The following is a 57,671-nucleotide window of genomic DNA, read 5'->3' as shown; positions in this document are numbered from 1 at the left end:
TGTCGGGGTCGGCCGCCACCAGCCGCGGCACCCGAACCGGCGGACGATGCCGGACGAATGCACGGTATGCGCTTATTTCCTGCCGGAACCTGTCCGCCCAGGCCGGTGACTGGTCCAGTAAACACTTGGCGACCGCGGTCATCCGGCCCGTCGTCCCCACGAGGAGGACGGATCTGCCGCTGCGGCGCAGCACCTGCACCGGATTGAACTCCGGGCAGATGCGGTGCACCGAGGCAACGGCGGCGCGCAACTGGGCGCCCTGGGGGCCGGACAAGTCGAGCCTCCCGCTGAGCGGTTGGGCGCCTGTCCCCTGCGCCCGCCGGGTACGGCCGCCGGGCAGACCGGGGACCGCCCCCGCGGAAGGGGTGGGGTCGAGATACGGCCCCCCTCCGGTGGGGTGCGGGCGGTGCGGCCGGGTGGGGACGGTCACGGCGGACGATGCTGCATACATGGGTGAGACAGATCCCTTCGTGCGCCGGCGAGTTGCGTGCGCTCCCCGGCCCGGTGGTGGGAACCCGTGAACGGGCCCCGTGCAGGAGGCCGATCCAGGGTCCCTGTGAAGGGCGCGCACCCTGGGGAATGCGGTCCCGCCACCAGGCCGGGGGCGGCATGTCTACAGAACACGTGGCTGCGGGTGGCAGACCATCTGGCGCAGGGTGGCGAACCCTGGCGAATGGACCCAGTGCATGTCAGCGGCCGTTACTGTCAACTCAGTCGAGGAACCTGGGGGCTTGACGTGGACAGGCAGCCGAACACCCGTCTCGCGGACCTTTTCGGCCTGGCCGGCTGGTCCAAGGGAGAGCTGGCGAGACTGGTCAACCGGCAGGCGGCGGCCATGGGCCATCCGCAGCTGGCGACCGACACCTCACGAGTGCGGCGCTGGATCGACATGGGGGAGACCCCGCGTGATCCGGTGCCCAAGGTTCTGGCTTCCCTGTTCACCGAGCGCCTCGGCCGTGTCGTAACCATCGAGGACCTCGGGTTCGCAAGAACCGGTCGCTCGGGGAAGCGGCAGGCCATGGACGGTCTGCCGTGGGCTCCCGAACGGACCGCCGCGGTCCTCACGGAATTCACGGGAATGGACCTCATGCTCAACCGACGCGGCTTGGTGGGTGCGGGCGCTGCGCTCGCCGCGGGTTCCGCACTCACCGGCGCCATGCACGACTGGCTGCACACCGATCCGACACCGGCCGGCGCCCCACGCCACGACGCCCCGTTCGCTTCCGACTCCATCGACGAACTCGACCAGATCGGCCTCGACCGCTACGAGGCGGCCCCCGTGGGGTCGCAGGAGATCGATGCGCTGGAGCGCTCGGTCGAGGTGTTCCGCGCCTGGGACGCGGCCCGCGGTGGCGGGCTTCAGCGCAAGGCCGTGGTGGGTCAGCTCAACGAGGTCGGCGGCATGCTCGCCTACCGCCACCCCGAGCATTTGCAGCGCAGGCTGTGGGGGGTGGCCGCCAATCTGGCGGTGCTGGCCGGCTGGATGTCCCACGACGTGGGCCTGGAGCCCACCGCCCAGAAGTACTTCATCATCGCCGCCCATGCGGCCCGCGAGGGCGGCGACCGTCCCCGCGCCGGTGAGGCGCTCTCCCGTGCCGCGCGCCAGATGGTCCATCTGGGCCGTCCGGACGACGCGCTGGATCTGATGAAGCTGGCCAAGTCCGGTTCCGGCGCGGAAACCCTGCCGCGTACCCGCGCCATGCTGCACACCATCGAGGCCTGGGCCCAGGCGTCCAAGGGGCACGGCCAGGCGATGCGCCGCACCCTGGGCGAGGCGGAGGAGTTGTTCGTCTCCGACAAGGGCGATGTGCCGCCGCCGAGCTGGATGCAGATGTTCGACGAGGCGGATCTGCACGGTATGCAGGCGCTGGCGTTCCGTACCCTCGCCGACCACGATCCCTCGGTCGCCAAGGTCGCCCAGCATCACGCCAAGCGGGCGCTGACGCTGCGGGAGAACGGCCGCCAGCGGTCGCAGATCTTCGACTACCTCTCGATGGCGTCGGCCTGCTTCATCGGCAACGACCCCGAACAGGCCGACCGTTACGCCAGGCTGGCGCTGGTGTCCATCGGGGAGAACTCCTCGCACCGGACCTGGGACCGGCTCCGCGAAATGTTCCGGCTCACGGGACAGTACGCGAACTACGCCAAGATCCAGGACCTGCGCGAGGAGATCCAGCATGTCCTGCCGAAGGCGAAGCCCAAGTCCAAGGGATCAGGCCTGGGTCCCGGTATCGGAGCGGGGCTGGGAAAGAACTTCTCCACCTGAGGCGGGCGGCGACGCGGGGGGTGACGGTGCGTCACCTGTAGTCCCGGGTGGCGACACGTCCTCCGCGGCCCTGCCGCCTCAACCGTCAACCGACGGTCCGCCGGCCGATGTCACCAAATGGTCGTTGGAAGCACCGGTCTGCCCTCAGCCTGCCCCGAGGTGTGTCAGTCGCCCACCCGGGCGATCAGCACACAGGCGTCGTCCTCGCGCTCGGCCGTGCCGAACTCCTCGACGACGATGCGGACGCAGTCCTGGGCACTGCGCGTGCCGGCGAACCGCGGCGCCAGGGCGAGGAGCCGCTCGGCACCCTCATGGGTGGCATCCGCGCCCTGCGCACGGCGCGGGACGAGGCCGTCGGTGTGCAGGACGAGGAGGTCGCCGGGCTCCAGTTGCTCGGTGTGCTGGGTGTAGGACGCACCCGAGGTCGCGCCGAGGAGTACGCCCTCGGGCGGGTCCAGCGCGCGCCCCGTGCCGCCGCGGAACAACAGCGGTGCGGGGTGCCCCGCCTGGGCCCACTCCAGCGTCCGCGCGGCCGGGTCGAACCGGCCGCACACCGCGCTGCCCAGCGCCGGCTGGGCGGCGGTGTCCAGCAGTTGGTTGACGAAGCCCATCAGGGGGCCCGGCCGGTGTCCGGCGACCGCCATTCCGCGCAGTGCGCCGAGCACCATCGCCATTCCGGACGTGGCGGTGACACCGTGCCCGGTCAGATCGCCGACGCTCATCAGGGTGGTGCCGTCCGGGAGTTGCAGTGCGTCGTACCAGTCCCCGCCGATCAGGTCGCGGGTGCCGGACGGCAGATAGCGCCCGGCGAGGTCGAGGGCCACCGGGCCGCCGTGCGGGAACCTCAGGGAGCCGCGCCACGGCGGCAGCACGGCCTCCTGAAGCTCGACCGCAAGCCGGTGCTCTGTCTGCGCGATCTGCCGCTCGCGGTGCAGCGAGTCACGGGTCTCGCGTACCGCCTGCTGGCTGCGGCGCAGCTCGCTGACGTCCCGCAGCACGGCCCACATACAGGCGGTACTGCCGTCGGCGTCGAGCACCGGCTCGCCCACCATGTGCACCGTGCGCAGCGTCTCGTCCGGGCGCACGATGCGGAATTCGCCGTCGATCGGCCGGCCGTCCACCAGACAGTCCGTGACCATCGTGGCCAGCCCGTCCTGGTCCTCGGGGTGGACCAGGGAGGGAAGTTCGTCGAGGGTGAGCGGGCCGTCGGACGGGGCCCGGCCGAACATCGCGAACAGCTCGTCGGACCAGCTGACCTCGTCGGTGAGCAGATTCCACTCGGCGCTGCCCACCCGGCGCAGCAGCGAGCCGCGCTCATGGGGCTCGGGCTCCGGCGGGGCGGCCGGCGGTTCGGCCTCCGCTGCCGGGTCGTCCGCGCTCTCGGTGGGCAGGCCCTCTCTCAGCTGGTCGAGGTGGCCCCCGAGGTCGTCGAGGTGGTGCACCGCGAGATCGCACAGGGCCCGCTGCCAGCGCAGCTGCGGGTCGGTGGCGAGGCTGGTGTCCACCGTGGACTCCCGGACGGCGTCGAGGCCACCGCGCAGGCGGCGGGCCTGCGTGATGAGTGCCTCGACCGTTTCGCGCTCGGGGGGCCGGTCGGCTGAGTGATCCGCGAAGAGAGGGGACGGCATGACGTACTCCGTGATCAGGCGGCGCCGGGCTGAAGGGGCCGGTAACGACTGTTGCACAGGCGGCGACGGTCCGTAAGGGATTTGGCACTACCCGATACGGTGGTGCATCTGGCATATGCCGCCGGCCTTCCTGGGGCAACCCCGGGGCGAATCGGCGGAATGACAGCTTCCAGGCTAGGCTTCGGCCGCCGTACGCAGGCGTTCCCGCCGATCCATGGTGGGAACGAGGCATACGGCCCGCGGTCACCGGCAAGAATGCCGGTCAGCGGAAATCCCGTTGCCAGCCAGTCCCCCGCACCGGATGCTGACCTCATGTTCGATCCAGACATAGCGCCCAGTGGCACCCTGCTCGGCCTCCTTCAGCGAGGCCGCGGCGACGGGACCCTGCATGCCCTCGCGGCGCCGCGGGCCGAGGCGCTCGCGGCACTCAACGACAGCGTGCTGCGCGACCCCCGGCGCGACTGGCAGGTCGAGAACCGCTCGCTCTACTACGCACGCCTCTACATGCAGCTCGACGGCGGGCTCGAGCAGATCGAACGCCATCTCTTCCACCCGGACGACCTGGTCGACACCGGCGAGGAGCGCACCGGTCTGGCCCTCGCCGTCCTCGGCCACCTCGCCGCGTACGGCAGGGACGCCGCCCGTCTGCTGCTGCGCAGCTATGCCGCGGCCGGCAGCAACTGGCGCTGGGCCCTGGACGAGCTCGCGCTGCGTGACGACGACGCCGGGCTGATGACCCTCGCCCCCGCCGTCCTCGCCCGCTTCCCCGAGACCGAGCAGGGCGCGGCCGAGCTGGCCGCCGCCGTGCGCGACGCCTTCGAGCCCCGGCCGTGGCGCCTGTGGGCCGAGGACCCCCGTTACGGACCGCGCCTGGCCGCCGCCGGGGAACAGGGATCCTTCGACCGCTGGCAGCGGCAGCTTCAGCCCAGCGGGCCACGCCCCGGCTGGAGCGTGACCGAGGTCCTGGCGTGGGCCCAGCAGGACCTGGATCCGGCGCCCCCGGAAAACCGGCAGCACGCCGCCGCCCGCTGCCTGGGCGCCGTCGCCGGACCCGAGGACCGCCCCGAGCTGCTGCGTGCCGCCCGCAGCGCCCCGGACGCGGCGCGCGCCGCCGTGCTCCACCACCTCGCCGAGCGCGGCGATCCGGAGACCCTCGATCTGATCGAGGCCGCGGTGGCCGACCCCTTCTCCTCCGAGCAGCTGGTCTCCGCCGCGCTCGCCGCCTTCACGCGGATGCGCAGTGTGGCCGCGGTCGCGCGGGCCCGCATCTGGGCGCCGCGCACGGACCGGCTGGGCGCGGCCGCCGCCGCGGTGCTCGCCCGTCGGGGCGGGCGGCGCGACGCCGAGCTGGTGCTGGCCGCGCTGCGCCGGACCGTACGCGAGGAGGGGCCGGACGCGGACGGCCTGTGGGAGCTGGTCGACGGCACCGGCCGGCTCGGCGTCGGCTGCGCCGCCCCCGTTCTGCGGCACATCTACCGCGAAACCTCCTCCTCCCACCTCCGCGGCCGGGCCGCCGGGGCGCTCGCCGCCACCGACCCCGGGTTCGCGGCCGGCTTCGCCGTCGAGTGCCTGTGGGACTGCGAGGAGACGACTCGGGAACTAGCCGCTCGGCACGCTGCCACCGGCGACGACCGCGTCGTCGAACAGCTCCGGCGCCTTGCCGCCGACCCCGCCGAGGAGGACGAGGTCCAAACGGCCGTCCGTAGCCGGATCGGCCCAGAGGCCTAGGTTTTTCCCACGTTTTCGGCTTTCCCGTCGTGGTGGTTTCTCGCCGTTGCGCCTGCGGCGGGCGGGGTCCGCTGCGCGGGGCTGTGGGTGCGGTGACGGGCCTCCGGGGCCTGGTGTGTGGACTGCTTCGCTTTACGTCCACACACCAGGCCCCTCCGGCCCGTCCCCTCCCGTTGGGGGAGTGAGTGACGGTGGGTGGGGCTGGCCGCCCATGCCCATCCCCGTGAAATGTCTGTGCCCGCGTCCGTGCTCATGCCCGTTGCGTGTGATCGACGACCCGCACCGGACCACCCACGGGTCCACCCACCAAGGTTTTTCCCACCCTCCAACGGGAGGGGACGGGTCTGCGCGGGTGGGGGTGTCCGGACGTAAAGCGAAGCAGTCCGGACACCCCCACCCGCGCAGACCCGTCACCGCACCCGACAGCCCCGCGCAGCGGCACCGCCCGCCGCAGGCGCAACGGCCGGGGCACCGCGCAGCGGGCCACAAACGGCGAGCAACAACCACGGCGGGACAGCCGAAAACGTGGGAAGACGTTCTCCGACAGGAAAGATCCCTTTGGCCCCCTCCACGCACGGTGCGCCGACAACAGCCGTATGCGTGTCGTCCTCGTCACCGAATCCTTCCCGCCCGATGTCAACGGCGTCTCCCACTGCGCCCTGCAAACCGCCCGGCACCTCGTCCGGCGTGGCCACGATCCGCTCGTCATCGCGCCGCTCGGTGGCGCTTCGGCGGCTGCCGATACGGACGAGAGTCCCTGCCCCGTCGTACGGGTGCCCTCCATGCCGCTGCCCGGTTATCCGCAGGTGCGGATCGCGCTCCCCGGGCGCCGGCTGTCCGCGGCGCTCGACGGGCACCGCCCCGACCTGGTGCACCTCGCCAGTCCCTTCGTCCTCGGCGCCCGCGGGATGGCGGCCGCCGCCCGTCGGCAGGTGCCCGCGATCGCCGTCTACCAGACCGATCTGGGCCGCTATGCCCGCACCTACCTCGGCGGGGGCGCGGCCACGGCCTGGCGGCGTATCCGGGCGGTGCATGCCGCCGCCGACCGCACCCTCGCGCCGTCCAGCGCGGCACTGCTGGATCTGACCGAGCACGGGGTGCCGCGGGTCCACCTCTGGCCGCGCGGTGTCGACTCCGAGCGGTTCCACCCGGGGCGGCGCGACGCGGTGCTGCGCAGCTCGTTGACCGCGGGGCGGGAGCTGCTGGTGGGGTACGTGGGGCGGCTGGCGCCGGAGAAGGACGTCCGGCTGCTGGCCGAGACCTCGCGGCTGCCGGGCGTCCGCACCGTCGTCATCGGCGACGGCCCCAGCGCCGCCGGGCTGCGCACCGCGCTGCCGGAGGTCCGCTTTCTCGGCCGCCGCACCGGGGACGAACTCGCGCGCCTCTACGCGTCGCTGGACGTCTTCGTCCATACCGGGCCGTACGAGACGTTCTGCCAGACCGTGCAGGAGGCGATGGCCTCCGGTGTGCCGGTGGTGGCGCCCCGGGCGGGCGGCCCGCTGGACCTGGTGGACCACGGCCGTACGGGATTGCTGGTGACGCCCGGCGACGGCGGGGCGTTCCGGGACGCGGTGCGTTTCCTCGCGGGCAGTGCCGAGCTGCGTGTCCGGTTCGGCGCCGCGGCCCGCCGCGCCGTCGCTGACCGCTCCTGGGAGGCGGTCGGCGACCAGCTGCTGGGGCACTACGAGGCCGTGCTCAGCGACCGGCCGGCGGTGGCCGCATGACCGCGCGACGCACCACCGGGACGGGTCTGCGGATCGTCCGGATCGCCAACTTCGTCACCCCGGCCTCCGGCGGGCTGCGCACCGCGCTGCGCGAACTCGGCGCGGGCTACCGGGCCGCCGGGCACGAGCCGGTGCTCATCGTGCCCGGCCCGCCGGGAGCGGACGGGGCGGCAGGGCTCCGCGACGAACGCACCGGACAGGGCCGGGTGATCACCGTGCCGGGGCCGGAGCTGCCGGGCAGCGGCGGCTACCGCATGCTGACCGACCGCCGCCGGCTGGAGCGGCTGCTGCACTCGCTGGCCCCCGACCGGCTGGAGGTCTCCGACCGTACGACGCTGCGCTGGACGGGGGAGTGGGCGCGCCGGGCGCGGGTGCCCGCGGTGATGGTCTCCCACGAGAGCGTGGACGGGGTGCTGCGCACCTGGGGCGTGCCGCAGCCGCTCGCCCGTGCGGCCGCGGACCGGCTCAACCGCCGTACGGCGCACGCCTACAGCCGGGTCGTGTGCACCACCGAGTGGGCGGCGGCGGAGTTCGTCCGGGCCGGTGCGCGCAATGTGGTGCGTGCACCGCTCGGTGTCGATCTCGCGGCCTGGCACCCGGACTGCCGCAGCGCGGAGCTGCGGCGGCAGTGCGCGGGCCGGGCGGAGGTCCTGTTGCTGCTCTGCTCGCGGCTGTCGCAGGAGAAGCGGCCGGGCCGGGCCCTGGACGCGCTGGCGGAGCTGCGGCGGCGCGGGGTCGACGCGGCGCTGGTGGTCGCCGGGGACGGGCCGCTGCGGGCGCGGCTGGAGGCCCGGGCGCGGGCCGAGCGGCTGCCCGTGGCGTTCCTCGGGCATCTCGCCGACCGCTCCCGGCTCGCCGCGCTCCAGGCAGGCGCCGACCTCGCGCTGGCGCCCGGCCCGGCCGAGACCTTCGGACTGGCGGCCCTGGAGGCGCTCGCCTGTGGCACCCCGGTGGTCGCCAGTGCGGCCTCCGCGCTGGCGAGCCTGGTCGGCAGCGGCGGGGACACGGCGCTCGACGACGGGCCGTCCTTCGCCGACGCGGTCCAGCGGGTGCTGGCCCGGCCGGCGCCCGCCCGGCGCGCCGCCGCCCGCCGGCGGGCCGAGGGCTATGGCTGGCAGCCCGCCATCGACGCCTTCCTGGCGGCGCACGACGCGCCCGCACCGGCCGGCAGGGAGCTCGCCGCCGCGGCCGTACCGCACCAGGCGCGCCCGTTGGGCGGGTGGTGACGATGGCCTCCGAGGGGGTGGTGATACCGGCTCAGGCGCCGGGCGGTGGGCGTTCCCCGGCCCCGGGCTGCTTCGTCGCGCTCGGTGATTCGCTGACCGAGGGGCTCGGCGATCCGGTCCCGGGCGGCGGCTGGCGTGGCTGGGCCGCCCTGCTGGCCGAGGCGCTGGGCGAGCGGCCCGGGGGCGTTCCGCTGGTGAAGCTGGCGCGGAGCGGGGCGCTGGCCGCCGATGTCGCCGAACGGCAGCTGCCCGTGGCCCGGGCGCTCCGGCCGCGCTTCGCCGCACTGCTCGTCGGGGCGAACGACACCCTGCGTGCCGCCTTCGCCATCGAGCGGGTGGCGGCCGCGCTGGACCGGGCGCACGGCGCGCTGAGTGCCGACGGGGCCGTGGTGCTGACGGCCTGTCTGCCCGATCCGGGCCGGATGCTGGGGCTGCCCGCGCCGCTGGCCCGCCCGCTGGGGCGCCGGATGCGCGCCGTGAACACCGTCGTCCACGCGGTGTCCGCCCGCTACGAGGGCGTGCATCTGCACCTCGCCGAGTACCCCTGGGTCACCGAACGCGCCTCCTGGAGCGTGGACCGGCTGCACCCCAGCGAGCGCGGCCACCGGCTGCTGGCCCGTGGCTTCCACACGGCGCTCGCCACCGTCGGCCTGCCCGTCGGACCGCCGCCCGCGCTCACCCTCGACGGGCCGGCGCCGACCCGTGCCGGAGCCGCGCTGTGGATGGCGACCCGGGGCACCCGCTGGGTCGCCGACCGGTGCACGGATCTGCTGCCCGGGCTGCTCGGTCTGGCGGTCCAGGAGTGCCGGCACGGCCTGGCCGGCTCCGGGCGTCTGCTGGACGCCGCGGCCGACCACGCCACCCGCTCCGCACTCGCCGCACTGACCCGGACGGACGGCGCGGGTACCGGCAAAGACACCGGGACGGCGAGGGGCGCTGCGACAATGGCGGGGTGACCGGACGCTGGGAGTTCTGGATCGACCGCGGTGGCACGTTCACGGACGTCGTCGGCAGGCGGCCGGACGGGCGGCTGGCCACCACCAAGCTGCTCTCGCACCATCCGGAGCGCTATCGGGACGCCGCGGTGGCCGGCATCCGGCTGATGCTGGAGCTCGGCCCGGACGAACCGGTGCCCGCCGACCGGGTGTCGGTCGTCAAGATGGGCACCACCGTCGCCACCAACGCCCTGCTGGAGCGCAAGGGCGAACCGACCGTACTGCTGATCACCGAAGGTTTCCGGGACGCGCTGCGGATCGCCTACCAGAACCGGCCGCGGATCTTCGACCGGCGGATCCTGCTGCCCGAGGCGCTCTACGACCGGGTGATCGAGGTGCCGGAGCGGATCGGCGCACAGGGCGGGCTGGTCCGGCCGCTGGACGTGGACGAGGTCCGCCGGGCGCTGGTCCGGGCCCGGGCGGACGGTCTGCGCAGCGCCGCCGTCGTCCTGCTGCACGGCTACCGCCACGCCGACCACGAGCGGGCGGTCGCCGAGCTGGCCCGGCGCGCCGGCTTCGCCCAGGTCAGCTGCTCGCACGAGGTCAGCCCGCTGATGAAGCTGGTGCCGCGCGGCGACACCACCGTCGTCGACGCCTACCTCTCGCCGATCCTGGGCCGCTATGTCGACGAGATCGCCGCCCAACTCCCCGGAATCCGGCTGATGTTCATGCAGTCCAACGGGGGGCTGCGGCAGGCCGCGCACTTCCGCGGCAAGGACGCGGTGCTGTCCGGGCCCGCGGGCGGTGTGGTCGGCATGGTCCGTACGTCCGCCGAGGCCGGCGACGGTTACGGCCGGGTGATCGGCTTCGACATGGGCGGCACCTCCACCGATGTGTCGCACTACGCCGGTGAGTTCGAGCGGGTCTTCGGCAACGAGGTAGCGGGCGTACGGATGCGCGCCCCCATGATGAACATCCACACCGTCGCGGCCGGCGGCGGTTCCGTGCTCCACTTCGACGGCCGCCGCTACCGGGTCGGCCCCGACTCGGCCGGCGCGGACCCGGGGCCGGCCTGCTACCGGCGCGGCGGCCCGCTCACCGTCACCGACGCCAACGTCATGCTCGGCCGTGTCCAGCCCGCGCACTTCCCGGCGGTGTTCGGGCCGGACGGTGACCAGCCGCTGGACGCCGAGGTGGTCCGCAGCCGCTTCACGGAGCTGGCCGCGCGGGCCGCCGCCGAGACCGGGGACGACCGCGGACCCGAGGAGGTCGCGGCCGGCTTCCTGGACATCGCGGTGCTCAACATGGCCAACGCCGTCAAGAAGATCTCCGTCCAGCGCGGCCGCGACATCACCCGCTACGCCCTCACCAGCTTCGGCGGCGCCGGCGGCCAGCACGCCTGCGCGGTCGCCGACGCGCTGGGCATCGACACGGTGCTCGTCCCGCCGCTGGCCGGGGTGCTCTCCGCGTACGGCATCGGGGTCGCCGACGCCACCGCGATGCGCGAGCAGGCCGTCGAGGCGGAGTTCACCGGCCCCGGGGCCGTTGGCCGGGTCCAGGAGGTGTGCGACACCCTCGCCGCGCAGACCCGGCGCGAACTCCTCGACGACGGGGTGCCGGACGACTCCGTCACCACCCGCGCCCGGGTGCTGATCCGCTACGCCGGGACCGACTCCACCATCGGCGTCCCGCTGGCCGACGCCGACACCATGGCCGCGGAGTTCGACCGGGCACATCGCGAGCGCTACGCCTTCACCATGGACAAGCCCCTGGTGGCCGAGGCGGTGTCGGTCGAGGCGCTGGGAGCGGCCGGCGGCGCCGGTGACCATGAGACGCAACCCGGCAGCAGGGAAGGGGAGTTGACGCCGGCCGCGACGATCCGGATGTACACCGGCGGCCGCTGGCAGGACACCGGCCTCTACCGGCGCACCGACCTGCGCCCCGGTGACACCCTCACCGGCCCGGCCGTCATCGCCGAGGAGGACGCGACCACGGTCCTCGACCCGGACTGGCAGGCCGCCATGGGTGACCGCGGACATCTCACCCTGACCCGGACCCGGCCGCGCACCGGCCGGGCGGCGGTCGGCACGGCGGCCGACCCGGTGATGCTGGAGGTCTTCAACAGCCTCTTCATGGCGATCGCCGAGCAGATGGGCGTCCGCCTGGAGAACACCGCGCACTCCGTCAACATCAAGGAGCGCCTCGACTTCTCCTGCGCGCTCTTCGACGCCGACGGCAATCTGATCGCCAATGCCCCGCACATTCCCGTGCACCTGGGCTCGATGGGGGAGTCCATCAAGGAGGTGCTCCGGCGCCGCGGCGACGACATGCGGCCCGGTGATGTGTATGCGATCAACGATCCGTACCACGGGGGCACCCACCTCCCCGACGTCACCGTCGTCACCCCCGTCTTCGACCCCGACGGGGAGACCCTGCTGTTCCTGGTGGCCTCCCGCGGCCACCACGCCGAGATCGGCGGCATCACCCCGGGCTCGATGCCGGCCTTCAGCAGCACCATCCAGGAGGAGGGCATCCTCTTCGACAACTGGCTGCTGGTGCGCGACGGCGAACTGCGCGAGCGCGCGACCCGCGAACTGCTCGCCGCCGGCCCGTACCCCTCCCGCGCACCGGACGCCAACCTCGCCGATCTGCGCGCCCAGATCGCCGCCAACGAGAAGGGCATCCAGGAACTCCGGCGGATGACCGAGCAGTTCGGTCTGGACGTCGTACGGGCCTATATGGGGCACGTCCAGGACAACGCCGAGGAATCGGTCCGGCGGATCATCGCCGGGCTGTCGGACGGCAGCTACCGCTACGAGACCGACAGCGGGGCCGAGATACATGTGGCGCTGACCGTCGACCGCGCCGCCCGCAGTGCCGTACTGGACTTCGCCGGCACCTCACCCCAGCAGCCGGGCAACGCGAACGCGCCCAGCTCCGTGGTGATGGCGGCCGTGCTGTACGTCTTCCGCACCCTGGTCGCCGACGACATCCCGCTCAACAGCGGCTGCCTCAAGCCCGTGGAGGTCCGCATCCCGGAGGGCTCGATGCTCGCTCCCGTCTTCCCGGCGGCCACCGTCGCGGGCAATGTGGAGACCTCCCAGGCGGTCACCGGCGCGCTCTACGCCGCGCTCGGCGTCCAGGCCGAGGGCTCGGGCACCATGAACAACCTCACCTTCGGCAATGACCGGGTGCAGTACTACGAGACCGTCGCCAGCGGTGCGGGCGCCGGCGACGGCTTCGACGGCGCGGATGCCGTACAGACCCATATGACCAACTCCCGGCTGACTGACCCCGAAGTACTGGAGTGGCGCTACCCCGTCCGCGTCGACAGTTTCGCCATCCGCTCCGGCAGCGGCGGCCGGGGCCGCTGGCACGGCGGCTGCGGTGTCGAGCGCCGGCTGCGCTTCCTGGAGCCGATGACCATCGCCGTGCTGACCAACCACCGCCGGGTCGCCCCGTACGGCATGGCGGGCGGTGCGCCCGGTGCGCTGGGCGTCAACTCCATCGAACGGGCGGACGGTACGCACGAGACCCTGGCGGGCTGTGACGCGGCGGACGTCGGCGTGGACGATGTGCTGGTGCTGCGCACCCCGGGCGGCGGGGGGTACGGGACGCCGGACGGTGGCTGAGCGGCGTACGGCTGGTCGGCCGGGGGCTCGTCAGCGCAGGCGCAGGAAGCGCACCGGTGTGCCCGGTACCGCCTGGGCCGCGGGGGCCAGACAGCGCTCGGGGACCACACCGATGACCGGGTAGCCGCCGGTGGTGGGGTGGTCGTGGAGGAAGAGGACCGGCAGGCCGTTGGGCGGGACCTGGAGGGCGCCCAGGGGCATGCCCTCGCTGGGGAGTTCACCGCTGCGGGCGCGCTCCAGGGGCGGCCCCTCGGTGCGCAGACCGATGCGGTTGCTGGCGGGGGAGACCCGGAAGCGACCGGTGGTGAGGGTGCGCAGACCGGCCTCGGTGAACCAGGCGTCGCGCGGGCCGGGCAGGAACGGCAGCAGGAGTTCCGGCACCGGACCGGGGTGCGGGACGGCATCGGCGCGGGCCGGCGGGCCGTGCGGGGCGCCCAGCGGGAGGACCGCGCCGTCGCTGAGCGGGTCCGGGCCCAGGCCGGAGAGCAGATCGGCGGCCCGGCTGCCGAGGACCGGTTCGGTGTCGACGCCCCCGGCGAAGGCGAGATACGAGCGCAGACCGTGGGTGGCGGGCCCCGCGTCCAGGACGGCGCCCGCCGGCACCCGGAAGGGGGCACCCCAGGGGGCGGGGCGGCCGTCGACGGTCACCGGGCACGGGGCGCCCGTGACGGCGACGGTGGTGGCCGTACGCATCCGCAGGGCGCAGCCCGTGAGCGTGGTCTCCAGGGTGGCGGCGGATCCGGGGTTGCCCACCAGGCGGTTGGCGAGCCGGTGTGCGGGCGCGTCGAGGGCGCCGGCCCGCGGCACCCCCAGGTGAGCGTGTCCGGGCCTGCCGAGGTCCTGAACGGTGGTGAGCGCACCGGCCCGGACGACCGAGAAGGCGCGGTCGGTCATCAGGCGGTCTCCTGCGGGACGAAGCGGACGCGGGTGCCGGGGGAGAGCAGCGCCGCCGGTTCGCGGCGCGGGTCCCACAGCACGGTGTCGGTGGTGCCGATCAGCTGCCAGCCGCCGGGGGAGGAGCGCGGATAGACCCCGGTGTACGGGCCGGCGAGAGCGACCGAGCCGACCGGGACCTTGGTACGGGGCGTGTCCCTGCGCGGTACGTGCAGCGGCTCGGGCAGACCCGTCAGATAGCCGAACCCGGGCGCGAAACCGCAGAAGGCGACATGGAATTCGGTGCCGGAGTGTCGCCGTACGACCTCGTCGGGGGTGACGCCCCACAGGGCGGCGACATCGGTGAGGTCGGGGCCGTCGTAGCGGACCGGGATCTCCACGGTGGGCCGGTCGCCGGCGGTGAGCGGTGGAATGTCCCAGGTGGCCAGTTCGGCGAGGAGGCCACGCGGGTCGGCGAGGCCGTCGAGGAGCACCGTACGGGCGGCCGGCACGATCTCGCGCAGCGGCGGCAGGGCGCCGTCGGCGGCCCGGCGCAGCAGTTCGGCGTGCAGTGCCTCGACCTCCTCGGCGCTGTCCAGCTCGATGAGCAGCCCGTGTTCACCGACCGGCAGCGGCCTCATACGAAGCTCCGTACGTGGACGCCGCCCGCGGTCAGCTCGGACCGGACGCGCCGGGCGAGTTCCGCGGCCCCGGGGGTGTCGCCGTGCAGACACAGCGAACGGGCCGGGACGGCCACCCGCCGGCCGTCGCGGGCGGTGACGGCGTGGTCGCGGGCCATGCCGAGGGCGCGCTTGACGACCTCGTCGGGGTCGTGGATCACCGCGCCCGGCTCACGGCGCGGTACCAGGGTGCCCTCGGGGGTGTAGGCACGGTCCGCGAACGCCTCTGCCACGACCGGGAGTTGGGCCCGCGCGGCGGCCTCGTGCAGCCGGGAGCCGGGCAGTCCGAGGACCGGCAGGCCGCCGCCCGCGGTGCGGATGCCGTCCACAACGGCGCGGGCCTGCTCCTCGTCGTGCACACAGCGGTTGTAGAGCGCGCCATGCGGTTTGACGTAGCCGACGCGGGCACCGGCGGCGCGCGCGAAGACCTCCAAGGCGCCGATCTGGTAGGTGATCTCGGCGGCCAGCTCGTCCGGCGGGACGTCCATCGCGCGGCGGCCGAAGCCGGCCAGATCGCGGTAGGAGACCTGGGCGCCGATGACCACACCGCGCTCGGCGGCCAGTTCGCACACCCGGCGCATCGTGGCCGGGTCGCCGGCGTGGAAGCCGCAGGCGACATTGGCGCTGGTGACGACGGAGAGCAGCGCCTCGTCGTCGGTGAGCTGCCAGCGGCCGAAGCCCTCGCCGAGATCGGCGTTGAGGTCGATGACGGGGGGAACGCCCATGCTCGCGGTGACTCCCTCGCTGCGCTCGCTCATGCCGAAACCTCGCTTCGCTCGGCCCCGCATGCGCGTGGCGCGCACCTCTCGACGACTCCCTCGCTGCGCTCGCTCATGTATGTCCGTTCCAGAGGTGCTCGGGGCCGGCCGACGTCGGGGACAACGTAAGGGATTGTTCAACGATCCGACAAGGGGTGGATGCGCGCCGGTGGAGGGTGCGTTGTTTTGTCCCCTCATCTGGGATTGACTTTCGCTGCATGACACCGGGACGGCCCGAACCCGCCGCCCGGTACGGCGCGAGAGCGGGGAGCGGAATGGCCGGCGGAGTGGCGAAGAGCGATCAGGGGCGGCTCACCGAGGTCGCGGGCCTGGAGCGGGACCGCCCCCTGCTGGGCCGCTCCAGTACGGCCGAGCGGGTCGCCGACATCCTGCGTGACCGGATCGCCGAGGGCTACTTCCCGCCCGGTGCCCGGCTCTCGGAGGAGAGTATCGGCGGTGCGCTGGGCGTCTCGCGCAACACTCTGCGGGAGGCGTTCCGGCTGCTGACGCATGAGCGGCTGCTGGTGCACGAACTCAACCGCGGGGTCTTCGTCCGGGTGGTGACGGTCGAGGACCTGGAGGACATCTACCGGGTGCGCATCCTCGTGGAGTGCGCGGCGGTACGGGGACTGGGGCAGGGGCCGTACGACGCCGGGGTGACCGAGGCCGTCGCGGCGATCGAGGCCGCCGTACAGGCCGGCGAGACCGCCTCGGCGGACCGGGAGTGGCAGGCGCTCTCGACCGCCAACATCCGCTTTCACCAGGGCATCGTGGCTCTGGCGGGCAGTCCGCGCATGGACGAGCTGATGCGGGGCGTGCTCGCGGAACTCCGGCTGGTCTTCCACGTCATGGCCGACCCCCGGCGCTTCCATGCACCCTATTTGACCCGTAATCGCCAGATTGTCGAGGCGCTCCAGGCGGGCGACGCCGCCGAGGCCGAGCGGCTGCTGCGGTCCTACCTGGAGGATTCGCGCAGTCAGCTGTCGGGCGCGTACGCACAGCGCATCGCGGAGGGGTGAGCGGCGGGGAAGCCGCCCCTGAGGCTCGCTCAGGGAAGCGCCGCAGATCCGTTGCCGCACAACCCTTGTCGGATCGTTGAACAATCGCCTAGCCTCCGCTGCAATCTGTTCATCTCCTCACGGGCCCTGTGGGGTCCCCGTACGCGGAAGGCGGATCCATGATCGTGCTCCTCGGCGTGCTCGTGGTCGTGATCGGCTTCGCCACGAAGCGCAATCCCTTGCTGGTCGTGGGGGTGGCCGGCATCGCGACCGGCCTCCTCGGAGGGCTGTCACCGGGCAAGGTGCTCGCCGCGTTCGGCAACGGCTTCGCCGGCAGCCGGGCGGTGACGATCTTCGCGATCACCCTCCCGGTCATCGGCCTCCTGGAGCGCTACGGCCTCCAGGAGCAGGCCCGTAACCTCATCGCCCGGTTCGCCCGGCTCACCACGGGCCGCTTCCTCGCGCTCTACCTCGGTCTGCGGCAGATCGGTGCGGCGGTCGGACTGACCAATGTCTTCGGTCACGCCCAGACCGTCCGCCCGCTCGCCGTCCCGATGGCCGAGGGCGCGGCCGAGCGCAAATTCGGCCAACTCCCGGAACGGACACGGGAGAAGGTCCGGTCGTTCTCCGCCAGCGCGGACAACGTCGGCCTCTTCTTCGGGGAGGACGTCTTCCTCGCCGTCGGCTCGATCCTGCTGATCACCGGCTTCGTCAACACCACCTACGGCACCCATCTCGAACCGCTTCAGCTCGCCCTGTGGGCGATCCCCACCGCGGTGTGCGCCTTCGTGGTCCATGGCTGGCGACTGCTGCGCCTGGACCGCCAGTTGGAACGCGAACTGCTCACCGCCCACGCCCACGACACCGCCGTAGTGGAGGCCGCCAAGTGATCAAGGCAGAGTGGTTCTACTGGCTGGTGGGCCTCAGCTTCCTGGTGATGGCCGCCCAGATGGTCGCCGACCGCAGCAACCCCAAGCGCTTCGGCACCGGCGCCTTCTGGGGCCTGATCGGCGCCGGCTTCATCTACAGCAGCTGGGTCGTCACCAAGGCCGCACCCGCCGAGCCCCTGGGCGTCGCGGTGCTGGTCATGGCCTGTCTGGCCGGCTTCGGCTGCACCGGACGCGGCACTCCGCGCACCACCACCCCCGAGCAGCGCGTCGCGAGCGCCGCCAAGCTCGGCAACCGGCTGTTCGTTCCGGCGCTCACCATTCCGGTCGTCGCCATGGCCTGCGCCATCGGCGTCAAGCACCTGTCCTTCGGGGGCGAACCGGTCCTCGAAGAGGGCAGCGAGACCATCCTGGGCCTGGGCATCGGAGCCGTCGTCGCCCTCGTCGTCGGCATGATCATCCTTCGGGAGAAGCGGGTCTCGGTGCCCGTGCAGTCCGGCCGTTCCATGCTGGAGGCGATGGGCTGGGCCATGCTGCTGCCGCAGATGCTGGCCACCCTGGGCGCCATCTTCCAGGTCTCCGGCGTCGGCGACCAGGTCGGCAAGCTCACCACGTCCGTCCTGCCCAAGGACTCGCTCTACATCGCGGTCGTCGTCTACTGCGTGGGCATGTTCGCCTTCACCATGATCATGGGCAACGCCTTCGCCGCCTTCCCCGTGATGACCGCGGCCGTCGGCTGGCCCGTGCTGGTCGGGCACTTCGACGGCAACGCCCCCGCCGTGCTGGCCATCGGCATGCTCGCCGGATTCTGCGGCACCCTCGTGACGCCCATGGCCGCCAACTTCAACATCGTCCCGGCGGCGCTGCTGGAACTGAAGGACCAGTACGGGCCCATCAAGGCGCAGCTGCCCACTGCGGGTGTACTGCTCGGCTGCAACATCGTGATCATGGCGCTGTTCGCCTTCTGAGCCGGGCCCCGGGTGCCGCCGCTCCGCCGGGCGGTACCCGGGGCCCGGTCCGCTCCGTCCCCGCCCCGCCCTCGCACCAAGGATGACCGTATGACCCGGGTACTACTGACCGGATTTGCCCCCTTCGAGGGCGAATCCCTCAACCCCTCCTGGCAGGCCGTCCGTGCCGCCGCGGCCGAACCGCCGGCCGGCATCGAGGCGTCCGCCGTCGAACTGCCCTGCGTCTACGGAGCCTCGATCGCGGTGCTGCGCGCCGCGATCGAGGAGGTCCGCCCCGAGATAGTGGTGTGCGTCGGCCAGGCGGGCGGCCGGCCCGACATCACCGTGGAACGCCTCGCCGTCAACGTCGACGACGCCCGGATCCCCGATGCCTCGGGGGCCGAACCGATCGATGAGGCGATCGTGCCCGGCGGTCCCGCCGCGTACTTCTCCACCCTGCCGATCAAGGCCTGTGTGGCGGCCGTCCGCGCCGCCGGGCTTCCCGCCTCCGTCTCCAACACCGCGGGCACCTTCGTCTGCAACCACGTCTTCTACGGCCTCGCTCATCTCATCGCCACCGAACTGCCCGGTGTACGCGGCGGATTCGTGCACGTCCCCTACGCACCGGAGCAGGTCGTCGACCGCTCCCAGCCGTCGCTCCCGTCCGAGGCCGTCACCCGGGCCCTGCACGAAATCGCCCTCACCGCCGCGCGCACCCGCACCGACATCCGCGTCGCGGGAGGCGCCACCCACTGAGACCGGCACCGGCGCCCACGGGACCTGGCGGCCGGCTCCCGCGGGCCACGCCGTAGACTGTCGCGTCGGTCCGCGAGCGGTCCGTCAACGGATCCACCTGCGGTTCCACCCATGAACGGATCCGCGCCGTTTCGTCCGTTGTCAGTGCGAGCGCCTACTCTGTGCGACGTGACTTTTTCCGCCCCGGGGGCTGCTGCGCCCCAGCTCAACGGCCCTCACCGGCCTGCGCCGGGCCCGGCCGCCGACGAAGGCCTGGCCCGTCGGCTGCGTGCCCTGGCATGCACCGCGCCGCTGCACGATCTCGATGTGCGCAAGGCCAACCTCGCGGGCGAGTACGGCGTCTACGCCATGGCGGAGGTGGCGCTCGCCGTCATCGACCTCGTCACCCTCAACATGGACTTCGACACCGGCGCCGACCACGAGGAAATAGTGGCGAAGGTGCTCCCCCGGGTCGCCGCCCAGGCCCCCCGCCGTCCCGCGGGCGAGCATGAGCGGGTCGCCCGCTGGGTGCTGGAGAATCTGATCAACGTCGGCAGCGTGGACCGCGGCTTCCGCGCCGTCTACGGCACCTTCAACACCGAGGGCGAGTACGTCCGCCGCGACTACGACTTCAAGCTCATCGAAGAGGTGCCCGGCGGCGGTGGCAGCGTCTACCTCCGGGCCACCGACGAAGCGGTCAACGTCCTGGTCGGCGCGCTCGACACGGACGTCACCAGCGCCCAGATCGCCGCCGAGGTCAAGCTGGAGGTGCTGATCAACCGCGGCCGGCTGGCCGACGCCCAGCTCGCCGCCGAACAGGCCCGCTACCGCACCGTGCAGTATGCGGAGACGCTCCGCAGGACCCTGGACGCCACCCGCCGCAACGTCCGCGCCGTGGACTGGCTGGAGACCGTCCCCGACATGATCACCGAGGCGCTGGACCACGTCGCGGACCGCTATCGCCATGAGAACGCCATCCTGACGAACATCCGCAAGGCCCGGGACGAGACCGAGGAGCCCGAGCACAAGCGGCGGGCCGCCGAGCTCGTCGACATCGTCAAGGACTGCATCCGCCGCCACACCCAGCTCCAGTCCCGGCTGCTGGAGGCCGGGCCGCTGTTCCGTGCCGAGCAGGACCGGCAGGCCTTCGCCACCCCCGTCGCCCGCGCCGGACTCGACCTCTACGGCCAGTTGGTCGCCCCCCTGCTGCCGCTCCCCGCTGAACAGGCCATCCGCGTCACCGACGCCTTCTTCGCCAAGGGCACGGGGCTGCGCACCCCGACGGCCGCGCGCATAGGGGACCTCGTCGAGATGCTGCTCACCCCGCCCATGGAGCGGGAGCACCTCGGCGCCGAGATGCCCGAGCCCGACCTGGTGGCCACCCCCGACGACAGCCGCTTCAGCGAGGCCCAGCTCGACGCCGCGATGGCGCTGCTCGACCTGCCCGCCGACGCGCCCCGCAGGCTCTCCGGCCTGCTCGCCGAGGCGCGCCGCAGCGATCCCGAACTCCCCTACCTCGTCGCCCTGCTGGCCGTACACGCCGCCAGCCCGCCCGTCGGCACGGCCTACCGCCAGGGCGAACAACAGCTGCTGTTCGCCGTCGACGACGGCACGGAGCTGATAGACCCCGAGTTCGGCGGCGCCGACCTCATCGTCGGCACGGCGCTGCTGGACTCCGCCGGAATGGCCGCGGACCGCTCGGAGGTGGCCTGATGCCCCGTGCCCAGGGCGAGCGGTCGGAGAACGGCGGGGCGCGGCCGGTCCGGCAGGGCCGCGGCGCGCCGGGCGGCCGTCCGCCGTCGCACCGGCCCGAGATGTCCCCGACCGTCCCTCGCAAGGAGCTTGTTCCGTGACCCAGTACGACGAGACGCCGCAGCCGGACCCGGCGTCCGGGGCCGGCGAGCCGGGCTGGGGTGCGCCCACCGCCGACGCCGATACGGGCGCGGCGGGACCCTCCCCCAAGCCCTCGGCTTCGTTCCCGTTTCCGCCTTCGGCCGAGCGGGGGGACCGCCAGGAGCAGCAGAGCTCCCACCCCCTGACCCCCGCCGATGCCGCCGACGCCGCCCGGCTGGTCTCCTTCGGCCTCCAGCCCAAGCTGTTGCCCGCCCGCGACGCCGAATACGGCGAACTCCTGCGCCGCTACCGGGACGACCCGGCCTTCGCCCGGCTCGCCGACGCCGTCGCCACCGGCCTCGGCCTGGTCGTCCTGGAGGTGTCCACCCGCGCCGGGATGGCCGTCACCGCCGACGAGGACTCCGTCTTCGCCGTACGGATGGGCGACTACGCCCGCCGTGCCTCCGCCGACTCCGCCGACCGCTTCCTGCACGGCCTGGCCCATCTGGCCGTCGCCGCGCTGGCCTTCCCGCGTCCCGAGGACCTCGCCGACGACGGCTACATCGGCCGGATCACGGTCAACGGCGTCGATGCCTTCGTCCGGCAGGCCTGCCGCCGACTGGAGGAGCGCGCCGAGCAGGAGGGCGAGAACACCGACCCGGCCACCGACGCCCCCGGTCTGGAGTCCGCCTGGCGCATCTACGCCCGGCGCAGCGCGACCGGCGCCACCAAGGACGCCCGCCGGCTGGCCGGTTCGACCACCGGCATCATCGCCAAGGCCGTCACCTTCCTCGTCGACTCCGGCTTCCTCCAGCGCACCGGTGACGATGCCGGCGGCGCCTACCGCACCACCGCCCGCTATCAGCTCCAGGTCCGCGACATGGCCGGCAGCGCCGCCATGGCCGAACTCCTGGAGCTGGGCATCGTCCCCGTCACCGACGGCAGCGCGGCCCTGCTGCCGGGCGAGGACACCGACGACCTCGCCCTGGTCGCGGACGCCGGACTGCCCTTCCACTCGGGCTGAGGGGGCGTTCGACTGCTGATGCCCCGGCGGCCGTCCGGACCGCCTGGTGATCATTCCGACCCCGACCGTCGCACGACCGAGGCTTGCCCTACCCCCGAACCCATCCCGACCGTCGCACGACCGAGGCTCCCCCCCCACCCCCGAACCCACCCCCCGCCCCTTCCCCCGAAGGGGGAGAGGGGGAGGGGGCGGGGGAGCGGCGCCGCCCCCTCCCGACCTGCCCGCCCCGCCCAATCTGCCCGTCCCGCCCCACCGTCCCGCCCCACCTTCCCGCCCCTCCCGACCACGACAACGAGAGTCCGCCATGTACGAGCTGTCCCGGGTCCGCCTCTACTCCATCGGGCCCGCCGGTGCGCGCTATGCCAACACCGTCATGGACCTGCGCGGAGTCGGTGCGCCCGTACCCCAACCGGCCCCGGCCCAGGCGGACTTCTTCGAGGACGAACCGGTCGGCCCGCCGCGCCGGCCGGCGCCCGCGGGCGTGCTCTTCCTGGAGAACGGCGGCGGCAAGTCCGTCCTGCTCAAGCTGATCTTCTCGGTGATGCTGCCCGGCCACCGCAACACCCTCGGCGGCGCCAGCTCCGGCGTGCTGCGCAAGTTCCTGCTCGCCGACGACTGCGGCCATGTCGCCCTGGAGTGGCAGCACGTCCTCACCGGCGAGAGCGTGGTCGTCGGCAAGGTCAGCGAGTGGCGTGGGCGGCAGGTCTCCAACGACCCCCGGAAGTTCGCCGAGGCCTGGTACAGCTTCCGGCCCGGCCCCGGTATGAGCCTGGACTCGCTCCCGGTCGCCGAGGCCACCGTCGTCCGCCCGCGTCAGGAGAGCGGCGAGGGCAGCTCCGGCGCCCAGGGCCGCCGCCGTACGATGAAGGGCTTCCGCGACATCCTCACCGAGGCCGGGAAGAACTACCCCAATCTGGATGTCGTCTGGGAAGAGATCCACGAGCGCTGGAACGAGCACCTCGGTGAGCTGGGCCTGGACCCGGAGCTCTTCCGCTACCAGCGGGAGATGAACGCCGACGAGGGTGAGGCGGCCGGCCTGTTCGCGGTCAAGAACGACTCGGACTTCACCGACCTGCTGCTGCGTGCCGTCACGGACACCCGCGACACCGACGGGCTCGCCGATCTGGTGCACGGCTTCGCCCACAAGCTCGGCCGGCGCGCCGAACTCACCGCCGAACGGGACTTCACGGCCGGCTCCCTCGATCTGCTCTCGCGCATCGCCGACGCCGCCGAGCAGCGTGAACGCGCCCGCGAGGTGCATGCGGGGGCCGAGCGCCGCACCCGCGGCCTCGCCCAGCGGCTGCACGCCCGGGGCACCGAGGAGCGCGGCCGCGCCGCCGAACTCGCCGAGCAGGTCGCCGCCGCCGCGCACCGCGTCACCGACGCCGAGCGGGTCCGCGAGCGCCGCTCCCTGGTCTCCGCCGAACTCGCCTACCGGCACGCCTCGCTGGCGCTGGCCGCCGCGGAGAAGGGCGCCGCCGCCCAGCGCCGGGAGCTCAACGACGCCCGTACGCTGCACAGCGCCTGGCAGGCCGCCGAGACCGCACTGCGGCACCGCGCCGCCGCGGACCGCTCCGCCCGGGTCGCCGCCGCCATCCGCGAGGCCGAGCGGGACGCCGCACCCGCGCTCGCCGCCCGTGCCACCGCCGCCGCCGACCTGGTCCGCGCCCTGCACACGGCGGCCGAGGCCGGTGAGCGGGTCGCCAATGAGGAGGAGGAACGCTCCGCCGCCCTCCAGGAGGCCGGCGAGTCGGCGCACCGCGACGCCACCAGCGCCGCCACCCACGCCCAGCGCGCCCGCAGTGAGGCCGAGCACCTCAAGCAGCGGCTCTCCGAGGTCGCCGAGGAGACCGCAGAGGCGGTCCGGGCCGGCTGGCTGGACGACAGCGCCCCCGACGCCGACCCGGCCCGCGCCGCGCTCGCCGCCGCGGACGCGGAGAAGACCGCCGTCGAGGCCTGGGACTCGGCCCGCGAAACCGCCCGGCAGGCCACCGACCGCGCCCGTGCGGCCACCGCCCGGCACTCCACCGCCGAGCTGGCGGCGGCCCGCGCCGAGGACGCCGCCGAGGCCGCTGAGCGTGCCTACGAGGCCGAGCGCCGGGCCGCCGAGTCCATCGGCGCCGAGCAGCGGCTCGCCGATCTCCTCGGCCTCCCGCAGTCCGAGGCCAAGTCCGTGCCCGGCCCCCGTACGGCCACGTCCGGTACGGACCCGGGCGCCGCACGCCGTCCCACCGCGGGCCCGCTGACCGCCGAGGAGCTGGACCGCAACGCCGACGAGCTGCGCGAGCTGCTGGAGGAGGGCGTCGCCGGCGCCGAACGGCAGCTGTTCGACCTGCGTACGGCCGCGGCCGACGACTCCCGGATCCTGGGCGCGCTGGGCGACGGCGGTCTGCTGCCCCCGGGGCCCGATGTGCTGGCAGCCGTGGAGTATCTCGGTGAGCACGGCGTGCCCGCGCTGCCGGGCTGGCGCTATCTCGCCCAGTCCGTCGACCCCGCCGACCACACCCGGGTGCTGGCCGCCCGCCCCGAGCTGGTCGACGGCGTGATCATCACGGACCCGGAGACCCATGCGCGGGCCCGCGAGGTGCTCGCCCAGGCCGCGCTGCTGCCCCGCTCGGCCGTCGCGGTCGGCACCGCCGCCGCGCTGCTCGCGCCCACCCCCGCGCCCGACGAGCGGGAGTCCGGCGTCTTCCTCGTCCCGCCGAACCCGGCGATGCACGACGAGTCCGCCGCCGACGAGGAGCGCCAGGCGCTGCGGGCGCGCGCCATAGAGCGGGACGAGGAGATCCGGGCGCTGGCCGCCCGGCTCGCCGGGGACCGTGCGCTGGCCGCCCGGCTCGGGTCGTGGCGTACGGGCTGCCCGGCCGGCCGCCTCGGTGAACTGGCCGCCGCCGCGCAGGAAACCCGGACGGCCGCAGAGGAGGCCGCGGCGGAGCTGGCCGAGGCCCGTGCCGCGCGCGCCGAGACCGATGAGGCCGCGGCCGAGGCCACCCGGGTGCGCGACGAGCGCCAGGAGGCCGCCCAGCGCGCCCGCCGCGCCGCCGATCTGCTGGCCGGGCTCGCCCACCGGCTGCGCGAGCGCGCCTCCTGGCAGTCCCGGATGCGGGAACTCGCCGACGAGGCGGCCGAGTTCGAGGCCCGCGCCGAGGAGTGCGTGGACCGCGCACGGGCCGCCGACGAGGACCGCCGGGCCGCCCAGCGCGCCGCCGATGACGCCCGTCGTACCGCCCGCGCGCTCCGCGCCGAGCGCGCCGAGATCGCGGGTGTCCCGGACGACCTGGGGGAGGCCCCCGAGGGGGCGAGCGCTTCGCTGCCCGCGCTGCGCGAGGCCTACCGCGCCGCCTCCCAGCTCTACGAGAAGGTCGGTGTCGGCGCCGATCTGCGCGCCGAACAGGCCCGTGCCGAGGGCGACGAGAGCGCCGCCCTGGCCGAGCTGAACCGCCTCACCAACAAGGTCCGCACCCGCGCGGAGGCGCTCCTGGAGAGCCCGGACGCCGCCGACGGCCCGTCCCGGCAGGCCGCCGCGGCCCGCGCCGAGTCGCTGGTGCACATGCTGGAGACCCGTGCCTCGGCGGCCAGTGAACAGCTGGGCCGGCTGCGCGGTGAGGCCGAGCGGCTCGCCCCCACGGACGGCGAGGCGCATACCGAGCTGCCCGAGGAGCTGGTGCCCGCTGACGCCGACCGCGCCAAGGAGCTGCTGCGCACCGCGGCGGGCGAACTGGCCACCGCCACCGAGGCGTTGACGGCCGCCCGCGACCGGCACGAGGAGCTGCTGCGCGGTCACCGCGCCGCCGAGGACGCGGCCGGCGGCTTCGACGAGACCGCCGCTCTGCTGCGCGATCTGCTCCGTGACCACCAGGACGCCGAGGACCCGGCGGACGGGCAGATCGAGGCGTACGCCGGACAGCTGGCGGACGCCCGGCAGGCCGCCGCCGAGTCCCGCCGCTCACTGCGCGGCTGCGCCGCCGATCTGTCCACCGCCGAGTCCGCGGTGCGCGAGGCGAGCGACATCCTCGTACGGCACGCCAACTCCACCCGCTACGAACAGGTCCGTACCCCCGCCCGGCAGCAGATCCGCGAACTGCCCGCCTCGGCCCTCCCGGACCACGCCGCCAAGTGGGCGGAGGCCTTCGCGCCCCGGCTGCGGGTGCTCACCGACGAGCTGGAGCAGCTGGAGCGCAACCGCGACTCCATCGTCGACCGGCTGCGCGGTCTGGTCGAGTCGTCGCTGACGACGCTGCGCTCCGCCCAGCGGCTGTCGCGGCTGCCCGAGGGGCTGGGGGAGTGGTCCGGGCAGGAGTTCCTGCGGATCCGGTTCGAGGACCCCGACCAGGCCACGCTCACCGAGCGGCTCGGCGAGGTGATCGACGAGGCGACCCGTGCGGCCGTGAAGAAGAACAGCGATCTGCGGCGGGACGGGATGTCCCTGCTGCTGCGCGGGGTCAGCGCGGCGCTCCAGCCGCGCGGGGTGGCCGTGGAGATCCTCAAGCCGGATGCGGTGCTGCGTGCCGAGCGGGTGCCGGTCGGGCAGATGGGCGATGTCTTCTCCGGCGGCCAGCTGCTGACCGCCGCCATCGCGCTCTACTGCACGATGGCGGCGCTGCGCAGCAACGACCGGGGCCGTGACAAGCAGCGGCACGCCGGCACGCTGTTCCTGGACAACCCCATCGGGCGCGCCAACGCGACCTATCTGCTGGAGCTCCAGCGCGCCGTCGCCGATGCGCTGGGCGTCCAGCTGCTGTACACCACCGGCCTGTTCGACACCACCGCGCTCGCGGAGTTCCCGCTGGTCATCCGGCTGCGCAATGACGCGGATCTGCGGGCCGGGCTGAAGTACATCAGCGTCGAGGAGCATCTGCGGCCGGGCCTGCCGCAGCCGGACCCGTCCGGCGAGGCGGTGCACGGGCAGATCACGGCGACGCGGATGTACCGCCGCCCGGAGGACCCGGCTCCCGAGGAGCCGGCGGACCCGGCCGGCGGGTGACCGGCGGCGCAGGGGACCTGCGGGCGGTCAGACCACCACCACCGACCGCAGGACCTCCCCGCGCTGCATCTTGGCGAAGGCCGGTTCGATGTCGTCGAGTTCGATGGTCTCGCTGATGAACCGTTCCAGATCGAGCTTGCCGCTCAGGAACAGATCGATCAGTACCGGGAAGTCGCGGCTGGGCAGACAGTCGCCGTACCAGGAGGACTTCAGCGCACCGCCGCGCGAGAAGAGATCGATGAGCGGCAGCTCGATCCGCATGTCCGGCTCGGGCACGCCGACCTGGACCAGCGTGCCGGCCAGGTCGCGCATGTAGAACGCCTGCCGGTAGGTCTCCGGGCGGCCCACCGCGTCGATCACCACATCGGCGCCGTGCCCGCCGGTGAGTGCCCGGACCGCCTCGACCGGGTCCGTGCCACGGGAGTTGACGGTGTCGGTGGCGCCGAACCGCTCGGCGGCGTCCAGCTTGCCGTCGTCGAGGTCCACGGCGATGACACGTCGCGCCCCCGCCCGGGAGGCGCCCGCGATGGCGGCGTTGCCGACGCCGCCGCAGCCGATCACGGCGACGGTGTCCCCGCTGCCCACGCCACCGGTGTGCACCGCCGCGCCGTACCCGGCCATCACCCCGCAGCCGATCAGCCCCGCGGCCTCCGGGCGCGCCGACGGATCGACCTTCACCGCCTGCCCGGCGGCGACCAGCGTCTTCTCGGCGAACGCGCCGATGCCCAGGGCCGCCGTCAGCTCGGTGCCGTCCAGCAGGGTCATGGGCCGGGTGGCGTTGCGGGAGGCGAAGCAGTACCAGGGGCGGGCGCGACGGCAGGCGCGGCACTGGCCGCAGGGCGCCCGCCAGGCGAGCACCACGTAGTCGCCGGGCGCGAGTTCGGTGACACCGGGGCCGACGGCCTCGATGACGCCGGCCGCCTCGTGGCCGAGCAGATAGGGGAAGTCGTCGCCGATCGCGCCGTCGCGATAGTGCAGATCGGTGTGGCACACCCCGCAGGCCTGGACGGTCACGAGCACTTCGCCCGGACCGGGGTCGGGCACGAGGATCGGCAGCACCTCGACGGGGGCGCCCTTCTTGAGGGCGACGACGGCGCGGGCTTCGTGCGGCATGTCTCACTCCTAAAACAGCGCCTGCGGCGGCGGCAGGGCGGGTAGCACGCGTGAGGTGGCACGGATGCCGGTGAGGGGTTGGAGTGGTGCGCTGTGCTGAGAACGGGAACGGTGGTGGAGGACGGTCCACCTCCGTCGCCGTGTTGCCTATAGTGCGCTTGGTTGCGCTATAGGAGACATGCTGGAAGTCCGCCAGGGATACGTCAAGAGGGATTTTCCGCTACCCGCTCAACCCGGGTACCCCATCCGGCGGGAGAGGTCGGCGGCCGCCTTCGCGGCCCGCTCGGCGAGCTCCGGCAGCAGCTGACGCTCCATCCGGTACGCCGGTCCCGAGACGCCGATCGCGCCGATCACCGCGCCGTCGTGGGCCCGCACCGGCGCCGCCACCGCGTTCAGCCCGATCTCCAACTCCTCGCTGGTGCAGGCGAACCCGTCCTCCAGCGCCGCGGTCAGCTGCTCGCGCAGACCGCCCGCCGTGGTCAGGGTGTGCTCGGTGAACCGCGGCAGCTTGCGGGTCACCAGGGTGTCCCGGCGCGGGGCCGGCAGATACGCCAGCAGGACCTTGCCGCTGGCGGTGGCGTGCAGCGGGGTCCGGCGGCCCAGCCAGTTGTACGCGGTGACCGCAGCGGAGCCCCTGGCCTGCATGATGTTGACCGCCGCATCGCCGTCCAGCACCGCGATGTTGGCGGTCTCCCCGGTGTCCTCGGCGAGCGCCCGGCACACCGGCTGGCCCTCCTGGGAGATGTCCAGCCGGATCGCCGCGGCACCCGCCAGCCGCAGCACCCCGGCGCCCAGGTAGTACTTCCCGCGTTCTCTCTCCTGCTCCACCAGCCCGCGGTTCTCCAGCACTCCGAGGATCCGGAACGCGGTCGACTTGTGGACGCCCAACTCCTCGCTGATCTCGGTCACCCCGGCCTCGCCCAGCTTGGCCAGGATCTCCAGCACGCTCACCGCGCGGTCCACGGACTGGACGGATCCCGCCCCGCCGCGCCGCTCCTCGGACCGGTCGTCCGCCGTATCGGAAGTCTTCGACATGGGTCTTTGTGTCACCACCCGGTGGCCCCGCGGGGCACGTCTGAAGGCATCTGCCGGGAAGCCCTTGACGGCCCGCTCCCCGGCTTGGATTCTGTTGCGCATCGCGCTTTGCGATGCGTTATTCAGAACACATGATACCGATCAGCGAGAGGGGGGCCAGATGATTCCCGTCTGCCGTATCGAGGACCTGCCCGAGGGCGAGTCCGTCCGGATCGAGATCGACGACGCCACACCGGCCATCGCCGTCTTCCACGCCGAGGGCGGTTACTACGCCGTCGATGACACCTGTAGCCACCAGGACGCCTCGCTCTCCGAAGGCTGGGTCGAGGGCTGCTTCGTCGAATGCCCGCTGCATGCGGCCCTGTTCGACCTGCGCACCGGGGCACCGACCTGCCTGCCCGCCCGCCGGCCGGTGCGCACGCACCAGGTGGACGTCCTGGACGGCATCATTCATGTGCGGCCCGCCGTGCGGGAAGAGGCGGTGGCGTAAAAACCGTCGGTCACGCTGCCGCGCGGTCGACCCCCGACGAAGCCTCCCGGGACTCCCGGCGTTGCTGCCGCCGGGCCCGGCGCCGCTCGCGGCGCAGCTCCCGGGCCGTACTGCTCGGCTGCGACCGCACCCCGTTGCGCTGCACCCACACCTGGCGGGTCACCCAGACATCCAGCACGCCCCAGGTGGCGACCACGGTGCTGGCGACCGTGCTGAGCACCGCGGGAAAGGCGAGCCAGGAGCCCGCCAGTGTGCTCAGGAACGCCACCATGGCCTGGATCAGCGTGAGCGCCACGATGATGACGGCACGCACGGCGGCGGTGCGTACCGGCTCCGCCATCCGGGGCCGGGCCGCCGGTTCCTCCTGCCACAAAGGCTGTCTGCCGGTGTCCATGACCGCGTCACTCTCCCCGCACTCTCCCCGCGTGTCCGGCTCCTTGGTGGCTGCCCGGATTTCACCGGTACACGCCCCTGGCGCCGCACCCCGTCCCTTCCCATGGTCACGTACCGGGCGCGCACAGGGTTACCCCGGGGTAGAGCAAAACCGGCCAACCGACCGGCTTGCCGCCGGACACCGATGACCTCGGCCGGTCCCCGAAACGCGGGCGGGTTGTCCGGGAATCACCGGACAACTCATGACGATCCCTCCCCGGCACCCGTCCCGACCTCCGAAGAGGCCTTCGGCTCGGTCACCCGAGAGTAGTAGGCTCGCGCCGTTTGTTGACGGAACACCACCCCCGTGCGCCGGGGTTGACGTAGGGGAGGCCATGCGCTTTCGCGGGAAGTCGGTCCGCCGGAAGATCGTGGCGTTGCTGCTCGTACCGTTGGTGTCCCTGACGTCCATGTGGGCGTTCATGACCTACCTCACCGGGCGGGAGGCCGATCAGCTGCTGGACGTCGGCAACGTCGTACAGAAGCTGGGGTATCCGGTCGAGGACGTCGTCCAGGCGCTGCAACGCGAGCGCCGGCAGAGCCTGCTGTACCTCGCCGACCGGCGCGGCGCCGACGCGCTCGGCGAGCTTCGGGCGCGGTCCCGGGCCACCGACGAGGCCGTCACCCGGCTCCGCACCGACGCCGGCACCCGCGACGTCCGCGAGGACCTCACCGGCGGCACCGGTCAACGGATGCGTGGCATCCTCAAGGGCCTGTCCGGGCTCGGGTCGCTGCGCGCCCAGGTCGAGGACAACACCGTCTCCCGCGACGAGGCCCTGGAGGGCTACAACTCCCTCGTCGATCCCAGCTATGACTTCCTCGCCGCGCTCCACGCCCTGGAGAACGTGGAGATGGACAAGCAGGGCCGGGCGCTGGTCATCGTCACCCGCGCCCGGGAGGCCGTCGCCCGCGAGGACGCCCTGATGTCCGCGGTGCTCGCCTCCGGCAGCATGAGCAAGCGCGATCTGCGGGCGCTGTCCGACCGGGTGGCCGAGCGCCGGGTCCTCTACGAGACCAGCCTCCCCATGCTGCCCGCGAAGGACCGCGGCCTCTACCAGGACTACTGGCGCTCCGCACCGGCCCGCGAGCTGACGTCCTACGAGGACCGGGTGATCGCCGCCGGCGACCGGGGCGGACCGGGGACGGTCAACGCCGAACGCTGGAACACCGCGGCGAAGAAGGTCCTCGGCGACCTCCAGCGGATGGGCAAGGCCGCCGGCGACCGCTACCAGGAGCGGGTCGCCCCGGTCGCCACCAACATCCTGCTCAAGGCCGCCATCGCCGGTGTCCTCGGCTTTGTCGCGGTGCTGGTCTCGATCATCGTCTCGTTCCGGATCGGCCGCCGCCATGTGCGCGACCTGATCCGGCTGCGCAAGGCCGCCCATGACGTCTCCGGCGTCCGGCTGCCGAGCGTCATGCGCCGGCTGGCGGCGGGCGAACAGATCGATGTGGAGACCGAGGCGCCCCGGCTCGTCTTCGGCCAGGACGAGACCGGCCAGGTCGGCCAGGCGCTCAACACCCTCCAGCGGGCCGCGATCGAGGCCGCGGTCAAGCAGTCCGAGATGCGCCGCGGCGTCTCCGAGGTGTTCGTCAACCTCGCCCGCCGCAGCCAGGTCCTGCTGCACCGTCAGCTGACCCTCCTGGACGCCATGGAACGGCGCACCGAGGACACCGACGAGCTCGCCGACCTCTTCCGCATCGACCATCTGACCACCCGTATGCGGCGCCATGCCGAGGGCCTGGTCATCCTCTCCGGCGCGGCCCCCTCCCGGCAGTGGCGCAAGCCGATCCAGCTGATGGACGTGGTGCGCGCGGCGGTCGCCGAGGTGGAGGACTACGAGCGGATCGAGGTGCGCCGGATGCCGCGGCTCGCGGTGGACGGCCCCGCGGTGTCCGACCTCACGCATCTGATCGCCGAACTCCTGGAGAACGCCACGGTCTTCTCCCCGCCGCACACCGCCGTCCAGGTGCTGGGCGAGCGGGTCGCCAACGGCTACACCTTGGAGATCCACGACCGCGGTCTGGGCATGGCGCCCGACCTGCTGCTGGAGGCCAATCTCCGGCTCGCCGAGACCCCCGAGTTCGAGCTGTCCGACACCGACCGGCTCGGGCTGTTCGTGGTCAGCCGGCTCGCCCAGCGGCAGAACGTACGGGTCTCCTTGCAGCCCTCGCCGTACGGCGGCACCACCGCCGTGGTCTTCCTCCCCGGGACGCTGCTCACCGAGACCGCCGACGGCGGCCGGGACGACGACGAGCAGGCCCCCGGCGCCTCCGTCGGCAACGAACTGGAGCACGCGGCGGGCAAGTTGGCCGCGCTGGCGCAGCTGCCGGTGCCGCGGCCCGAGCGCGAGCGGGACCCGGCCGTCATCGACGGACCGGTCGAACTTGAGGCGCCACTCGGCCCGGACGAGCTGGGCCCCGAGGACGGCCTCTTCCGGAAGCGGGAAAGCGGTCGCGACCCGAAGGGCCCCGCCGCACCGGCCGGATCGTCCTCGGCGCCGCGCGGCATCGCCCCCGTGCCGCCCGCCCCGGAGGGCGAGCAGCACCAGCAGACCCGGGATCAGGCGCCCGGCGGACCGGCCCCGCTGCCGCGCCGCCGACGCCCGCCGGTGCTGGTCTCCGACCACGGCAGAACGGTCGACGACCGCGACGCCCGGCGCAAGCGGGACACCGAACGCCCCGCTCCCGAGGGCACAGAGCGCCCCGCCTCCGAGGGCTCCGGGCGTGCCGCGGACCGGCCGTCGTCGTCCGGCGCGCCCCAGGGCCCGGCGCCCGAGGCTCCGCAGCGCGCCGAGGGACCGGACACGCCCGCACAGACCACGTCCACCGGTCTGCCCCGCCGGGTGCGGCAGGCCAGCCTCGCGCCCCAGCTCAAGGCCGAATCCGCCGAGCCGGCCGAGGCGCGCGGCACCGTGCCGGCCGCGGACGACCGGGACGCCGAGGCGGTTCGCGCCAAGATGGCCTCGCTCCAGCGCGGCTGGCAGCGCGGCCGGCGCGACAACGGCGAGGACCCGCGCGAGACCGGCACACCACCGCGGGGCGAGGACCCGGCCGCGGACACCACAGGCCCGGACCGCACAGGCCCGGACGCCCGTGACACCGTTGACCACGACGGCGACGTCACTGGCAGCACAGCACCACCAGGAACCACATCGGGAGGGGACGGTCCATGACCGCACCGAAGGCAGCAGCTTCCACCGCACCGGTCTCGGCGAAGGGAGTCGGCGAGCTGAACTGGCTTCTGGACGAACTGGTCGAGCGGGTCGGCTCCATCCGCAAGGCACTCATCCTCTCCAGCGACGGTCTGGCCACCGGCGCCTCCAAGGACCTGACCCGCGAGGACGGCGAGCATCTGGCCGCGGTCGCGTCCGGCTTCCACAGCCTGGCCAAGGGCGTCGGCCGGCACTTCGACGCGGGCCGGGTCCGGCAGACCATGGTCGAGCTGGACGATGCGTTCCTGTTCGTCAGCGCGGCCGGCGACGGCAGCTGCCTGGCCGTACTGGCCGATGCGGACTCCGATGTCGGGCTGATCGCGTACGAGATGACGCTGCTGGTCAAGCGCGTGGGCACGCACCTGGGCACCGCGCCCCGGTCCGGCCTGACCCCCTGAGAACGACGAGGGTGACGCCATGAGCGCGGGTAGCCGGCTCCTCGTGCAGAGATGCGCGCCCCGCGGGCGCGGCGAGGTTGCGTCATGAGCGAGCAGGACGGCCGGGCGGCGCGGGACCGGGAGGCGGCCCGCTGGTTCGACGACGACGCGGGCCCGGTCGTCCGGCCGTACGCCATGACGCGCGGGCGCACCCGTACGGCGGCGGAGGGGCGCCTCGACCTGATCGCGCTGGTGATCGCCGAGAGCCGCGCGGAGGAGGCCGTCGACGACCAGATGCTCTCGCCCGAGCATGTCGAGATCGTCGCGCTGTGCCGGCAGGAGCCGCTGTCGGTCGCCGAGCTGGCGGCCGAACTCGATCTGCCGGTCGGCGTCGTACGGGTCCTGATCGGGGATCTGCTGGATGCGGAGCTGGTCCACGTCAGCCGGCCGGTGCCACCCGCCGAGCTGCCGGACGAGAAGGTGCTGCGCGAGGTGATCGAGGGCCTGCGCGCGCTGTGATCCGCCGGGCGGCTCAGCCGTCGTCGTCCGGTTTCCGCTTCCGCGGCGGCGGCCACTGCTCGACGACGGCGCCCGGATCCAGCCGGGAGAGCGCCTCCGCCAGTTGTGCGCAGACCCGGCGGATCTCCTCATGGGTGTTGCGCCGCTCGGTGACCACCGCCGCGAGCAGCAGCGCGGTCAGCGCGGTGATCCCGTTGAAGGCCTGGAGGGTGGCCATGTTCGTGAGCAGCTCGTGCCGGGCGAACGGCCCCCATGCCTCGGCGGCCGCGACGATCGCGATCGTCGAGACGAGCAGCGCACACGGGGCGGCACCCGCCCGCTGGAAGCGGAACGCGGCCCAGATCAGACACGGCGAGACGAGATAGAGCAGATTCACCGGACTGCTCACGGCCAGCAGGGTGACCGTGCAGGTGCAGGCCACCAGCAGCGCCGCCTCCAGCCACCGGAGCGGACGGATCCGCTCTCTCAGCGGCCATCGGGCGGCGCTGAGGAGAAGCAGCACCGGCGTGATCACCAGCACGCCCATCGCGTCGCCGGTCCACCACACCGCCCACGTCGGCCAGAATTCCCCCGCCGGCAGCGCGCCGGAGAGCACCAGGGCGCCGCTGCCGATGGTCGCGCTCACCAGCATCCCGGTCAGCGCGCCGAGGAACACCAGCGCGACGGCGTCCCGCAGCCGGTCCAGCTCGACGCGGAACCCCGCCCGGCGCAGCAGCCGGTAGGCGAGCAGCGGACCGAGCGTGTTGCCCGCGACGATCGCGAGGACCACGGCCGGCGACGGGCCCAGCGACACATTGACCAGGAAGGCGCCGAGCGCGATCCCCGGCCAGATGCGCGGCCCGAGCAGCAGCAGCGCGGTCAGCGCGATACCGGTCGGCGGCCACAGCGGGGTGACCTGCCCGCGGACCAGCTCCTGGAGCAGCCCGAGCTCGGCGCTGCCGTAGTAGACGGCGGCGACGCCGAGGATCCACGCGGCGGTGGCGCCATGACGCCCGAGCCACTCCGTGTGCCTCACCAGACCTCCACTCGTTGCCGGGCCGCCGGACCGCCGCTAGGTGTAGGGACCGCCGCTGTGGCGCAGGACGAGTACGGCGGCGTCATCGCGGTGCCCGGTCAGATCGGCCACCGCGATCACCTCGCCGGCCAGCTCATCGGCGTCCGCGTCGTACGCCGCGCCGACCAGCGCGGCCACCCGCGCCAGCCCCTTCTCGAGCGGGTAGGTCGGCCCTTCCACCACCCCGTCGGTGATCAGCACGAACGCTCCCGCCTGCGGCAGCCGGCGGCGGGTGACCGGGTACGTCGCGTCGGGAAAGAGGCCCAGCGGCAGGCCCCCCGGGTCCTGGATCACCTGCGCGCCCTCGGCGGTGCCCCAGATCGCCGGTACATGCCCGGCACGGGCGGCGGCCAGCTCCGCGGCGACCGGGTCGAAGCGCAGAAAGGTGCAGGTCGTCAGCAGATCGGAGCGCATCGACACCAGCAGGTCGTTGGCCCGGCCCAGCACGTCGCCGGGGTCGGTGGTGGCGCCCGCTATGGCGCGCAGGCCGGTGCGGACCATGCCCATGAAGGCGGCGGCCTCGACGTCATGGCCCTGGACGTCGCCGATGGCGAAGCCGAGCGAGCCGTCCGGCAGCACAAAGGCGTCGTACCAGTCGCCCCCGATGTCCAGGCCCGTCTGCGCCGGTACGTACCGGGCCGCGGTCTGGAGGCCCGGCAGTCCCGGCAGCTCGGGCGGAAGCATGTGCCGCTGGAGTTCCACGGCCAGCGCCACCCGTGCCTGCTGGAGCTTGATCCGTGCCATCACCTGGCCGGTGAGGTGGCCGAGGCGGCGCAGCAGCTCGTCGGGCGGCGGGGTCGGGGTGGTGTGGCGTTGCTCCATCCAGCACTTCCGCTCCGGAAAGGCCCCCCGGTACGGCGACACGCTGCTGGGTTTCAGATTACCGCCGCCGGGTGGGGTCTTGACGGCCGAGCCGTGGCCCGGGGGAGGGGCGCCCGGCCCGCCCCGGCCCTGGCGGGAGAGGTTTGTTGAGCAACGCTCAATGGCGCGGTACGGTGCCTATTGAGCAGCTGTCAACAGAAGGAGATCCGCCGCCATGGCCCCGGACGCGACCCCGGCACCCTTCGACCACCTGGAGATCCAGGTTGGCCCGCACACCTACGACGCCCTGGCCTGCGGGCCCACCGACGGAGAGTTCGTCCTGCTGCTGCACGGCTGGCCCGAATTCGCCGACTCGTGGAGCGCCGTGCTCACCGCCCTGGGCGCGGCCGGCTACCGCGCCGTCGCCGTCGACCAGCGAGGCTACTCCCCACGCGCCCGCCCGCCCCGGATCGCCGACTACGCCGTGCCCGAACTCGTCGCCGACGCCCTCGCCTTCGCCGATTCCCAGGGCGCGGGCCGCTTCCACCTGGTCTCGCACGACTGGGGCGGCATGGTCGCCTGGGCGCTGGCCGGCGCCCACCCCGAGCGGCTGAAGTCCCTGACCGTGCTGGCCACTCCGCACCCGGACGCGCTCAACCGCGCCGCCGCCGAGGACCCCACCCAGCACCACATGCTCGACTACGTCCGCTTCTTCCGCAGCGGTGAGGGCGCCGCGGAAGCCGCCCTGCTCGCCGACGACGCCGCCCGGCTGCGCGCCGCGTACGGCGGCAAGGTGCCCGCCACCCTGGTGGACGACAACGTCCGCCGGCTCTCCGCGCCGGGCGCGCTCCCCGCCACGCTGAACTGGTACCGCGCCCCCGAGTCGGTGATCTCGGTACCGGCCGGCCGGATCACCGTCCCCACCCTCTTCCTGTGGGGCAGCGAGGACGTCGCCCTGGGCCGTGGCGCGGCCGAGTCGACGGGGGAGTGGGTGGACGGCCCGTACCGCTTCGAAGCCCTGGAGGGGGCCAGCCACTGGCTGCCCGAAGAGGCCCCCGGCCTCGTCCTGCCGCCGATCCTGGCGCACCTCGGCCAGTACGTCTGACACCGTGGCGGGCCGGGACACCGCGGCCGTCCCGGCCCCCCGCCGCCGTAAACTGCGGGCATGTCCGGCAAGCGAACCACCCGCCTCACGCCCGACCAGCGCAGGGAGCAGCTGGTCGGCATCGGTCTGGAGATGCTCGCCGACCGCTCCCTGGACGAGCTTTCGACCGACGAGGTCGCCCGCCGGGCCGGTATCTCCCGCGGGCTGCTCTTCCACTACTTCGACTCCAAGCGCGACTTCTACCGCGCGGTGGTCCGCGCCGCCTGCGACCGCTTCACCGCCGCGACGGAACCGGACGGCTCGCTGGAGCCGGTCGCCTGGATGCGGTCCTTCATCGCCGGCTTCGTGGCCTACGTCCTGGAACACCGTCAGGTGTATCTCGCCCTGGTACGGGGCGCCGCCGGCAGCCACCCCGCCGTCACCGACATCGTCGGCGCGACCCGGGAGACCCTCGCCCGCAGGGTGCGTGACGGCCAGCGGCGGCTCGGTATGCCGGACGCCCCGCGGCTCGCACTGGCCTCCCGTGCCTGGATGGCGTTCGCCGAGGAGGCGGTCATCAACTGGCCCGCCGAGGAGCCCGGTGCGCAGGAGGAGCTCTGCGCGTTCATCGAATCCAGCTTCGTGAGCGTGCTGGGACTGCTCGACCGGCCCGGCGTCCTCAGCCCACGCTGACCGCCCGCGGCTCCGCGCCCCTGCCTCCATCGCCCATTTGGGCAGGTTGGCAACCTCTGCCCCACGGCGTGTCCCGAGCGTGACACATCTCAAGTGGGCGCCGTGCTGAGCACGTTGTACCGTTCCCTTGCACCTGCTGCCCCGTGCGCCGAGGCTCGGGATCAAGCGTGAGCTCCACCCGTATACACGGCAATTCAGGAGAAGAATCCCATGGCCTTCGGGCGTTCCGATCGCCGCCGACGGTCCGCCGCCGTCGAACCGGTGACGCTCAAGATCCTGGTCGCGGGCGGCTTCGGGGTCGGTAAGACCACCCTGGTCGGCGCCGTCAGCGAGATCAAACCGCTGCGTACCGAGGAACGGCTCACCGAGGCGGGCCGGCCGGTCGACGACCTCGACGGGGTGGAGGCCAAGACCACCACCACCGTCGCGATGGACTTCGGACGGATCACCGTCAACGAGGAACTGGTCCTCTATCTCTTCGGCACCCCGGGCCAGGACCGCTTCTGGTTCCTGTGGGACGAGCTGGCGCGCGGGGCGCTCGGCGCGGTGGTCCTCGCCGACACCCGCCGGCTCGCCGACAGCTTCTCCGCGATCGACTACTTCGAGCGGCGCGGCCTGCCCTTCACCGTCGCCGTCAACTGCTTCGACGGCGCCGATCGCTATGCGCCGGAGGCCGTACGGGACGCCCTGGACCTCGACCCCCAGGTGCCGGTGATGCTGTGCGACGCCCGGCTCAAGGACTCCGCACGGGATGTGCTGATCTCCGTCGTCGAGCATGCGATGCGGACCGGCACCCGCCGGCGGGAGCCCGCGCTGCCCTGACAGGACGGAAAGTACGGCCGGTACCCGCCGTCCGGGCACCGGCCGTACGTCTTGGTCCCGCCGCGCTACGAGGCCGCCGAGCCGTCCTCGGCCAGCCAGCCGAAGCTCCGCTCCACGGCCTTGCGCCAGTTGGCGAACTCACGGTCGCGGGCCGCCCCGTCCATCCGCGGCGTCCACTCCGTGTCCCGCTGCCAGTGGCTCCGCAGCTCGTCCAGGTCCTGCCAGACACCGGTCGCGAGTCCGGCCGCGTACGCCGCCCCCAGACAGGTGGTCTCCGAGATCACCGGACGGATCACCGGCACCCCCAGCACATCCGCCTGATGCTGCATCAGCAGCTGGTTGGCGGTCATCCCGCCGTCGACCTTCAGCTGGGTGATCCGCACACCCGAGTCCTGGTACATGGCGTCCACCACTTCCCGGGTCTGCCAGCTGGTCGCCTCCAGGACGGCGCGCGCCAGATGCGCCTTGGTGACGAAGCCGGTCAGACCGGTGATGACCCCGCGGGCGTCGGAGCGCCAATACGGTGCGAACAGACCGGAGAACGCCGGCACGACATACGCCCCGCCGTTGTCCGGGACGCTCGCCGCCAGCGCCTCGATCTCGTCGGCCGAGGCGATGAGGCCCAGCTGATCGCGGAACCACTGCACCAGGGCGCCGGTGATGGCGATGGACCCCTCCAGGCAGTAGACGGGAGCCTCCCCGCCGAGCTGGTAGCCCATGGTCGTCAGCAGCCCGTTCTTGGACGCGACCGGTCGGTTGCCGGTGTTCAGCAGCAGGAACGAGCCGGTGCCGTAGGTGTTCTTGGCCTCGCCGACGCCGTAGCAGGTCTGGCCGAAGACGGCCGCCTGCTGGTCGCCGAGCGCGGACGCCACCGGCACCCCGTGCAGCTGGCCCACGGCCGTGCCGTACACCTCCGACGACGACCTGATCTCCGGCAGTATCGCGGCCGGCACATCCATCGCCGACAGGATCGCCGGATCCCACTGGAGAGTGGACAGGTTCATCAGCATCGTGCGGCCCGCGTTGGTCACATCCGTGACATGCACCCCGCCGTCGGTGCCACCGGTCAGATTCCAGATCAGCCAGGAGTCGATGGTGCCGAAGGCGATCTCCCCGCGCTCGGCACGGGCCCGCAGCCCCGGCACCTCATCCAGCAGCCAGGCGGCCTTCGGCCCGGAGAAGTAGCTGGCCAGCGGCAGTCCGGTGGCCTCACGGAAGCGGTCCTGGCCGTCCGCGCCGCCCAGCTCCGCGCACAGCTGAGAGGTGCGGGTGTCCTGCCAGACGATCGCATGGTGCACCGGCCGGCCGGTGGCCCGGTCCCACAGAACCGTGGTCTCCCGCTGGTTGGTGATGCCCAGGGCGCTGAGCTGGTCCGCGCGCAGCCCCGCCTTCGCGAGCGCGCCCGCCACCACCGCCTGCACCTTCGACCAGATCTCGGTGGCGTCATGCTCCACCCAGCCCGGCTTGGGGAAGATCTGCCGGTGCTCGCGCTGGTCGACGGCGACGATCGCCCCGCCGTGGTCGAAGATGATGCAGCGGCTCGACGTGGTGCCCTGATCGATCGCGGCTACATATTTCCCGGTCTTCCCGGTTCGCTCCGTCATGCCGTCACGCCTCCTGAAGTCCTGGTGAGTGGGTGCAGCGGGGCTCGGGCCGGTCCCGGTGGCCACGCCCCGGCCGGGTCAGAACGCCGCGTTGAAGACCAGACCGGAGAGCACCGCGCCGATCAGCGGACCGGCCACCGGTATCCAGGAGTAACTCCAGTCGGAGGAACCCTTGTTGGGGATCGGCAGCAGGGCGTGCACCAGACGCGGGCCGAGGTCCCGGGCGGGGTTGATGGCATAGCCGGTGGGCCCGCCCAGCGACAGCCCGATGCCGACGACCAGCAGCGCGACGAGCAGCACATTGATCCCGGAGCCATAGATCCCGGCCTGCTCGCCGGGGACCTGGCCGATGCCGATGCCCTTGTTCTGACCGAAGAACAGCAGCGGCAGTACCAGCCCGATGGTCGCGATGATCTCGGTCACCAGGTTGGCGGCCGGCTTGCGTATCTCCGGGGCGGTGGAGAAGATCCCCAGCGTCGGCTGGGCCTTGCTCTGCTCGGCGTTGGCGGCGAACTGCGCGTAGTACAGCGCCCAGGCCAGTACGGCTCCGATCACCGCGCCGACCATCTGCGCCAGGACGTACAGCGGCACCTTCGACCACTCGGTACCGCCCGCGACCGCCGAGCCCAGGGTCACCGCGGGGTTGAGATGCCCGCCGGACAGCGGCGCCGCGGTGTAGGCGCCGGCCAGTACGGCCATGCCCCAGCCGAAGGCGATCACGACCCAGCCGGCGTTCTTCGCCTTGGAATGGTGCAGGGTGACGGCGGCGCAGACACCCGCGCCGAAGAGAATGAGTATCGCGGTGCCGATCACTTCACCGACGACGATGTCCCCATTGGAATACATGGCGGCTCCTTGTCCCTCGCCCGGGGACGTCCCCCCGGTCCTCCGTGCAGGGTGCGTGCCACCGGCGGGCAGCGGACAGCCGCTGCCACCGGGCCGTGGTGCCTGAGTACGGCAGTGCCGACTGGCATCCGGAAGTGTTCACCGGTGCTGAAGGGGCGTCAAGGTCGCGTACCACAGGGGATGTTGATGCGTACGGACCACTGCCGCACGAGCCACCCGCGACGTGCGGGCAAGGGCGTCAGCAACGTCAGCTCAGCCGCCCGTGCGCGACCGCACTCACCGCACCGCCACCACCGCCGACCCGTGCCCGAACAATCCCTGGTTGGCGGTCACCCCCACCCGGGCACCGGCCACCTGACGGCCGCCCGCCTGCCCCCGCAACTGCCAGGTCAGCTCACACACCTGGGCGATGGCCTGGGCCGGCACCGCCTCGCCGAACGAGCTCAGACCGCCGCTGGCATTCACCGGCAGCCGCCCGCCGAGCGACGTCGCCCCGTCCCGCAGCAGCCCGGCACCCTCACCGGCGCCGCACAGCCCCAGATCCTCGTACCACTCCAGCTCCAGAGCGGTGGACAGGTCGTAGACCTCGGCCAGCGAGAGGTCCTCGGGGCCGATCCCGGCCTCCTCGTAGGCGGTGAGCGCGATCGAGGCCCGGAAGCCGGCTGCGGGCTCCGGCACGGCGGCCGCGGAGTCGGTGGCGATGTCCGGCAGGTCCAGCACGGTGCGTGGGTAGTGCGGGGTGGCCGTGGAGACCGCGCGGATCCGCACCGGATCCGTCACGCCGTGCCGCCGTGCGAAGTCCATGCTGGTCAGGACGAGTGCGGCGGCGCCGTCGGAGGTGGCGCAGATATCCAGCAGCCGCAGCGGATCGGCGACCATGGCCGAGGCCGCGACCTCCTGTGCGGTGACCGGTTTGCGGTAGCGGGCGTACGGATTGGCCGCGCCGGCCGCCGCGTTCTTCACCTTCACCTGCGCGAAGTCGTCGGCCGTGTCGCCGTACAGTGCCATCCGGCGGCGTGCGTAGAGCCCGAAGTACGCCGGGTTGGTGGCGCCCAGCACCCGGAACCGCAGCCAGTCCGGATCGTCGGGCCGGTCACCGCCCGCCGGGGTGAAGAAGCCCTTGGGCGCGGCGTCGGCGCCGACCACCAGGGCCACGTCCGCCAGGCCCGAGAGGATCTGCGCCCGCGCGGTGTTGATGGCCTGGGCGCCGGAGGCACAGGCCGCGTAGACGCTGGTCACCCGGGCGCCCTGCCAGCCCAGGGCCTTGGCGAAGGTCGCGCCCGCCACATACCCGGGGTAGCCGCCGCGGACGGTGGCCGCCCCGACCACGCTCTGCACGGCACACCAGTCGAGCCCGGCGTCCGCGAGCGCCGCCCGCGCCGCCTTGGTGCCGTACTCGACGAAGCTGCGCCCCCATTTACCCCAGGGGTGCATGCCGGCGCCGAGTATGGCCACGTCGCCACCACTCGCACTGCTTCCGCTCGCCGACCCTGGGGCGGGGCACACTTGGGGCCGCCTATCTACCCGCCGCCCACCCACGGACTTATTTTTTTCCCCGCCGCCCACCCCCCTTCGGGGGGTGGGCGGGTGTGGAGGTGAGGTTTCCCCACCCCCGGCCCTGTCACCAGCCCCACCAACCCCACCAGCCCTACCTTTCGCCCCCACAGGCCGCCAGTGCCACGTAGTCCAGCTGTGCGCGTCGTCCTCGTCGAGGACCCCGGGCACCAACTCGACCCGGGTGCCCACGGCCAGGTCCGCGGGGCCGACGCCCGGTGCGGCCTGCCCGAGGACCACCATCCGCTCCGCCGCCAGCTCCACGGCGACCAGGGCGTACGGCTGCCACTCGGTGTCCGGGTCGGAGGCATACGGGGCGGGCGGGCGATAGCGCGCATCGGTGTACGACCAGACGGTGCCGTGCCGTGACAGCGGCACCTCCACCAGCTCGTCGCCCCCGCATACGGGATTGCGGCAGAAGGCGTCCTCGCGGGGGAAGAACACCGCGCCGCAGGCCCGGCACCGCGTACCCAGCAGCCGGAAGTCCGCCGCGTCCTGATCGAACCACCCCGGCACCGCCGGCTTCCGCGTACGTGTCACGGACCCTCCCCAAGCACAGACCGGGAACAGCGGACCGGGAACAGCTGGCCGGCAACGGCGAGCCGACGACAGCAGGGCAGCGGACCTTCAGCCGGCAATCCCGGAACGCAGAACTGACGGAACGTCAGAAGTGTGGCACGGTGCCGCCCGGCACGGAACCCCGGTACAGTCCGGGCGATCACGCCGTTCACGCCGTTCACGAGGGGGAGCGCCCGTGACCGAAGCCGCCCGCACCGCCGCCCGGCCCGCCCGCACGGCCGCCGCGCCCGCCGTACGGCTCACCGCCGTCCGCAAGGAGTTCGGCCCCGTATGCGCCGTCGACCACGCCGAACTCACCATCCACCAGGGCGAGTTCTTCTCCCTCCTCGGCCCCTCCGGCTCCGGCAAGACCACCCTGCTGCGGCTGATCGCCGGCTTCGAGCGGCCCACCTCGGGCCGTATCGAACTCGCCGGCCGCGAGGTCACCGCACTCCCGGCCGCCCGGCGCGACGTGCACACCGTCTTCCAGGACTATGCGCTCTTCCCGCACATGACCGTCGAACAGAACGTCGCCTACGCGCTGACCGTCGCCGGGGTGCGCAAGCCCGAACGCCTCGCCCGCGCCCGCGAGGCCCTGCGCACCGTCCGGCTCGACGACCACGGGCCGCGCCGCCCGGCCGAGCTCTCCGGCGGCCAGCGCCAGCGCGTCGCCCTGGCCCGCGCCCTGATCGACGGCCCCGGACTGCTGTTGCTCGACGAGCCCCTCGGCGCGCTCGATCTCCAGCTGCGCCAGGAGATGCAGCGCGAACTCCAGCGCATCCAGCGCGCCACCGGCGTCACCTTCCTCCTCGTCACCCATGACCAGGAGGAGGCGCTGACCCTCAGCGACCGCCTGGCCGTCCTCGACCGTGGCCGGATCGAGCAGACCGGCCCGCCGCTGGAGATCTACGAGCGCCCGGCCACCGCCTTCGTCGCGGGATTCGTCGGCACCACCAACCTGCTGAGCGGCCCGGCTGCGGTCCGTGTCGTCGGCGCCCCGGGCACCTACAGCATCCGCCCCGAGCGGATCCGGATCGCCGCTCCCGACGGCCCGGACGGCACGCCGGGGCCGGGGGAGCGGAGCGTGCCCGGCCGGATCACCGAGATCGTGCACTCCGGAGCCCATCTGCGCTGCGTGATCCGCCTCGACGGCGGCGACGACCGGCTCACCGCACTGCGGCTGAACTCCGGGCCGCTCCCGCCGGCGGTCCGTCCGGGCGCCGCCGTGCACCTGCTGTGGAGCGTCGACGACGCGTCCGCGGTGCCCGGCTGAACGGTCGTCGGGCACCACACCGGCGGATCCGCCGCGCGAGGCGCTCTGGTGGCAGACGGTCAGCTTCCGGATACTGGCGGTGCTCGACAGTCGTGTGCGACAGCAGGAGTTCACCATGCGCAACGCGAATCCGTGGAAGGCCGCTGTGGCGGCCGGAGTACTGCTGCTGGCCGTCGCCTGCGGTTCCGGCGGCGGAGGGACGGGCGGCGGGGGAGCCGCCGAGCAGAAGAGCGTCGGCAAGGGCGAGGGCCGGGTCGACCTCATCGCCTGGGCCGGATACGCCGAGGACGGCTCCAACGATCCCCGGGCCGACTGGGTGCACCCCTTCGAGAAACAGACCGGCTGCAAGGTCAACACCAAGATCGCCGGGACCTCCGACGAGATGGTCTCGCTGATGAAGACCGGGCAGTACGACACCGTGTCCGCATCCGGCGATGCCACCCTGCGGCTGATCGCCGCGGGGGACGTGGCGCCGGTCAACACCCGTCTGGTCCCGAACTACCGTGACGTCTTCAGCGGTCTCAAGATGCGCCCGTTCAACTCCAAGGACGGGAAGATGTACGGCATTCCACACGGCCGCGGCGCCAATCTGCTGATGTACCGCACCGACAAGGTCTCCCCGGCCCCCGACTCCTGGAAGGCCGTCTTCGACGGCGCCCCGAAGTACTCGGGCAAGGTCACGGCCTATGACTCCCCGATCTACATCGCCGACGCCGCCCTCTACCTCATGAAGACCCGCCCCTCGCTCGGCATCAAGGACCCCTACGCCCTCGACCGCACCCAGCTCGACGCCGCCGTCGCCCTGCTGAAGAAGCAGCGGCAGCAGATCGGCGAATACTGGAGCGACTACCAGAAGGAGGTCACGGCCTTCAAGGGCGGCGACAGCGTCATCGGCACCACCTGGCAGGTCATCGCCAACACCGCCACCGCGCAGAAGGCCCCCGTCAAGGCCGTCCTCCCCAAGGAGGGGGCGACCGGCTGGTCCGACACCTGGATGGTCTCCGCCAAGGCCGCCCACCCCAACTGCGCCTACAAGTGGCTCAACTGGATCGTCTCACCCAAGGTGAACGCCCAGGTCGCCGAGTACTTCGGCGAGGCACCCGCCAACGCCAGGGCCTGCCGGGAGACCGCCGACCCCCACCACTGCGCCGTCTACCACGCCGACGACGAGGCCTACTACCGCCGCGTCCACTTCTGGACCACCCCCGTCCCGCAGTGCCTCGACGGCCGGAAGAACGTCACCTGCACCGACTATGCGCAATGGACCCGCGCCTGGACGGAGATCAAGGGCTGAGCAGGGGGAACCGGTGTCCGTCACGAAAGGCGAGCCGGGCGCCCGGACCCGGCTCGCCGCACTCCTCGCCCCGCCCCTCCTCTGGCTGATCCTCGCCTACCTCGGCTCCCTCGCCGTCCTCCTCCTCTCGGCCTTCTGGACCACCGACCCCTTCACCTCGGACGTCGAGCACTCCTTCACCGCCGACAACTTCCGGGAGATCCTCACCGACCCCGTGTACCGCACCGTCGCCCTGCGCACGCTCGGCATCGCCGTCGTCGTCACGCTCCTCGACGCCCTGCTCGCGCTGCCCATGGCCTTCTTCATGGCGTGGGTGGCGACCGGCCGGCTGCGCCGTGCCCTGCTGGTGGCCGTGCTCACCCCGCTGTGGGCCGGCTATCTGGTCAAGGCGTACGCCTGGCGGGTGATGCTCGGCGAGCACGGGATCGTCAATGCGGCGCTCGCCCCGCTGGGTCTGCACGGACCCGGATACGGCACGACCGCCGTCGTGATCGTGCTCGCCTACCTCTGGCTGCCGTACATGATCCTGCCCCTGCACGCGGCCCTGGAGCGGCTGCCCGCCCACCACCTGGAGGCGTCCGCCGACCTCGGTGCGGGCACCCTGCGCACCCTGCGCTCCGTCGTCGCCCCGGCCGTCCGCCCGGCGCTCCTGGCCGGCTCCGTCTTCACCTTCTCGCTCAGCCTCGGCGACTACCTCACCGTGCAGATCGTCGGCGGCCGCACCCAGCTGCTGGGCAATGTCATCGCCTCGCAGGTCACCCTCGATCTGCCGCTCGCCGCCGCGCTCTCCGCGGTCCCCGTCGTCCTCGTCGTCTGCTACCTCGCCGCTGTCCGCCGGGCCGGCGCACTCGATTCGCTCTGACCGGTCCCGCAGGAGGCAGCCCGATGCATCTCACCCGCACCGCCCGCATCGTCCTCGGCTGTGTCACGGCCGCCGGCCTGGCCCTGATCTACCTCCCGCTGCTTCTGGTCCTGCTCAACTCCCTCAACGCCGACCCCTCCTTCGCCTGGCCGCCCGCGGCGCTGACCGGCGAGTGGTGGCGGCGCGCCCTGCACAGCGCGGGCGCCCGCGACGCGCTGTGGACCTCCCTCCAGGCGGGCCTCGGCGCCACCGCCCTCGCCCTGGTCCTCGGCTCGCTCGCCGCGTTCGCCGTACACCGCCACCGCTTCTTCGGCCGGCAGACCGTCTCGTTCCTGATCGTGCTGCCGCTCGCGCTGCCCGGCATCGTCACCGGCATCGCCCTCAACGCCGCGTTCCGCACCGTCCTGACGCCGCTGGGCATCGGCTTCGGCCTGTTCACGGTCGTCGTCGGCCATGCGACCTTCTGCGTCGTCATCGTCTTCAACAACGTCGCCGCCCGGCTCCGCCGGATCGGCCCGTCACTGGCCGAGGCCTCCGCCGACCTGGGCGCCCGCCCCTGGCAGACCCTGCGCCACGTCACCTTCCCGGCGCTGCGGCCCGCGCTGTTCGCCGGGGCCCTGCTGGCCTTCGCGCTCTCCTTCGACGAGGTCGTGGTGACCACCTTCACGGCGGGCGCGGGCACCCGGACCCTCCCGATCTGGATCTACGAGAACCTGGCCCGCCCGCACCAGGCCCCCGTCGTCGATGTGGTGGCCACGCTGCTGATCGCCCTGTCCGTCCTCCCCGTCCGGGCAGCTCAGCGGCTCTCCTCGGACCCGGCCGGCGGCCGCCTCTGAGTGCACCGGCGGGACGGGGGATATCAGCCGAACGGACGACTTCGCAGCCTTCCGGCAACCGGACGCGGCCGGCCCGCGTCCCTCACAGCAGGGTTCGGGCACGGGATCCACGGGGGTGATCCCGTGCCTGGATCGTCGTTCACGGAGCCGTACGGTCCCCCGGTGGCCGGCAAAGTCGCCCGACGGCTCACTGCACGGGAAAGTCGAAGTACGTGTCCGGAAAGGTCTCCGGGGTGAAGGTGAAGTGCCACCACTCCTCCGGGAGATTCACGAACCCGGCCCGCTCCAGCCCCTGCTTGAGCAGCAGCCGGTTCGCCCGCTGCCGCCCGTGGACGCGCGGGTCGAGGGTGTGCGCGAGCGTGTCGAAGCAGTCGAAGCCGGTCCCCATGTCGAGAGAGTTGTCCGGGAACCGTCCGGCCTTCGGCCCGTAACAGGACGTCAGCGGCTCGCCCGGCACATACGGGCGGGTCGGCGCGGCCGGCAGCCGCACCAGCGTCACATCGAGCGTACTGCCCCTGCTGTGCCCGGACTTGGCCGCGATATAGCCGTCGTCGAACAGCTTCGACTTGTCCTCCCGCGGATAGAACTCGGCCTTCATCCGCTGGTCGCCGAGGTCCTTGGCCCACCGCACGAAGTGGTCCACGGCGCGCTGCGGCCGATAGCAGTCGTACACCTTGAGCGTCAGCCCGCGCCGGAGGAAGGAGCGCTGGGCCCGGTGCAGGGCCCGTGCGGCGTCCCGCGTCAGCAGACATACCGGCCTGCGGTAGCCGTCCACCGGCACACCCATGAAGTTGTGCGGGGAGGGGTAGCGCATCTCCTGGATGATCGTGGGGTCCACCTCGCGCAGCGCGACGAACTCCTTCGGCATCCCGGCCGACGGCACCGGCCGGCCGGTGGCCCCCGCGACGGCGGGCGACGGCACCACGGTGACGGTCAGCAGGGCGGCGGCAGCGACGGCCAGGCCGCGCAGCGCGGCAGCAAGTCTCGGCATGGCCCCCCATTTACCAGGCGCCGCAGCCGGAGGGAAGCCCCCGCCTACCCCGGCCGCTACCCGTCCGTCAGCCCCCGCACCCGCACCGGATACCCCACCGCGCCCCCGTCCCGCCGCTCCACGACCACCCGGCCGCCCGCGCGTCGCGAGGTGAAGCGCTCCACCGTCGGACGCTGCCAGCCGTCGCCGGCGTCCGGCACCACCAGACCGCTGCCCCCGCGCCCGGCGACCGGCGCCCACACCTCCAGCTCGGTCCCGCCGTCCGCCCCCGCCACCGGCAGCACCGCACCGGCCCGCGCCAACACCGGAATCCGCGACAGCGGCGCCTCCACCCACACCTGCCCGGGACCGTCGTACGCCCGCCCGGTGGCGGTGTCGTACCACCGGCCGCGCGGCAGTCGCACCGGCCGCCGGGTCACCCCCGCCGCCAGCGCCGGTGCCACCAGCAGCGCATCCCCCAGCAGAAACGCGTCCTCGCAGTCCCGTAGTGCCCGGTCCCGCGGCGCGCTCCACCACAGCGGCCGGACATACGGCGCCCCGGTCAGCCGCGCCAACTGCCCCAGCGTCTCGAAGTACGGCAGCAGCCGCTGCCGCTCACGCAGCGCCGTACGGGCATGACCGAGCACCTCGCTCCCGTATTCCCAGGGCTCCCGCCGCCCCGCCCCGATTGCCGAATGGGTACGGAACAGCGGCAGATAGGCGCCCAGTTGGAACCACCGCAGATACAGCTCGGGGCACGGCACCCCGGAGTACCCGCCGATATCGGGACCGCTGTACGGGACCCCGCACAGCCCCAGCCCCAGCACCAGCGACAGTGACGCCCGCAGCCCCGGCCAGCCCGTCGCCACATCGCCCGACCAGCTGCCGCCGTAGCGCTGCATCCCGGCCCAGCCCGACCGCGAGAAGAGGAACGGCCGCTCGTACGGCCGCAGTTCACACAGCCCCTCGAAGCCGGCCCGGGCCATCGCCAGGCCGTAGATGTTGTGCGCCTCCCGGTGGTCGCCGCCCCGCCCCTCCAGCGCATGCCGTGCCGAGCGCGGCAGGGTCCGTTCCCCGAACGCGGCGAAGGAGACCGGCTCGTTCATGTCGTGCCAGAACCCCGCGAAGCCCTGTGCCAGCCGCTCCGCGTACAGCGCACCCCACCACTTGCGCACCCGCGCATCGGTGAAGTCGGGGTACACCGACTCACCCGGCCACACCACCCCGCGCACCTCACGCCCCCGCGCGTCCCGTACGAAGGCGTCCGCCGCCACCCCGCCCTCGTACACCGCGTCCCCCGGCTCCGCCTTCACCGCCGGATCCACGATCGACACCAGCCGCACCCCGTCCGCGCGCAACTCCCGCGCCAGCCCCGGAAGGTCCGGATAACGCTGCCGGTCGACCGTGAACACCCGGTGCCGGTCGTAATGGTCGATGTCCAAATGGACGGCGGACAACGGAAGTTCGCGCTCCTGGTAGCCGGCGACCACCCGGCGCACCTCGGTCTCCCCGCTGAAACCCCAACGGGCATGCTGATACCCCAGCGCCCACTGCGGAGGCAGCGCGGGCGCACCGGTCAGCGCCGTCCAGACCTGAAGCACCCGGGCCGGGGACCCCGCCAGCACCCAGTAGCGCAGCGGCCCGCCGTCCATCCGCAGCTCACAGGTGCCCGGCCGGTCATGACCCGAGCCCGCCCCCTCCGTGCCCTCGTGCAGCGTGACCCGGCCGTCCCAGGAATTGTCGTGAAAGACCAGATGCGTACCGGCGTCCGCCACCACCAGCTGCACCGGCATCGTCAGCGACAGCGGATCGTCGCCCGGCCCGAACGTGCCGCCCGGATCGGTGTTCCACAGTCGGTACGCCCCGTCCCGCAGGCGTGGCCCGTGCGCCCGGCCGCCCAGCCCGAAGAAGCGGGCATCGGCTGCCACCTCCGACCGCTGCACCCAGCGCGAGCCGCCGCACCCCTCCGGCCGTCCGGCGCGCTCGTCCGCTCCCTCGTCACCCGTCCGGTCCCACCAGCGCGGCGGCAACTCCCGCCGCAGCACCGCCCCGCCGGGCGTCCGCACTTCCACGGCGCCGTGCCGGGACACCACCACCAGCACCCGCTCGGAGACCACCCGCCAGCCGCCCTCCGTATCGGGCTCCAGCACCGCCCGCGCATCCACTTCGGGACACGCCCCGGCCAGCAGCGCGTACGACGGCTCCGGCTCGGCACCGTCCCAGCCGCAGAACACCGCCCCGCCCGCGGCCACCCGCACCCGCAGCGACGACCGTGCGAAGTGGATCATCCCGCCGCCCGGTTGGGGCTCCGCGCTCAGCGCCGCCCCCGGGACCCGCGCCCGTTCCGCGCCGCGCCCCGGCAGCGCCTGTGCATCCGCTCTCCGCGCCCGCCACGCCGAGCGCACGGACCGCAGCCCCTGCGCCGGCCCGACCGCCCTGATCATCCGTACCGACCGCACCAGATCCCGCCCGTCCATGCCGGTCAGCCTGCCATTGACGGGCAGGTGCGGGGGAACCGTTCAACTGCCGTTCACCTGCGCGGGGTCACGCTCGGCCACCCTCAGCCCAAGACGTGTCCGCAAAGTCCCGCCGCCCCCGGAGGACCGGGCTTACGGCGTCCCCCCAGGGCCACGCCCCCGAATGGCCGAATCCTGCCGGGGCCCGCCGCCCGCCCCGCGCTCACATGGCGGCACCACATCGGCCACCCACCGAATGTGGGGAGTCCACCCTGGTGCACAAGTCGATCACATGGCATCGTCCAGGCAAGCCGTGTCACGCGCACACGCCCACCCATTGGGCAGGGGGACCCCCACCGCTGTGCGCGCCCGACGCCCACCACGCGTATCGCCCGGGAGCCGCATGATGACCACCGCACCGCAGTCCGCCCACCAGCCGGAACCGCTCTGGCAACCAGGCCCGGACCGCATCGCCGGCGCACAGGTCACCCGCTTCCACACCTGGGCGGCCGCGCACCACGGCGCACCCGCCCCCACCCCCGGCGACCCCGCGCGGAGCTACGCCGACCTGCACCACTGGTCCGTCCGCGACCTCCCCGCCTTCTGGCAGGCCACCGCCGAGTGGTTCGACGTCCGCTTCGCCACCCCGTACGAGACCGTCCTCGCCGACCGCACGATGCCCGGCGCCCGCTGGTTCCCCGGCGCCACCCTCAACTACGCCGAGCACGCCCTGCGCGCCGCCGAGGACCCGGCCCGCGCCGACGCCCCCGCGCTGCTCCATGTCGACGAGACCCATGAGCCCACGCCCGTCACCTGGACGGAGCTGCGCGCCCAGGTCGGCTCACTGGCCGCCGAACTCCGCCGCCTCGGCGTCCGCCCCGGCGACCGCGTCAGCGCCTACGTCCCCAACATCCCGCAGGCCGTCGTCGCGCTCCTCGCCACCGCCGCGGTCGGCGCCGTATGGACCTCCTGCGCCCCCGACTTCGGCGCCCGCAGCGTGCTGGACCGCTTCCAGCAGATCGAACCGGTCGTGCTGTTCACCGTCGACGGCTACCACTACGGCGGCAAGGAACACGACCGCCGCGACACCGTCGCCGAACTGCGCAACGAACTGCCCACCCTGCGCGCCGTGGTCCACATCCCGCTGCTCGGCACCCCCGCCCCCGAAGGCGCCGTGAACTGGTCGGATCTGACCTCGAACGACATCGAACCGGTCTTCGAACAGGTCCCCTTCGACCACCCGCTGTGGGTCCTGTATTCCTCCGGTACCACCGGCCTGCCCAAGGCCATCGTCCAGTCCCAGGGCGGCATCCTGCTCGAACACCTCAAGCAGACCGGCCTGCACTGCGACCTCGGCCCCGACGACCGGTTCTTCTGGTACACCTCCACCGGCTGGATGATGTGGAACTTCCTCGTCGCCGGCCTCCTGGTGGGCTCCACGATCGTGCTCTACGACGGCAGCCCCGGCCACCCCGACATCTCGGCCCAGTGGCGGGTCGCCGAAACCACCCGCGCCACCGTCTTCGGCACCTCGGCCGCCTACGTCATGGCCTGCCGCAAGGCAGGCATCCACCCGGCCCGCGACCTCGACCTCTCCGCCATCACCTGCGTCGCGACGACCGGCTCCCCGCTCCCGCCGGACGGCTTCCGCTGGCTGCACGACTGCTTCGCGGAGGGCGGCACCGACCTGTGGACCGCCTCCGTCAGCGGCGGCACCGACGTCTGCAGCTGCTTCGCCGGCGCCGTCCCCACCCTCCCCGTCCACATCGGCGAACTCCAGGCCCCCTGCCTCGGCACCGACCTGCAAGCCTGGGACCCGCAGGGCAAACCGGTCATCGACGAAGTCGGCGAACTCGTCGTCACCAACCCCATGCCGTCCATGCCCACCCGTTTCTGGAACGACCCCGACGGCACCCGCTACCACGACAGCTACTTCGACATGTACCCCGGAGTCTGGCGGCACGGCGACTGGATCACCGTCACCCCCCGCGGCAGCGTCGTCATCCACGGCCGCTCCGACTCCACCCTCAACCGCCAAGGCGTCCGGATGGGCTCCGCCGACATCTACGAGGCGGTCGAACGGCTCCCCGAGATCCGCGAGTCCCTCGTCATCGGCCTGGAACTCCCCGACGGCGGCTACTGGATGCCGCTCTTCGTCCACCTCGCCCCCGGCGCCACTCTCGACGACGCCCTCCGCGACCGCATCAAGCGCACCATCCGCGAACAGCTCTCCCCGCGGCACGTACCCGACGACATCATCGAAGCCCCCGGCGTCCCGCACACCCTCACCGGCAAGCGCATCGAGGTCCCGGTCAAACGCCTCCTCCAGGGCACCCCCCTCGACAAGGCCGTCAATCCCGGCTCCGTCGACAACCTCGAACTGCTCCGCTTCTACGAGCGGGTGGCCCGCGACCGCGCCACCGACCGTACGCAGTAAGCCCGCCCGGCGCCGGACCGCCGAAGGCCCGCACGGCCTCCGGTCCGGCGCCCGGCCGCATTGTCAGACCCCTCGATTACTCTCAGTGACAAGTGGTGTCCGGCCGGCCCACGCTCAGCGCCGGACGCATCTCACCAGGGGGAGTCATGACATCCACAGCCAAGTACACCGACCAGTCCGCCCGCCGCAAGCTCCGCCGCGAAGTCCCCAGCGCCGCCGCCGTCCTGGCCGACGAGCAGGACTTCCGCGCCATGAGCCGCTACCGCACCTTCCCGTTCGACGACCACCGCAGCTACCTCCAGCAGATGGAGAACCTGCTGCGCACCCTCGCCTCCCAGGGCGTGCTCACGACCCTCAGCCTCTTCGACCCGGTCGCCTACGAGAAATACTGCGCCGACCTCGCCCTCGATCCAGACCGCCCCGAGAGCCGCAGCCGCTACACCGCCGAAGTCGCCCGCACCGGCGCCACGTTGACCTACCAGGGCGAACCCCTGAACCGGCTGCTCCCGCTGCTCGTCGAGGAAGCCGACCGCCAGGCCACCTGGGACCACGCCTCCGCCGTCCTGGCCCGCGCCGGCGACTGCCCGGAGTGCGGCGAAGACCTCGCCCACGCCGCGTTCGCCCGCGCCACCCAAGCCCTCCAGCAGCTCCTCGAAGCCCTCGGCAGCGGCACCCACCACCTCGTCTGCTCCGTCGCGGCCGGAGACCCGTCCCTGCTGGCGGTGCTGCATGCCACCGCCCAGGAGGGCGCCCGCCCCCAGCTCGCAGAATCGGACACCCTCGTCTTCTGCACGGTCCTCGCCGCCGGCTTCGCCCTGCGCACCCCCGGCGGCATCGTCTCCCGCACCACCACCGGCCACGACACCACCGGCGACCCCGCCCACGACACGGTCCGCGGCTGGTCCTTCCGCGACTCCTGGCCCCGCGCCCTCAGCGCCGCCGAGGTCTTCACCGCCTACTGCACCGACGCCGACACCGGCGAGCCGATCCCACCCGAGCACGGCGTCGACTACGCCCCCGGCCTTCCCCTCACACCACCACCCGACCCCCACCACCACGGCTGACCGCCCCGCACACAGCAGCATGGCCGCCCCGCCACAAAGGGTGGGACGGCCATCAACGCTCCTGAGCGACGCACCGCGCCGCGCGAGCTCACTCCCCGGAGAGCACCGCCTGCGCGGCGGCCCGCGCATCGTCGGCGGTGTCCGCGGCACGCGCCGCGGCCGCCGCCCGCTCACACTGCGCCAGCGTGTGCTTCGACAGCGTCGAGCGCACATACGGAATCGACGCCGCACCCATCGAAAGGCTGGTGACACCGAGCCCCGTCAGCACACACGCCAACAGCGGATCGGAGGCCGCCTCACCACACACACCACAGCTCTTGCCCTCGGCCTTCGCGGCCTCGGCGGAAGCCGCCACGAGGTCCAGCAGCGCCGGCTGCCAGGGGTCCTGGAGCCGCGAGACGGCCCCGACCTGACGGTCCGCCGCGAAGGTGTACTGCGCCAGGTCATTGGTCCCCAGCGAAAGGAACTCGACCTCTTGCAGAATCGACCGCGCCCGCAGCGCCGCGGACGGAATCTCCACCATCGCCCCGAACTTCGCCTGGAGCCCGGCCTCCCGGCAGGCATCCGCGAACGCCTTGGCGTCGATCCGGTCCGCCACCATCGGCGCCATGACCTCAAGGTAGACCGGCAGCCCCTCGGCCGCCTTCGCCAGCGCCGTCAGCTGGGTACGCAGCACGTCGGGGTGGTCGAGCAGCGTCCGCAGACCCCGCACACCCAGCGCGGGGTTCGGCTCATCGGCAGGCGTCAGGAAGTCCAGCGGCTTGTCGGCACCGGCGTCGAGCACCCGCACCACGACCCGCCCCTCGGGGAAGGCCTCCAGCACCTTGCGGTACGCATCGACCTGCTTCTCCTCGGACGGTGCGTTCTTGCTGTCGTCCAGGAACAGGAATTCGGTACGGAACAGGCCCACACCCTCGGCCCCGGCCTCGACCGCCGCGGCCACATCACCGGGCCCGCCGACATTCGCCAGCAGCGGCACCTTGTGCCCGTCGGAGGTGGCACCCGGACCGGACGACGCCGCCAGCGCCGCCTTCCGCTCCGCCGCGGCCTGCTCCAGCGCCGCCCGCTTCTCGGCGTCCGGCTCCACGAAGACCTCACCGGTGCTGCCGTCGACGGCGATGACCGTGCCCTCGACGAGCTCACCCGCGCCGGGCAGCGCCACGATGGCCGGCACCCCCAGCGCCCGCGCGAGAATCGCGCTGTGGCTGGTCGGCCCGCCCTCCTCGGTCACGAACCCGAGCACCAGCGTCGGGTCGAGCAGCGCGGTGTCGGCCGGCGCCAGATCCCGAGCGATCAGCACATACGGCTCGTCGCTGTCCGGCACACCCGGCATCGGCACACCCAGCAGCCGCGCGACGATCCGGTTCCGCACGTCATCGAGGTCGGCCACCCGGCCCGCGAGGTACTCACCCGCACCCGCCAGCAGCGCCCGGTAGGCGGCGAACGCGTCATACACACCGCGCTCGGCGGTGCTGCCCACGGCGATCCGCCGCTCGACATCCGCCATCAGCTCGGGGTCCTGCGCCATCATGGCCTGTGCCTCCAGCACGGCCTGCGCCTCACCGCCCGCCAGGTTTCCCCGCGCCATCAGATCAGCAGCGACAGCCTCCACGGCCTGACGGGCACGCCCCTGTTCGCGCTCCGCCTCGTCCGCCGGAATCTGCTTGGCCGGCGGCTCGAGAACCGCCGTACCCATGTGCCGCACCTCGCCGATCGCCACACCGTGGCTGACGCCGACGCCTCGCAGCGTTGTCTCCATTGCACCCGTCTCCGGTTGATGCGACGGCCGCGGCCGCCGCGATGGATGTCGTACCTGCCGTGGGGCCGAGCCCCCGACTACTGCCAGGAGAAGAGCTGGTCGCCCGCCTTGACGTCGCCGTCCTCACGCACCTCGCCGAGCGAGTCCGCAGTGGCCTCCAGCGCGACGACCGGGCACACCGGCGACTTCCCGGCCTGCTCCACTGCCGCCGGGTTCCAGCGCACGACCTCCTGGCCGCGGGTCACGGTGTCGCCCTTGTTCACGAGCAGCTCGAAGCCCTCGCCATTGAGCTGCACGGTGTCGATACCGAGATGGGTGAGCACCCCGTGCCCCTCGGAGTCGACGACGACGAACGCGTGCGGGTGCAGCGATACAAGGACACCGTCCACGGGCGAAACAGCGGCGGACGGCTCACGCACCGGATCGATGGCGGTACCGGGACCCACCATCGATCCGGAGAACACCGGGTCGGGCACAGCCGCGAGTCCGATGGCGCGTCCGGCAAGAGGGGACGTCACGGTGGTCATGGGAAGCCTCCCAGGGGTGGAGATTCATCAGGCCGCCGTCACTACCTGTCCTGGACGGCGCACCGTTCAGAAGCGTAAGTCATAAGAACTGACGGTTCCGCATGAGAGACGCCGGTTGCCGTCCGCGAGTCCCGCTGAATCGATTTGCCTCGCCCACACCAGAGCTGTACTGTCTGACACCTGCCCCGGACAGCCAGGACGCAATCAACGCGTCGGGTTGAGGTGGGCGGCACTCCTAGCGTCTTGATCGCGACTCAAGAATTGCGCTTTCTGCATGCTTGCAGAAAAGCAGCGGTTCGAAAGCCGGAAAAGGACCTGATAGAGTGTGAAACACCGAAGGGAAGCGCCCGGAGAGCCCGGTACTGAGTCACCTCAGAACCGATAAGGCACAAAGGAAGCGTCCGTTCCTTGAGAACTCAACAGCGTGCCAAAAGTCAACGCCAGATATGTTGATACCCCGTCCACCGGAAACATTCCGGAGGATGAGGTTCCTTTGAAAAGCCCATCCCGCCCATGTGGTGCGGATGGCACACACAGCGAGGACGCTGTGAACGACCGGACCTATTCCGTCTGGTTGTTCCGCTCTCGTGTGTGTTTCACCCGCTGTTTTTAATTAAACGCAGTCGGGAAAACATTCACGGAGAGTTTGATCCTGGCTCAGGACGAACGCTGGCGGCGTGCTTAACACATGCAAGTCGAACGATGAACCTCCTTCGGGAGGGGATTAGTGGCGAACGGGTGAGTAACACGTGGGCAATCTGCCCTTCACTCTGGGACAAGCCCTGGAAACGGGGTCTAATACCGGATACGACCTCCGACCGCATGGTCTGGTGGTGGAAAGCTCCGGCGGTGAAGGATGAGCCCGCGGCCTATCAGCTTGTTGGTGGGGTGATGGCCTACCAAGGCGACGACGGGTAGCCGGCCTGAGAGGGCGACCGGCCACACTGGGACTGAGACACGGCCCAGACTCCTACGGGAGGCAGCAGTGGGGAATATTGCACAATGGGCGAAAGCCTGATGCAGCGACGCCGCGTGAGGGATGACGGCCTTCGGGTTGTAAACCTCTTTCAGCAGGGAAGAAGCGAGAGTGACGGTACCTGCAGAAGAAGCGCCGGCTAACTACGTGCCAGCAGCCGCGGTA

At 72.7% G+C, this 57,671-nt stretch carries 43 protein-coding genes, 1 rRNA gene and 1 pseudogene (1 of these 45 running past the window's edge); 27 read left to right on the top strand and 18 right to left on the bottom strand.

What is annotated here, in order from left to right:
* A protein-coding gene (locus TU31_RS29595) for an aminoglycoside phosphotransferase family protein (protein ID WP_078886052.1) crosses the window boundary here: on the bottom strand, positions 1-451 show its start. It extends 683 nt beyond the left edge of the window; the window shows 451 of its 1,134 coding nt (coding positions 1-451); its start codon is at positions 449-451; its stop codon lies off the left edge, out of view.
* Positions 452-736: 285 nt separating this feature from the next.
* Between TU31_RS29595 and TU31_RS29590 the strand changes: the two genes are divergently transcribed.
* The gene (locus tag TU31_RS29590) at positions 737-2,266 is read left to right on the top strand and encodes a DNA-binding protein NsdB (RefSeq protein WP_042160219.1); all 1,530 of its coding nucleotides are present in this window, start codon (positions 737-739) and stop codon (positions 2,264-2,266) included.
* Positions 2,267-2,430: 164 nt separating this feature from the next.
* On the opposite strand, the gene TU31_RS29585 is transcribed toward TU31_RS29590, so the two are convergent.
* Positions 2,431-3,894 carry a PP2C family protein-serine/threonine phosphatase gene (locus tag TU31_RS29585; protein ID WP_042160217.1) on the bottom strand — a complete coding sequence of 488 codons (1,464 nt, stop codon included), beginning with the start codon at positions 3,892-3,894 and terminating at the stop codon, positions 2,431-2,433.
* Between the two features lie 312 nt (positions 3,895-4,206).
* Here TU31_RS29585 and TU31_RS29580 point away from each other — a divergent pair, with 312 nt between their 5' ends.
* The 5 genes from TU31_RS29580 to TU31_RS29560 all read left to right on the top strand — a co-directional run bounded on the left by TU31_RS29580 (position 4,207) and on the right by TU31_RS29560 (position 13,139).
* Positions 4,207-5,622: a HEAT repeat domain-containing protein gene (locus TU31_RS29580; RefSeq protein WP_042160215.1), complete on the top strand. Its 1,416-nt coding sequence runs from the start codon at positions 4,207-4,209 to the stop codon at positions 5,620-5,622.
* A gap of 596 nt (positions 5,623-6,218) precedes the next feature.
* Entirely contained in the window at positions 6,219-7,346 is a 1,128-nt protein-coding gene (locus TU31_RS29575; protein ID WP_042160213.1) for a glycosyltransferase family 4 protein, read from the top strand.
* Entirely contained in the window at positions 7,343-8,572 is a 1,230-nt protein-coding gene (locus TU31_RS29570) for a glycosyltransferase (protein WP_042160211.1), read from the top strand. The genes TU31_RS29575 and TU31_RS29570 overlap by 4 nt, the downstream gene beginning before the upstream one ends.
* A complete protein-coding gene (locus TU31_RS29565) occupies positions 8,569-9,528 on the top strand; it encodes an SGNH/GDSL hydrolase family protein (RefSeq protein ID WP_245698878.1) in 960 nt (319 codons plus the stop codon). The genes TU31_RS29570 and TU31_RS29565 overlap by 4 nt, the downstream gene beginning before the upstream one ends.
* Positions 9,525-13,139, top strand: coding sequence for a hydantoinase B/oxoprolinase family protein (locus TU31_RS29560; RefSeq protein ID WP_042160208.1), 3,615 nt, complete (start codon positions 9,525-9,527; stop codon positions 13,137-13,139). The genes TU31_RS29565 and TU31_RS29560 overlap by 4 nt, the downstream gene beginning before the upstream one ends.
* A 30-nt stretch (positions 13,140-13,169) precedes the next feature.
* On the opposite strand, the gene TU31_RS29555 is transcribed toward TU31_RS29560, so the two are convergent.
* The 3 genes from TU31_RS29555 to TU31_RS29545 are packed head-to-tail and all read right to left on the bottom strand — an operon-like array spanning position 13,170 to position 15,450.
* Complete coding sequence (locus TU31_RS29555; RefSeq protein WP_042160206.1) at positions 13,170-14,033, bottom strand: 5-oxoprolinase subunit C family protein; 864 nt, start codon at positions 14,031-14,033, stop codon at positions 13,170-13,172.
* Positions 14,033-14,653, bottom strand: coding sequence for a 5-oxoprolinase subunit PxpB (pxpB, locus tag TU31_RS29550; protein ID WP_042160204.1), 621 nt, complete (start codon positions 14,651-14,653; stop codon positions 14,033-14,035). Before pxpB ends, TU31_RS29555 begins: the two co-directional genes overlap by 1 nt.
* On the bottom strand, positions 14,650-15,450 hold the full coding sequence (locus tag TU31_RS29545) for a LamB/YcsF family protein (RefSeq protein WP_042160202.1): 801 nt from the start codon (positions 15,448-15,450) through the stop codon (positions 14,650-14,652). Before TU31_RS29545 ends, pxpB begins: the two co-directional genes overlap by 4 nt.
* 275 nt (positions 15,451-15,725) lie before the next feature.
* On the opposite strand from TU31_RS29545, the gene TU31_RS29540 reads away from it, so the two are divergent.
* From TU31_RS29540 to TU31_RS29510, 7 genes are all read left to right on the top strand, one after another.
* The gene (locus TU31_RS29540; protein WP_042160200.1) at positions 15,726-16,469 is read left to right on the top strand and encodes a GntR family transcriptional regulator; all 744 of its coding nucleotides are present in this window, start codon (positions 15,726-15,728) and stop codon (positions 16,467-16,469) included.
* Positions 16,470-16,627: 158 nt separating this feature from the next.
* A complete protein-coding gene (locus TU31_RS29535; protein ID WP_042160198.1) occupies positions 16,628-17,338 on the top strand; it encodes a DUF969 domain-containing protein in 711 nt (236 codons plus the stop codon).
* Positions 17,335-18,303 carry a DUF979 domain-containing protein gene (locus tag TU31_RS29530; RefSeq protein ID WP_042160196.1) on the top strand — a complete coding sequence of 323 codons (969 nt, stop codon included), beginning with the start codon at positions 17,335-17,337 and terminating at the stop codon, positions 18,301-18,303. The genes TU31_RS29535 and TU31_RS29530 overlap by 4 nt, the downstream gene beginning before the upstream one ends.
* A 90-nt stretch (positions 18,304-18,393) precedes the next feature.
* Positions 18,394-19,038 carry a pyroglutamyl-peptidase I gene (gene pcp / locus TU31_RS29525; RefSeq protein WP_042160194.1) on the top strand — a complete coding sequence of 215 codons (645 nt, stop codon included), beginning with the start codon at positions 18,394-18,396 and terminating at the stop codon, positions 19,036-19,038.
* A gap of 168 nt (positions 19,039-19,206) precedes the next feature.
* Positions 19,207-20,730, top strand: coding sequence for a hypothetical protein (locus TU31_RS29520; RefSeq protein ID WP_078886050.1), 1,524 nt, complete (start codon positions 19,207-19,209; stop codon positions 20,728-20,730).
* Between the two features lie 136 nt (positions 20,731-20,866).
* On the top strand, positions 20,867-21,874 hold the full coding sequence (locus TU31_RS29515) for a hypothetical protein (protein ID WP_042160190.1): 1,008 nt from the start codon (positions 20,867-20,869) through the stop codon (positions 21,872-21,874).
* Between the two features lie 304 nt (positions 21,875-22,178).
* Positions 22,179-26,858: a hypothetical protein gene (locus tag TU31_RS29510; RefSeq protein WP_042160188.1), complete on the top strand. Its 4,680-nt coding sequence runs from the start codon at positions 22,179-22,181 to the stop codon at positions 26,856-26,858.
* Between the two features lie 27 nt (positions 26,859-26,885).
* Here the strand turns inward: TU31_RS29510 and TU31_RS29505 are convergent, their stop codons facing one another.
* Together TU31_RS29505 and TU31_RS29500 are read right to left on the bottom strand one after the other, a co-directional pair.
* Complete coding sequence (locus tag TU31_RS29505; RefSeq protein WP_042160185.1) at positions 26,886-27,971, bottom strand: S-(hydroxymethyl)mycothiol dehydrogenase; 1,086 nt, start codon at positions 27,969-27,971, stop codon at positions 26,886-26,888.
* A 228-nt stretch (positions 27,972-28,199) separates the two neighbouring features.
* Positions 28,200-29,006 carry an IclR family transcriptional regulator gene (locus TU31_RS29500; RefSeq protein ID WP_042160183.1) on the bottom strand — a complete coding sequence of 269 codons (807 nt, stop codon included), beginning with the start codon at positions 29,004-29,006 and terminating at the stop codon, positions 28,200-28,202.
* 160 nt (positions 29,007-29,166) lie between these two features.
* Between TU31_RS29500 and TU31_RS29495 the strand changes: the two genes are divergently transcribed.
* Positions 29,167-29,496, top strand: coding sequence for a bifunctional 3-phenylpropionate/cinnamic acid dioxygenase ferredoxin subunit (locus TU31_RS29495; RefSeq protein ID WP_042160182.1), 330 nt, complete (start codon positions 29,167-29,169; stop codon positions 29,494-29,496).
* Between the two features lie 10 nt (positions 29,497-29,506).
* On the opposite strand, the gene TU31_RS29490 is transcribed toward TU31_RS29495, so the two are convergent.
* Positions 29,507-29,890: a hypothetical protein gene (locus TU31_RS29490; protein WP_078886049.1), complete on the bottom strand. Its 384-nt coding sequence runs from the start codon at positions 29,888-29,890 to the stop codon at positions 29,507-29,509.
* A 373-nt stretch (positions 29,891-30,263) separates the two neighbouring features.
* Between TU31_RS29490 and TU31_RS29485 the strand changes: the two genes are divergently transcribed.
* From TU31_RS29485 to TU31_RS29475, 3 genes are all read left to right on the top strand, one after another.
* The gene (locus TU31_RS29485; RefSeq protein WP_042160177.1) at positions 30,264-33,101 is read left to right on the top strand and encodes a sensor histidine kinase; all 2,838 of its coding nucleotides are present in this window, start codon (positions 30,264-30,266) and stop codon (positions 33,099-33,101) included.
* Entirely contained in the window at positions 33,098-33,538 is a 441-nt protein-coding gene (locus tag TU31_RS29480; RefSeq protein ID WP_042160174.1) for a roadblock/LC7 domain-containing protein, read from the top strand. The genes TU31_RS29485 and TU31_RS29480 overlap by 4 nt, the downstream gene beginning before the upstream one ends.
* An 84-nt stretch (positions 33,539-33,622) precedes the next feature.
* Positions 33,623-34,036, top strand: a complete 414-nt coding sequence (locus tag TU31_RS29475) for a DUF742 domain-containing protein (protein ID WP_042160172.1) — start codon at positions 33,623-33,625, stop codon at positions 34,034-34,036.
* 13 nt (positions 34,037-34,049) lie between these two features.
* On the opposite strand, the gene TU31_RS29470 is transcribed toward TU31_RS29475, so the two are convergent.
* Both TU31_RS29470 and TU31_RS29465 read right to left on the bottom strand, forming a co-directional pair.
* Positions 34,050-35,051 (bottom strand): MASE1 domain-containing protein, encoded by a 1,002-nt coding sequence (locus TU31_RS29470; RefSeq protein WP_042160170.1) that lies wholly within the window; start codon positions 35,049-35,051, stop codon positions 34,050-34,052.
* Positions 35,052-35,087: 36 nt separating this feature from the next.
* Positions 35,088-35,912 (bottom strand): PP2C family protein-serine/threonine phosphatase, encoded by an 825-nt coding sequence (locus TU31_RS29465; protein ID WP_042160168.1) that lies wholly within the window; start codon positions 35,910-35,912, stop codon positions 35,088-35,090.
* Between the two features lie 214 nt (positions 35,913-36,126).
* Here TU31_RS29465 and TU31_RS29460 point away from each other — a divergent pair, with 214 nt between their 5' ends.
* The 3 genes from TU31_RS29460 (at position 36,127) to TU31_RS29450 (ending at position 38,490) form a co-directional block, all read left to right on the top strand.
* Complete coding sequence (locus tag TU31_RS29460) at positions 36,127-36,996, top strand: alpha/beta fold hydrolase (protein WP_042160165.1); 870 nt, start codon at positions 36,127-36,129, stop codon at positions 36,994-36,996.
* A gap of 60 nt (positions 36,997-37,056) precedes the next feature.
* Positions 37,057-37,668 carry a TetR/AcrR family transcriptional regulator gene (locus TU31_RS29455; RefSeq protein ID WP_042160163.1) on the top strand — a complete coding sequence of 204 codons (612 nt, stop codon included), beginning with the start codon at positions 37,057-37,059 and terminating at the stop codon, positions 37,666-37,668.
* 210 nt (positions 37,669-37,878) lie between these two features.
* Positions 37,879-38,490, top strand: coding sequence for a GTP-binding protein (locus TU31_RS29450; RefSeq protein WP_042160162.1), 612 nt, complete (start codon positions 37,879-37,881; stop codon positions 38,488-38,490).
* A 65-nt stretch (positions 38,491-38,555) separates the two neighbouring features.
* On the opposite strand, the gene glpK is transcribed toward TU31_RS29450, so the two are convergent.
* The 4 genes and pseudogenes from glpK to TU31_RS39415 form a co-directional block, all read right to left on the bottom strand.
* Positions 38,556-40,094, bottom strand: a complete 1,539-nt coding sequence (gene glpK, locus TU31_RS29445) for a glycerol kinase GlpK (protein ID WP_042160160.1) — start codon at positions 40,092-40,094, stop codon at positions 38,556-38,558.
* Positions 40,095-40,172: 78 nt separating this feature from the next.
* Positions 40,173-40,940 (bottom strand): MIP/aquaporin family protein, encoded by a 768-nt coding sequence (locus TU31_RS29440; RefSeq protein WP_042160158.1) that lies wholly within the window; start codon positions 40,938-40,940, stop codon positions 40,173-40,175.
* Positions 40,941-41,216: 276 nt separating this feature from the next.
* Positions 41,217-42,446 carry a lipid-transfer protein gene (locus tag TU31_RS39420; protein ID WP_275451871.1) on the bottom strand — a complete coding sequence of 410 codons (1,230 nt, stop codon included), beginning with the start codon at positions 42,444-42,446 and terminating at the stop codon, positions 41,217-41,219.
* Positions 42,447-42,599: 153 nt separating this feature from the next.
* Positions 42,600-43,034: pseudogene (locus tag TU31_RS39415) on the bottom strand (Zn-ribbon domain-containing OB-fold protein); the annotation flags it as partial.
* A gap of 214 nt (positions 43,035-43,248) precedes the next feature.
* On the opposite strand from TU31_RS39415, the gene TU31_RS29425 reads away from it, so the two are divergent.
* The 4 genes from TU31_RS29425 to TU31_RS29410 all read left to right on the top strand — a co-directional run bounded on the left by TU31_RS29425 (position 43,249) and on the right by TU31_RS29410 (position 47,317).
* Entirely contained in the window at positions 43,249-44,325 is a 1,077-nt protein-coding gene (locus TU31_RS29425; protein WP_042160154.1) for an ABC transporter ATP-binding protein, read from the top strand.
* Between the two features lie 115 nt (positions 44,326-44,440).
* The gene (locus TU31_RS29420; protein ID WP_042160151.1) at positions 44,441-45,619 is read left to right on the top strand and encodes an ABC transporter substrate-binding protein; all 1,179 of its coding nucleotides are present in this window, start codon (positions 44,441-44,443) and stop codon (positions 45,617-45,619) included.
* A gap of 13 nt (positions 45,620-45,632) precedes the next feature.
* Positions 45,633-46,481, top strand: coding sequence for an ABC transporter permease (locus TU31_RS29415; RefSeq protein WP_042160149.1), 849 nt, complete (start codon positions 45,633-45,635; stop codon positions 46,479-46,481).
* A gap of 23 nt (positions 46,482-46,504) precedes the next feature.
* On the top strand, positions 46,505-47,317 hold the full coding sequence (locus TU31_RS29410; RefSeq protein ID WP_042160147.1) for an ABC transporter permease: 813 nt from the start codon (positions 46,505-46,507) through the stop codon (positions 47,315-47,317).
* 187 nt (positions 47,318-47,504) lie between these two features.
* Here the strand turns inward: TU31_RS29410 and TU31_RS29405 are convergent, their stop codons facing one another.
* Together TU31_RS29405 and TU31_RS29400 are read right to left on the bottom strand one after the other, a co-directional pair.
* Positions 47,505-48,308, bottom strand: coding sequence for a M15 family metallopeptidase (locus tag TU31_RS29405; RefSeq protein ID WP_042160145.1), 804 nt, complete (start codon positions 48,306-48,308; stop codon positions 47,505-47,507).
* A gap of 56 nt (positions 48,309-48,364) precedes the next feature.
* A complete protein-coding gene (locus tag TU31_RS29400) occupies positions 48,365-50,764 on the bottom strand; it encodes a glycoside hydrolase family 31 protein (RefSeq protein WP_042160143.1) in 2,400 nt (799 codons plus the stop codon).
* A 385-nt stretch (positions 50,765-51,149) separates the two neighbouring features.
* Between TU31_RS29400 and TU31_RS29395 the strand changes: the two genes are divergently transcribed.
* Both TU31_RS29395 and TU31_RS29390 read left to right on the top strand, forming a co-directional pair.
* Positions 51,150-53,180: an acetoacetate--CoA ligase gene (locus TU31_RS29395; RefSeq protein ID WP_042160141.1), complete on the top strand. Its 2,031-nt coding sequence runs from the start codon at positions 51,150-51,152 to the stop codon at positions 53,178-53,180.
* A 146-nt stretch (positions 53,181-53,326) separates the two neighbouring features.
* Positions 53,327-54,244, top strand: a complete 918-nt coding sequence (locus tag TU31_RS29390) for a DUF8829 domain-containing protein (RefSeq protein WP_042160139.1) — start codon at positions 53,327-53,329, stop codon at positions 54,242-54,244.
* An 88-nt stretch (positions 54,245-54,332) separates the two neighbouring features.
* On the opposite strand, the gene ptsP is transcribed toward TU31_RS29390, so the two are convergent.
* On the bottom strand, positions 54,333-56,003 hold the full coding sequence (ptsP, locus tag TU31_RS29385; RefSeq protein WP_042160136.1) for a phosphoenolpyruvate--protein phosphotransferase: 1,671 nt from the start codon (positions 56,001-56,003) through the stop codon (positions 54,333-54,335).
* A gap of 77 nt (positions 56,004-56,080) precedes the next feature.
* The gene (locus tag TU31_RS29380; RefSeq protein ID WP_042160135.1) at positions 56,081-56,530 is read right to left on the bottom strand and encodes a PTS sugar transporter subunit IIA; all 450 of its coding nucleotides are present in this window, start codon (positions 56,528-56,530) and stop codon (positions 56,081-56,083) included.
* A 634-nt stretch (positions 56,531-57,164) separates the two neighbouring features.
* Here TU31_RS29380 and TU31_RS29375 point away from each other — a divergent pair.
* Positions 57,165-57,671, top strand: a 16S ribosomal RNA gene (locus TU31_RS29375); the annotation flags it as partial.

It is taken from the genome of Streptomyces lydicamycinicus, assembly GCF_000829715.2.
Lineage (GTDB): Bacteria > Actinomycetota > Actinomycetes > Streptomycetales > Streptomycetaceae > Streptomyces > Streptomyces lydicamycinicus.
Note: the sequence above shows the minus strand (reverse complement) of the source record. Positions and strands in the feature narration are given on the sequence as shown.

Coding starts and splice junctions, on each gene's coding strand:
- TU31_RS29585 (WP_042160217.1), bottom strand. CDS start 3,894: ATGCCGTCCCCTCTCTTCGCGGATCACTCAGCCGACCGGCCCCCCGAG.
- TU31_RS29580 (WP_042160215.1), top strand. CDS start 4,207: ATGTTCGATCCAGACATAGCGCCCAGTGGCACCCTGCTCGGCCTCCTT.
- TU31_RS29575 (WP_042160213.1), top strand. CDS start 6,219: ATGCGTGTCGTCCTCGTCACCGAATCCTTCCCGCCCGATGTCAACGGC.
- TU31_RS29570 (WP_042160211.1), top strand. CDS start 7,343: ATGACCGCGCGACGCACCACCGGGACGGGTCTGCGGATCGTCCGGATC.
- TU31_RS29555 (WP_042160206.1), bottom strand. CDS start 14,033: ATGACCGACCGCGCCTTCTCGGTCGTCCGGGCCGGTGCGCTCACCACC.
- pxpB (WP_042160204.1), bottom strand. CDS start 14,653: ATGAGGCCGCTGCCGGTCGGTGAACACGGGCTGCTCATCGAGCTGGAC.
- TU31_RS29545 (WP_042160202.1), bottom strand. CDS start 15,450: ATGAGCGAGCGCAGCGAGGGAGTCACCGCGAGCATGGGCGTTCCCCCC.
- TU31_RS29540 (WP_042160200.1), top strand. CDS start 15,726: ATGGCCGGCGGAGTGGCGAAGAGCGATCAGGGGCGGCTCACCGAGGTC.
- TU31_RS29535 (WP_042160198.1), top strand. CDS start 16,628: ATGATCGTGCTCCTCGGCGTGCTCGTGGTCGTGATCGGCTTCGCCACG.
- pcp (WP_042160194.1), top strand. CDS start 18,394: ATGACCCGGGTACTACTGACCGGATTTGCCCCCTTCGAGGGCGAATCC.
- TU31_RS29510 (WP_042160188.1), top strand. CDS start 22,179: ATGTACGAGCTGTCCCGGGTCCGCCTCTACTCCATCGGGCCCGCCGGT.
- TU31_RS29505 (WP_042160185.1), bottom strand. CDS start 27,971: ATGCCGCACGAAGCCCGCGCCGTCGTCGCCCTCAAGAAGGGCGCCCCC.
- TU31_RS29500 (WP_042160183.1), bottom strand. CDS start 29,006: ATGTCGAAGACTTCCGATACGGCGGACGACCGGTCCGAGGAGCGGCGC.
- TU31_RS29495 (WP_042160182.1), top strand. CDS start 29,167: ATGATTCCCGTCTGCCGTATCGAGGACCTGCCCGAGGGCGAGTCCGTC.
- TU31_RS29490 (WP_078886049.1), bottom strand. CDS start 29,890: ATGGACACCGGCAGACAGCCTTTGTGGCAGGAGGAACCGGCGGCCCGG.
- TU31_RS29485 (WP_042160177.1), top strand. CDS start 30,264: ATGCGCTTTCGCGGGAAGTCGGTCCGCCGGAAGATCGTGGCGTTGCTG.
- TU31_RS29480 (WP_042160174.1), top strand. CDS start 33,098: ATGACCGCACCGAAGGCAGCAGCTTCCACCGCACCGGTCTCGGCGAAG.
- TU31_RS29475 (WP_042160172.1), top strand. CDS start 33,623: ATGAGCGAGCAGGACGGCCGGGCGGCGCGGGACCGGGAGGCGGCCCGC.
- TU31_RS29465 (WP_042160168.1), bottom strand. CDS start 35,912: ATGGAGCAACGCCACACCACCCCGACCCCGCCGCCCGACGAGCTGCTG.
- TU31_RS29460 (WP_042160165.1), top strand. CDS start 36,127: ATGGCCCCGGACGCGACCCCGGCACCCTTCGACCACCTGGAGATCCAG.
- TU31_RS29455 (WP_042160163.1), top strand. CDS start 37,057: ATGTCCGGCAAGCGAACCACCCGCCTCACGCCCGACCAGCGCAGGGAG.
- TU31_RS29450 (WP_042160162.1), top strand. CDS start 37,879: ATGGCCTTCGGGCGTTCCGATCGCCGCCGACGGTCCGCCGCCGTCGAA.
- glpK (WP_042160160.1), bottom strand. CDS start 40,094: ATGACGGAGCGAACCGGGAAGACCGGGAAATATGTAGCCGCGATCGAT.
- TU31_RS29440 (WP_042160158.1), bottom strand. CDS start 40,940: ATGTATTCCAATGGGGACATCGTCGTCGGTGAAGTGATCGGCACCGCG.
- TU31_RS29420 (WP_042160151.1), top strand. CDS start 44,441: ATGCGCAACGCGAATCCGTGGAAGGCCGCTGTGGCGGCCGGAGTACTG.
- TU31_RS29410 (WP_042160147.1), top strand. CDS start 46,505: ATGCATCTCACCCGCACCGCCCGCATCGTCCTCGGCTGTGTCACGGCC.
- TU31_RS29405 (WP_042160145.1), bottom strand. CDS start 48,308: ATGCCGAGACTTGCTGCCGCGCTGCGCGGCCTGGCCGTCGCTGCCGCC.
- TU31_RS29400 (WP_042160143.1), bottom strand. CDS start 50,764: ATGGACGGGCGGGATCTGGTGCGGTCGGTACGGATGATCAGGGCGGTC.
- TU31_RS29395 (WP_042160141.1), top strand. CDS start 51,150: ATGACCACCGCACCGCAGTCCGCCCACCAGCCGGAACCGCTCTGGCAA.
- TU31_RS29390 (WP_042160139.1), top strand. CDS start 53,327: ATGACATCCACAGCCAAGTACACCGACCAGTCCGCCCGCCGCAAGCTC.
- ptsP (WP_042160136.1), bottom strand. CDS start 56,003: ATGGAGACAACGCTGCGAGGCGTCGGCGTCAGCCACGGTGTGGCGATC.
- TU31_RS29380 (WP_042160135.1), bottom strand. CDS start 56,530: ATGACCACCGTGACGTCCCCTCTTGCCGGACGCGCCATCGGACTCGCG.